Consider the following 55514-nt stretch of genomic DNA (forward strand, 5'->3'; position numbering starts at 1 on the left):
AGCGCCGACGAAGGCACCAATGAATTCAGCCACAAGATAGGCAACCGTGGTGGCAAATGTGATCGGGATACCTTCAGCATATTGCTTCGCCGGCCCGATGAGTAAAGCAATGGTAACGGCCGGATTGATATGGGCGCCGGTGTCAAAGGCAACATAGACGGCTGCGAAGACTGCCAGACCCCAGCCGAAAAAGATGACGATACCGTCACTGCCATGACCATTGGTCTTGTTCAACAGCACGTTGGCCACCACACCGCACCCCAGCAGTGTCAAAATGGCCGTGCCGGCGATTTCGTGAACCAGGATGGTTTCGATAATACCCATTTTTTTACCCCGGAATAGCGTTGGTTTTTAAACATTAGGTATAGCTGTGTTGCTTTCCGAGCATCCTATAGTAATCATTTAAAAAAACGATGTGCCGTTTCTGACTTTCCATCAAAACAATTTCAAGCATTTGATTATAAATGGTTTAAACCCCTTTAAACCTTAGTCTTACAAGCCTTGCAAAAGGATTTAAAAGCTCAAAAAGGTGCAATATTCCAAAAATTTTGTTGCCAGATGAACATGGCAAACATCAAGTGAAAACCGTACGAAAACACCTATTGCCGAGCAGAAGGGCGAGGGATACCTTGACGACACGAATCAGCCTCGGAAAGCTTGCGGAAAGGACACCACATGACCCAGCAGGAACGCCACAACACCATCGCTGACATGGTCAAGCGTCAGGGCTATGCGACCATCGAGCAGCTGGCGCATCACTTTGATGTCACACCACAGACCATCCGGCGCGATCTCAAGGTGCTGGCCGATGAACAGGTGATACGACGCGTTCATGGTGGTGCCGGTCTGCTGGAATCCAGCACGGTCAATACGGCCTATAGCGCGCGCAAGTTGATCAATCACGATGCCAAGGCGCGCATTGCCCGCTCACTGGCAGAACATATCCCGGATCAGAGTTCACTTTTCATAAATATCGGTACCAGTACCGAATTGATCGCCGAGGCGCTGCTCAACCATCGGGGGCTGGAAATCATTACCAACAACCTCAACGTTGCCGCCACGCTTCAGCATCGCGAGGACTTCAACGTCATTGTGGCAGGCGGCACCGTACGCTCGCGCGATGGCGGCATCATCGGCGAGGCCACGGTAGACTTCATCAATCAGTTCAAGGTCGATTTCGGCATCATCGGCATCAGCAGCATTGATGAGGACGGTGCCCTGCTCGATTTTGACTATCAGGAGGTCAGAGTCGCCCAGGCCATCATCAGCAACTCGCGTCAGGTCTATCTGGCCGCCGACCACTCCAAGTTTTCACGCAACGCCGTGGTACGTCTGGGACATCTTAACCAGATTCATGCCCTGTTTACCGACCAGGAGCCACCCGCCGGTATCTGCAAGCTGCTGAGCGAACAGGACATTGCCCTCAATATATGTCCCTGAACCAAAGCCGTGCCCGTGAAACAGGATTTTTGGAGCAGTGCTTTTGAAAAAGGTCGTCTGAAAGGAAGGTCATCGACCGAACGAAAAGCTGATCATGCCGATTGCATCAGACAATCACCGATCCCTTGATGTTCTTTTGAACATGTCATATGTTCACATTCGAACATTCGTGATGGTATGGTTACCGCGTTCCCAATTCCTTAATCCGGCGCAGACGCGCAAGGCAGGCGCATGACTTCCGACAAGACTTCTTCAGCGAACACTCCCGTTCTGGACCTTTTCATCATCGGTGGGGGTATCAATGGCACCGGTATTGCCAACGATGCTGCCGGCCGCGGTCTGAGCATCGGGCTATGTGAACAGGCCGACCTTGCCAGTGCCACCTCCTCGGCTTCCAGCAAGCTGATTCATGGCGGACTGCGCTATCTGGAACACAAGGAGTTTCGTCTGGTTCGCGAAGCACTTCACGAGCGTGAAGTCCTGCTTGCCAAAGCGCCGCATATTATCTGGCCGCTGCGTTTTATCCTGCCGCACCGCCAGCACCTGCGGCCGGCCTGGATGCTGCGCGCCGGTCTTTTCCTGTATGACCATCTGAGCCCGCGCGCCACACTGCCCGGCTCGAAGTCGCTGAAATTTGACGGTTCAAGCGCGCTCAAGCCTGACATCAAGCGTGGCTTTGAATATTCCGACTGCTGGGTCGACGATGCTCGTCTGGTCGTGCTCAATGCCCTGCAGGCGCAGGAGCAGGGTGGCGAAATTCTGGTGCGCACGCGCTGCATCAGCGCCGTGGAAAAGGATGGCATCTGGGAGATCACGCTGGAAAACACCCGTACCGGCGAGCAGCTGGTGCGCCGTGCCAAAGCGCTGATCAACGCCGCCGGCCCGTGGGTAGAGTCTTTCATCAAGGGCAGCACCCAGCGCAAGTCGCGCTACGGCATCAACATGATCAAGGGCAGTCATATCATTACCCGCCGCATCAATGGTGATGACCGCGCCTTCATCCTGCAAAACGAGGACAAGCGCATCGTCTTTGTCCTCCCCTGGCAAAATGACTACAGCCTGATCGGGACAACAGATCAGAACTACGAGGGTGATCCGACCCATATCACCATCAGCGATGAAGAGACCGATTACATCCTCAATGTCGTCAATGCGCACTTCAAGGAGCAGCTGACCCGCGATGACGTGGTCACCAGCTACTCCGGCGTACGCCCGCTGTGTGATGACGAGTCCGATGATCCTTCCGCGATGACGCGTGACTATACGCTCTCGCTGGATGATACCGGCGCACCGATGCTGTCGGTCTTTGGCGGCAAGATTACGACCTTTCGCCGTCTGTCCGAATCCGCCATGGAGAAAATCGAGCCCTGGTTCCCGAGCATGGGCAAGCCCTGGACCGACAAGCGTCCGCTACCGGGTGGCAACATCGATTCCCGCGAGGCCTATACCCGCAAGCTGCTGACGCAGTATCCTTTTTTGGGTGAACTGCGCGCTGCTCGATTTGCCTCGAGCTACGGCACGCTGTGCGAGAAGTTCCTCGAGGGCGTCACCGACGAGGCCGGGCTGGGGGAGGATTTCGGTGCCGGGCTGACCCGTGCCGAAGTGGACTACCTGATCGATCACGAGTGGGCCACACAGGTCGACGATATTCTCTGGCGTCGTACCAAAATGGATGTGCGTCTAAATGAATCTCAGCGCAAGCACCTGCAGGAATACGTGACGGGTCGCATGGACACCAGCGCAGACGACATGAGCGAGCCGGTCGGCACGCCTTCTCCGGATCATGCTCTGACGCACTAAACCTGCATGACACCAGATGAATGGCAGCATACAAAAGGGCCCCTTTCGGGGCCCTTTTTTGTTGCATGTCCTGACGCACTGAACCCTACTCCTGGATGCCCCCACGTGTCAGCTGCGCAGGGTCGAGATAACGTTCAAGCTCTTCGCGGGAAAGTTCGGTCTCTTCCTCGGCCACTTCGATGATTGGACGACCTTCCTGATAGGCCTTTTTGGCCACACGCGCCGCTTCGTTGTAGCCGATCACCGGGTTGAGCGCGGTGACCAGTACCGGATTGCGCGCCAGCGGCGACTCGACATTGTCACGACGAACATTGAAGCTTCTGATGGCCTTGTCCGCCATCAGCAGGGAGACGTTATTTAAAAGCGAGATCGAACTCAACACGTTGTGCGCCATCAGCGGCAGCATGACATTAAGCTGGAAGTTGCCTGACTGTCCCCCCACGGTGACCGCCGCATCGTTGCCGATGACCTGAGCCGCTACCTGAGCCGCCGCCTCCGGAATCACCGGATTGACCTTGCCCGGCATTATTGAACTGCCCGGCTGGAGAGCTTCCAGTTCAATTTCGCCAAGGCCGGCCAGTGGCCCGGAATTCATCCAGCGTAGATCGTTGCTGATTTTCATCAGTGCGCAGGCATAGGCCTTGAGGTGACCGGACATTTCTACCGTGGCGTCCTGCGAGCCCAGCGCCGCAAAGAAGCTGTCTGCCGGCGTAAAGGCAAGCCCGGTCTGCTCGGAAAGGCGTTTGGCAAAGCGCTCGGCAAATTCCGCATGGGCATTGATACCGCTGCCCACGGCCGTGCCACCCTGGGCCAGTCGCAACATGCGCGTCAGGCCATTTTCAAGACGCTCGATGGACTGCGCGACCTGACTGGCCCAGCCGCCCAGTTCCTGGCTCATGCGCACCGGCATGGCATCCATCAGGTGCGTTCGGCCGGTCTTGATCACGTCATCAAGTGTCGATGCCTTGTCCTCGATGGTCTTTTGCAGATAGCGCAGCGTCGGCAGCAGCTTCTCGTTGAGCTCCATGGCAATCGAGACATGCAGCGCGGTTGGAATGGTGTCATTGCTGCTCTGACCCATGTTCACATGGTCATTGGGCCCGATGTCGAGATCGTCCCGCGAGGCCAGATGCGAAATCACCTCGTTGACGTTCATGTTGGTCGAGGTGCCAGACCCGGTCTGATAGATATCAATTGGAAACTGATCGACGTGCTCACCGCGGATGATCGCGTCGGCCGCCTTGACGATGGACAGCGCCCGCCCTTCATCAAGCAGGCCAAGATCCATGTTGACCTCGGCGGCCGCCCTTTTGACCCGCGCCACGGCGGCAATAAAGGACGCCGGCATGGGGTGTCCGCTGACCGGAAAGTTATTGATGGCCCGTTGCGTCTGCGCGCCGTAAAGTGCCTCCATCGGCACTTCCAGCTCGCCCATGCTGTCCTTTTCGATACGGGTCTGATCCATGATTCTCTCCTGATAATCAACGATGAAGCGCCGAAAGATGCCCTTCAGGTTAGCAGGCCCACTGGCATTGCACCCGGCTCATGTCACGTCTTCAGTCGAGTGCGCCGCCCCTGAAGATCAAAGGTCGATCACCTGCCGGATGGCGCGCCCCTGGGCTAGACGCTCAAACCCTTCGTTGATGTCCTCAAGCGTTATGCGGTGGGTCAACAGTCGGTCCACCGGCAGACGACCGGCCTGATACAGCGCGATATAACCCGGCACATCCAGTGAGGGCACGTGGCCCCCCAGATAAGACCCCTTGAGCGTGCGCTGCTCGGCCACCATCCGTGTCGGACTGATGGCCAGACGCACGTCCGGATGCGGCAGTCCGGAGGTCACCGTGGTGCCGCCACGCCGAGTACATTCAAAGGCAAACTCAAGCGCCGGTGCCACACCGGCAAACTCGGTGGCCAGATCCACCCCGCCCCCGCTGATGGCACGCACCTGCTCAATGGCATCCTCATCACCGCTATTGATCACATGCGTTGCCCCCATGGCTTTGGCCGTTTCCAGCTTGTCGGCATCGATGTCAGCGGCAATCACCTGACGCGCGCCGCCGCCAATCGCCCCCAGCACTGCGGCCAGCCCCACTCCGCCCAGCCCGACCACCAACACCGACTGACCCAGCTTGAGCTCGCCGGTATGCACCACTGCCCCGACTCCGGTCAGTACCGCGCAGCCGAACAGCGCCGCAATGTGAAACGGCAGGCTCGGGTCGATGCGCGTCAGTGAGCGACGCGACGCCACGGCATATTCAGCAAATCCGGAGACTCCGATGTGGTGATAAACCGTTTCTTCACCGTGATGCAGGCGCATGCCGCCCCCCAGCAGATGTCCGGCAGCATTGGCGGCCGCCCCGGGCTGACACAGTGCTGCCTCACCGGAGAGGCAAAAGGCACAGGTGCCACAGTTGGGCGCGAAGGAAAACACCACATGATCACCGACCTCAAGATCCTCGACGCCCTCACCGACCTCCACCACCTCGCCCGCTGCCTCATGGCCCAGCACCATCGGCAACGGCCGCGGCCGATTGCCATTGATGGTCGACAGATCAGAGTGACACAGCCCGGCCGCGCGAATGCGCACCAGCACCTCGCCACGCCCCGGTGGATCAAGCGTTACCTCCTCAATGGACAACGGCCTGGATTCCCCATAGGGACGTGATTTTTGCATCTCTCGCAACACGGCGGCCCGAGCTTTCATGATTTTCTCCCTGATCAGTGGAATATGGCAGTAGCGACGTCGCGCTGAACTCAGCGGTAATACTCGGGGGCATGGCGAAACGTCGGCCAGGCATCAGGGTCATGACCGGTGACCACCATGGCCTGCGTCTTGCGGGCCAGAGCATGGAGCTTTTGCACCGAGCGTACGGCGTCCACGGTCGAAGCCAGAAATCCCGGCAGCGCCTTTTCATTCCAGTGATCCATGGTATAGGCCGCATCCACCGCCAGCAGCACCGGACCGGTCTCTTCCAGATGGATCATGAAGCTTGCATGGCCCGGTGCATGGCCGGGGGTAAAGACAAAACGAATGACCCCGTCACCGAAGACGTCATAGCCATCGTCGCTGTCCTCCAGAAAATGCCAGTTCAGCCCCGGGCGATCAAAATCCTTGCGGATATAACCGCCGGCCGAAAACCAGTCCGGCGCCATGGCATATTCATACTCTCGCCGGCGGACAACATGGACGGCGTTGGGGAAGCGACCGGTCGCACCGGTGTGATCCAGATGGAGATGGCTGTGCAGCACATAGCGAACGTCTTCCGGCGCGATCCCCATGGCCTGAAGCGTTTGAACACACCCTTCTTCCTCGCGCATGACCGGCTGATAAACGGCGGTAATGTCGCCCCAGTGGCCCTCGGCATCCGTAGCGCACTCCACGGCGCAGCCGCCATCAATGACCACATGCCCCTGTGGGTGGGTAATCAGATACCACGGCACCGGTATCTCATAATCATCAAGCCCGGCATTCATGCTGATGTTGCAGCGACGACATTTGAGAGTTCCGGTCTGGAACATGTAAAGGCGCAGCTCATTCATGACGATTCTCCCGACAAAGGCATTGGCAGACATTAACCATGACGCTTGCAAAGCTTCTGATACGGCCTGTCAGCTCGCATTACTTTCTGTCTTCGTCCTCTCGCGGACGTAGCGTGCCATCGCTTTCTCCGGTGAAAAAACGACGACCGTAGATGAGCAGGCACAAAACCACGCCTACGGCGAAGGCCCAGGCCGCCCCGCGGGTCGCCAGTACCGCCGCAATAACGCCTGCGATTCCCAGGTCACGCTGACTGCGGGCCGCCATGATCCCGACGCGCACGCTGACATAGCCCTGAATCAGCAGCGTCAGGGCCAGTGCCACACCCAGAATCGGCTGCACCAGACTCACGATCGGCATCAGTAAAAGGCCGGTATTGGTTCCCCACCGAAACGAGCCGGCGCCGCCAAAGATCGAGCCCATGGCCTTGCGCCCTTCCTTGAAGCGCTCAACGATCACCACATGCATGGCCGCCCAGAGTGGTCCGCACATGGCAATGTCGGGGCCGATCACACTCATGATCGCGTTGCGGCCGCCAAAGATCATGTGCGCGCGATTGGGCGCATACTCGACTTTCTCGTCCGGCCGGGTGGCATCGGCTTCATCCAGTAGTGCCTTGCCCTGAAGCACATCACCAAACACCACAATGTAGGTGGCCAGAACGACCGGCAACGACTGCACAAACACCATCAGCGGCGGCCACCCGAGGCCAAACAGGGTGTAGTCCTGCCAAAGCCCCACGAAGTCCGGCGACGTAATTCCCCACTCAATATCCGGCCATGGTGCTTCACTAAATAGCGGTGCAATCACGACAGCCAGAGCGATAATCGGAAAGATCCCCAGCTTGCCAAAGGTGGCCCAAAAGGTATTGCGGGTCTTGAGACGTGTAAAATGGCGCGAAAACAGCAGATAAAAGGCCGCGCCGATCGCGATTGAAATGGTCCAGGGGAAACTGTCGAATCGGCCACCCACCTGGAATACCGTCATGACGGCTGCGATGCCGGCCCCAATGATCACCCCGGCCTTGAGCGCTGACGGCACCAGTTGCACCACACGATGAGACAACCCCGACACGCCCAGCGCGATCGAGAAAAGCCCCAGCGTCATCTGAAAGGCAATCAGGGCATGGATACGCTCGGTGCCCTCCGGAAAGGTCTGACACCAGGCCATCACCAGCGGAATGGCCGGTGTGATCCAGCCAGGCACCACCGGGTCGCCCAAAAGGTGGTGGGCCAGATAGAGAAACCCATTGAGGAGTACCACCGCCAGCGCCACCTCAAAGGGCATTCCCAAAAGCTCTGTCATCAGAGGGATCGCCGCCAGGTCGACGGCGCACATCAGCAGGCCCTGGCAATAATCAGGCCATTCAAAACGATAGTGAATGAAAGGCAGGCGCACCTTGAAGGGGCCCATGGGCCAATAGACGGTTTCGTTATCTGATCGACGTTCATCAGCCATGGCGCGATCCCTTTATAAGGTCATCCAAGACTATGCGCAAAGTGCTGGCAGCCATACGACACTTTGGTCTTCATATGGCTTTTTCAGATGCCGCCTGCACAAGACGCCACCAGCACGCTCATCTACCCTTTCTCATCAGGTCCCATAGACAAAGGAGTGAACGCCCATGTGGCACCGCCAGCAGATTACCCTCAAGCCCTATTCACGCGGCTTTCACCTGATCACCCATGACATTACGAGTGCTTTGAGCAAGATGCAGGAGGTCTCCACCGGGCTTTTGCACCTGCAAATGCTGCACACCTCTGCATCACTGACGCTCAATGAAAACGCCGACCCGGACGTGCGTCACGACATGGAAGCCTTTTTTCGCGACCGCGTTCCGGGCGATCTGCCCTATTTTCGCCACACCCTGGAAGGCCCGGACGATATGCCGGCTCACATCAAGGCCAGCCTCATGGGCACCGAGCTGACGCTTGCCGTCGATAATGGTCGACTGGCCACCGGCACCTGGCAGGGCATCTGGCTTGGCGAGCACCGCGAAAACGGTGGCAGCCGCCGTATTCTGGCCACGCTGTTCGGCGAATAAGACCAGCATGCCGGGGCCCATGCCCCGGCATTTCCCATCAAGCGGCTTATGAACCCGCCTTGTCGGAAACAGCCTGAATGGCCTTGATCATGTTGTCACCGTTCTGGTCAACAAAGGTTTTCCAGACGGGCTGAATGGCCTGCTGGAAGGCTTCGGTATCGACATCACGGTTGACCTTCATGCCTTCCTCTTCAAGCGTTGTGATCATCGTCTCGGTCTGCTCGGTGTTCATCTGGCGCTGCATGGCCGTGGCATCCGCTGCAGCCTTTTCGACAATCTGCTGCTGCTCGGGTGTGAGACTGTCAAAGCGTTTCTGGTTCATGACCATCAACAGCGCCGAATAGGCGTGGTTGGTGATCGAGAGATACTTCTGAACCTCGTTGAAGTTAAACGACACCACGATGCCCAGCGGATGATCCTGTGCATCGACCACGCCGGTTTCCAGCGCCGTATAAAGCTCGGCGACCGGCAGCTGCTGCGGGTTGGCGCCCAGAAGCTCGAACATGTTGTTGAGCGTAATCGAGTTATTGACCCGCATGCGCAGACCTTCCAGGTCCTTCGGCTCACGAATCGGCCCACGATTGTTGGTGATCTCGCGGAAACCATTTTCAGGAAACGCCAGTCCCTTGAGCCCCAGCGCCGGCAACTTGCTCATCACCTCTTCCCCGGGCGCCCCATCGAGGGCCTGATAAGCCGCGGCACTGTCAGCAAACATGAACGGCAGTTCAAAGGCACCGGCTTCCGGCACCATGCCGGTAAAGTTGGTCAGCCCCGAGAGCGTGATGTCGATGATGCCGGAGCGGGCTCCGTCGATCATCTGTGCATCGTTACCGAGCTGACCATTGGGAAAGATCTGCACCTTCAGATCGCCGTTGCTCTGGGCCTCGACCTCCTCCTTGAACTTCTCGGCAAGCTTGTGCTGCAGATCGCTTTGTGGCGTGGGATGGGCAAAGCGCAGCGTGGTGGCCGCCCAGGCGTTGCTGGACACTGACATGGCCAGCATCAGCGCCGCGGCAGCCGTTGCAAGCGCTGTGGCACCCAGCGTCGTACCGAACAGGCATTTTTTCATGTTGTTGCTCCTTGAAGATCAGCCGATCAGCCAATGCATCGGCACGGTAATGATCTGGGGTATGAGCACAAACAGCGAAAGCAGTGCGATATACACCAGAACAAAGGGATAAACGCCGCGTACGGCTTCACTCATTGTCGTTTTACTGATGCCACAGACCACGTTGAGCACCGTGCCCACTGGCGGTGTGATCAGCCCGATACAGCAGTTGATGACAAACATCAGGCCAAAGTAGATCGGATCGATCCCTGCCTCGCGCACCAGGGGCATGAACAGTGGCACCAGAATCAGGATCGCCGGCGCCAGATCCATCACCATGCCCACCAGCAGCACCACTACCATGATGGCGGCCATCAAAAGCCTGGGGTTATCGACCAGCGGACCCAGCAGCTCGGCCAGCTGCTGCGGCAGCTGCGCGATGGTAATGACCCAGGAGGCCACCATCGCCGCGCCGACCAGAAACATCACCAGCGCCGTCGAGCGACCGGCGCTTTTCAGTACCTGTGCCAGCTTGGCAAGACTCATCTCGCGATAGACCACGGTCGAGACAAAGATGGCGTAGACCGCGGCTACCACGGCGGCTTCCGTCGGGGTAAAGACCCCAAAGCGGATGCCGACAATGATGATCACCGGCAGCAACAGCGCCCAGACACTTTCTTTCAATGCCTTGAGCCGCTCGGCCCGGCTCGCCTTCGCCTGAGGTTCAAGATCGGATTTACGCATCATGAACCGCCAGGTCACCATCAGCGCCAGCCCCATCAAAAGCCCGGGCACAATGCCGCCGATAAAGAGCTTGGCAATCGAGATATTGCCCGCCACCCCAAGGATGATCAGCGGCAGCGACGGGGGAATCACCGGCGCAATGATGCCCCCGGCCGCCAGCAGCCCCACCGAGCGAAATGCCGGATAACCGCTTTTGCGCATCATCGGATAGAGAATGCTCACCAGCGCCGCGGCATCTGCCACGGCCGAGCCCGAAAGCCCTGCCAGCAAAAGCGAGGTGAGAATCGCCACATAGCCAAGCCCGCCACGCCAGTGGCCCACCAGCGTCATCGCCAGTTTTACGATGCGATCGGATAGCCCACCGACCGCCATCACCTCGCCTGCGATCATGAAAAAGGGAATCGCCAGCAGGGCGAAATTGTCCACCCCGTTGATCATTGACTGCGACAGGATGTCGGCGCTGAACATGCCCAGATTGAGCATCAGTGCCCCGGCCGCCAGCAGCAGCGCAAAGGCCACCGGCAGGCGCAGCAGAATCGCCCCGATCAGTACCGCCAAAAACAGTGCCAGCGTCATGAGCGATGCTCCCCGTTGGAAGAAGGCGTGGCTTCATCAACCGCCAGCGAATGGCCATCGCCGCCCTGCTCGCCCGGCGCCCGTCCGGGGCCGGGACGCAGCAGTCCAATGGTTGAGGTGATACTCATCAACGTCCCGGCCACCACGCCGGCCAGATAGAAAAGCGCCGTCGGCAGCCCGGTCAGCGGTGAGATGTTGTGCCAGTTGGCCAGCGTCTGTTTCCAGCAGCCCATGACCAGCATGATCGAGGCGCCCAGAATCACGATCCACAAAAGGCGCGCGATAATGGAGCGCACCAGGGCCGGCAGACGGTCAAAGAATTCCGCCACCGCCAGATGCTCGCCATCCTTCAAACACAGTGACGCCCCAAGCATCACGACCCATACAAACCCGAGCCGCGAAAGCTCGATCCCGGAGCGCAGCCCGGAGGAGAAGCCATAACGCAGCACCACGTTAAAAAACACCAGCACCATCATGGCGGTCATCAGGGCCACGATCAGCCACTCGATGCTGCGCCACATCCCGCGAAGTATTGTCATTATTGCCTCCCCTGACCCGCTCGAACCGCCGTACGGTTATCCCCTGTTCCTGCCTGTCACATTACATGCGGAATCGCTTACGTACGTCCCGACGGCGCCGGTCCGTCGCTGCCGGGCAGTCGATCCAGTTCAGCGATATAGCGCTGGGTCACGGTCAGATCCAGCTCGCCCAGCCCGCGGTCACCCAGATCCTGATAAAGCGTTAACAGCGTTGAAAGCTGCGGCGTCGTGACCTGCTGCTGTGCGGCCTCGTCGCGTGCAAAACCGAGATCCTTGATCATGTAGCGCGCAATGCCGGAGGGTGTGTAGTCCTTGTCGATCAGGCGCTGCTTGCGTGATTCCAGAAAGCGCCCGCCAGCGTAGCCTCCGCCCAGACAGCCCAGCAGTTTCTCGACATCCAGACCCGCGCGCTCGGCCATCACCGTGGCCTCGGAAAGCGCCACCATGGTGGCGGCCACCACCATCTGATTACACGCCTTGGCGACCTCACCCGCCCCCAGCGGCCCCAGCAGAACGGGTGTCCCCATGGTCTCCAGTACCGGGCGCGCCCGCTCAAGATCTTCATGCCTACCGCCCACCATGATGGACAGCCGGCCGGCCTCGGCACCGTCCGTGCCGCCGGACAGCGGAGCATCCAGCACGCGGATCCGGCCCTGACTCGCTTCATCGAGTCGTCGGGCCAGAGCCCGTACGCCCTCGGGTGACGAGGTAGAGCAGACCACCAGCACCAGCGGCCCGGCAAGCCCGGCCAACAGGCCATCATCCCCCTCGATCAGTGCTTCGAGCTGGGGCAGATCCGGCAGCACCGTGATCAGCACATCGCTTTGCGCCGCCAGCGCCCCGGGCGTATCACAACGCTCGGCACCGGCCTCCAGAGCTGGTGTGAGCTTTTCAGGCGAGCGGCCGAACACGCTCACCTGACGGGCAACGCCTGCCGCCAGAAGGTTGCGCGCCATTGGCATACCCATGCTCCCAAGCCCGATCATGCCGACCCGCACGGCGCCGGAGGTCCTGTCGAGATCCTGCATGTGTTTTCCCCTCAAAGTGACGTTAGTGTCCGGCGGTCAGGCATCGACAAAAGCGCTGCCCGTGCCCAGATTCATCGGATTGGCAATGTGTGCCGCCATTGCAGACAGTGCCTCGACGGCCTGCTGTTCAATATGGGCATTGCAGTACACCTCCAGCAGTGACGCGCCTACGGCATAGGCCTGCTCACCGCTGTATTGGGGCGCCACGGCGACGGCCAGACCACGAATGCCCGGAAATACTTCCCCTTCATCCAGCGCGTGGCCGCGCCCGCGCGTGTCTCTGATCTTGTCGATCAGCGCATCGAGATCGGTGATTGAGCTGGCTGTCCAGGCCGGACGCGTGGCCGGGTCCTCAAAGCGCTGGCGCAGCTCGTCGTCATCAAGCTGGGCCAGCAGCGCATTGCCTACCGCGGTAATCGAGGCCGGAAAGCGGCTGCCGATACTGGCGGTCATGCGCAGCGGTAACCGCCCGGCGTGGGCGGCGAGATAGAGCACGTCCGTGCCATCAAGCACCGCCAGCTGGCAGATTTCATTGTGGAGAAAGGAGGTATCACTGCAGGCCTGATAAAACGCCTGAACCGGATCAACCGTACGCAGATATGCGCCCCCCAGCTCGACCAGTCGACGCCCGAGTCGATAGCCGCCCTCGCTGCGCTGGACCACGCCCTCGGCCTCCAGGGCCAGACAGACGTTATGCAGCGATGACCGCGCCACGCCCAGCTGGCGTGCCATTTCGCTGACCCCCAGCGTCCCGCCGCCGGCCGCTTCCAGCAGGGCCAGTACACGCAGCGCACGGCTAACCGCCGGGGCATAACTGCCAGCGGGGGCACTCATCAGTAGAACTCGACCGTATCAACGCGGTTTCTAAGCGCCTCGCCGTTGAGATAGCGGCGTGCGTTATCGGCAAAAAACTCGGCAATCAGGCGATCTTCGGCGTCACTGAGGGCAGCGGTATGCGGGGTCAGCAGCACATTGGGCATGTCCCACAGTGGAGAGGCGTTATCCAGCGGCTCCGAGGCCGTGACATCCAGCACCGCCAACCCTATATGCTGGCGCTGCAGTGCCTCGATCAACGCAGGCTCGTCAATGACCGTGCCCCGGCCCACATTGACGATGGTGACCCCGGGCTTCATCTCGGCCAGCAGCTCGGCATCGATCAGCCCTTCGGTGGCATCGGTGCCGGGCAGCGCAATGACAATGGCATCGGCACGCCGCACGCCGTCGCGAAGCTGTGATGGCGGGATGATTTCATCGACATGAGGGACCATGCGCTGCTGGCGAGACACGCCCAGGACATGCATATCCAGTAGCGACAGCCGGCGGGCCACTTCACGCCCGATACCGCCCAGCCCCAGAATCAGTACCTGCTGCTCGCTGATCTGCCCCATCATCCAGCGATCGGCCCAGTGGTGATCACGCTGCTGGGCCATGATGCGAGGCAGCTGTTTGGCGCCCGCCAGCACGCCAAACACGGCGTATTCCGCCAGCGGACCACCATGCACGCCGGCCGAGGTGGTAAACATTACCCGCTCCAGCGCATCGCTTGAGAGCCCCGCCGCCTTGACCTGCCCGCCGCCGCCGGCAGCCATCACATGCACCCAGCGAAGTTTTGGATTGGCCTCAACCACCCTCGCCAGACGCTTTGGGTCCACGTCCGGAATGCCGTAGAGCACATCCGCTTCATTTAACAGCGCATCAAACCGTGCCTCCTGCTCAGGGGTGCGCTTGAAACCCGGGTCACCGGCAAAATCTGCCGGGTGACGCATGGGCGGCAGCAGCGACTGGTCACGCAGCAGCTCGATCTCGGGCACCATGGATTCAATCCGTGCGCACAGTGCCTCGCTCAGCGGTGTGGCCACCGCCACCTTCAGCGTTTTTGGGGTCATGCCGCGCTCCGATATCGATCGCCGTACAGTGGGTTGAACGTTGTTCAGTGGACTGTACAGCGCGTCCTGCCAATACAAAGCGCGGCTTTGGTCGATATCGGGACCAAAGTAGAATGCTCAGGGCCTTAAAAAGCAGCAGCTGATATCAGAAAAAGTGCATGTCAGCCAGAAGGGATATCACAAGCGTTTCGGCTCTGCTCCAGCGCGCGGACCAGCACCAGCAGGGTGTGATTGAAGGGCGTGTCGATACCGTGCCTTTGCCCCTGGCAAGCAATAAAGCCATTGAGATGCTCGATTTCACTGGGGCGGGCGCGGGCCAGGTCCTGCGCTGTTGAAGAGTGCTGACCGGCCATGCTTTCGGCAATCGCAAGCGTTGAGTGCTCGATGTCATCAGGCAGCGTCACCGCACAGGCCTGTGCCACGGTCTGACACTCTGCAACGACTGCAAGCACCAGCGCCCGTACGCCGTCGATGGCCATCAGCGCGCCATAGGGTTGTTGAGTGATGGCGGATACCGCATTCCAGGCGCAGTTGATCACAAGCTTCGCCCACAGCATGCCGGTCACGTTGTCCGACACCTCGGCCGCGACCCCGGCGTCCTGAAAAAGCTCCGCCAGCCTGGCGCTGATGGCCGAGGCCCCGAGCGCCAGTTCCCCACGCCCGTGATGGCGCACGTGTCCCGGTCCCACTATCGCCACGGCGGCATAGACCACCACCGGGATCACCTCACGACCCAGAACCTCAGCAAGGCGACTGGCGTTATCCACGCCGTTTTGCAGACTTAAAACCACCGCCGTATCAGACAGCTGCGGGGCCATCAATGCCCCGGCCGTTTCGGTATCGGTGGATTTGACGCAAAACAGCACCAGCTCGGCGTCCTTCAGTGCGCTTGCGTGCACACTGGCCGTGACCTCAACTGTCTCGCGCCCTGACGTCGTTTCCAGGCTCAGCCCCGATGACTGCATCGCCTCGACGTGCGCTGCGCGGCCAATCAGCGTGACCGTATGGCCGGCCTTCGCCAGCAACGCCCCGTAGTAGCTGCCAACGGCCCCGGCGCCCATGACCGCAATCTGCATGTGTTCCCCTCCTGGGTCTTTTCTTTGGAAATGACGCACTCATGAGACATCCTGCCCCACTGTCACACCCGGTCGCGAGCGCTATTGTGTAGGATGCAGACGCGATCTTTTGCTACCGCACACAGCGCCGAGACGATCAAAACAGGCTTTCAAGACAGACGTTTAATAAACAAGACAGACATCCGATACAGATGCTTCCTACAGACCTTTCAGCTCACTACAGACTTTCCAAAAGAGGCATGGCATGCAGTCACTGACTCACCGTCAACAGTACATGGGGCTTGCCGGCTGGCTATTGCTGGCCTTTATCGCCGCGGCCATTGGGGCCGTTGCCTCGGTTAACGCGGCCTCGTTCTATCAACAGCTTCAGCAGCCCTCGTGGGCACCGCCGGCCGGCGTTTTCGGCCCGATATGGACCACGCTTTATACCCTGATGGGCATTGCGGCCTGGTGTGTCTGGCGTGAAAAACCCACGCAGAACGTGCGCCCGGCACTAACGCTTTTTGTCGTGCAGCTGGCCCTCAATGCACTGTGGAGCTGGCTCTACTTTGTCTGGCACCTGGGGGCAGTCGCCTTTGCCGGCACGGTCGTGCTGTGGCTATTGATTCTTGCCACGCTGATCGCCTTCTGGCGCATCAAGCCACTGGCCGGCGCCCTGCTGGTGCCCTATCTGGCGTGGGTAACGCTGGCCACGGCGCTTACCTGGAGCACCTGGCATCTCAACCCGCAGATACTGGGCTGAACACCCCTTTTAATGTTTGTTCAAAAGGCCCGTCGCTGGTTCAAGGCGACGGGCCTTTGGCATCCTGTGTGCCTGCATGCGTTCTAACAAAGGTTACAACGCCTCACGTAAAGGCACTGGCAAAGTCTGCCTGGATGGCGGATACCTGAAACAGTGAAGCTTTTTTCAGACTGAAGAAGGCAAAACCGTGAGGAATGCCGCTCATGACTGCAGCTCATGTCAGGCCTTTGCGCAAGCGTGCTCGCCGGCTAACGGTCAAGGAAGTCACCGTGGTCGACCGACAGGTGCTCAATCGCGCCATCAAGGCCGCCGCGCTGGGTAACGCCATGGAGTGGTTTGATTTCGGCGTGTACAGCTATATTGCCGTGACGCTGGGGCGCGTTTTCTATCCATCCGGCAGTGCCGCCTCCCAGCTTCTGGCAACGCTTGCCACCTTTGCCGCCGCCTTTCTGGTGCGCCCGCTCGGAGGCATGTTCTTTGGGCCACTGGGGGACCGGATCGGTCGTCAGAAGGTGCTGGCGGCCACCATGATCATGATGGCCGCCGGCACCTTCTGTATCGGCCTGATTCCGGACTACCACACCATCGGCATCATGGCGCCGATTCTTTTGCTGGTGGCCCGGCTGGTACAGGGCTTTTCGACCGGCGGCGAATATGGCGGCGCCGCCACCTTTATCGCCGAATACGCGCCTGACCGCCGACGCGGTTTCATGGGAAGCTGGCTGGAGTTCGGCACGCTGGCGGGCTATATCGCCGGCGCCGGTATCGTGACGGCACTGACCAGCCTGCTTAGTGACGACGCCCTGCTCAGCTGGGGCTGGCGAGTGCCCTTTTTGATTGCCGGCCCCATTGGCCTGATCGGGCTTTACATCCGCCTGCGCCTTGAAGAGACGCCTGCCTTTCAGAAACAGGCCGAAGCCCGCGAGGATGAATCTCCCACACCGCGCAATCCGCTGCTTCACATGGTCATGAATCACTACCGGGCCCTGCTGGTGTGTGTCGGGCTGGTGCTGGTGTTTAACGTGACCGACTACATGCTGCTCTCCTATATGCCCAGCTACCTGTCGGCCAATCTGGGCTACGATACCGCGCATGGTCTGGTGCTGATCCTGCTGGTCATGGCCTGCATGATGGTCATCAACCCCTTCATGGGAAAGCTCAGTGACCGGACAGGACGCAAGCCAATGATTTTTGTGGGGTGCGCCGGTTTTGTCCTGCTATCCATTCCCTGCTTTCTACTGATCGGGCAGCACAGCATTGCCCTGGTGTTTGCAGGGCTTTTGATCATGGGGCTTTTGCTGACCTGCTTTACCGGCGCCATGCCGGCGGCGCTGCCGGCCCTTTTCCCCACCGACATTCGCTACGGCGGGCTGGCCATTGCGTTTAACATTTCGGTCTCGCTGTTCGGGGGCACCACACCGCTGCTGGCCGCATGGCTGGTTGACGCCACCCACAATCCATTGATGCCGGCCTTTTATCTGATGCTGGCAGGGGTCATCGGTGGGCTGACCATTTTTCTCACGCCCGAAACGGCCAACCGCCCGCTGATGGGCGAGGCCCCCACCGCCAGCTCTCACGCTGAAGCCCATGAACTGACCCGCGCCTACAACGAAGATGCCGAGGCACGGCCATCAGAAGGCGTTTAACGACAAAAGCCCGCCACTCAAGGAGTGGCGGGCTTGCTCGATACGCGAGTGCGCTGTGTTACGGAATGACCTTCTCGGCGCGCAGACGAGTAAAGAGGTCAAAGAAGGCCGCGCGGGTTTCGCGGAACTCATCAAAGCCAAAGTCGCGGCATTTGACGAGGTCGTTGACGCACTCCTGCTCGCGGCCAAGGTCGGCATCGGTGTGCCACCAGGAAGCAAGCTTCGTCACGTCCGATTCAACCAGACCGTGCTGCTCGGCAATCTTTTGCCACTCGGGCTCAAGACCGGCCATCTGCTCTTCCAGCGGCTGCGGCGTTTCGGGGCAGTCTGCCACTTCAAGGCCGAAGAACTCGCCGATTTCCTGCCACATGCGGCGCCAGCGGAAGGTATCACCGTTGACCGTGTTGAACGCCTGATTGTGCGCACCAGTCGTCAGGGATGCCCATTCCATCTGGCGTGCCAGCAGCAGCGCATCGGTCATGTCGGTCAGCGCATTCCACTGAAGCTGCGAGCCCGGGAAGATGAACTGTCGACCGGTGGCCTTGCAGATCGAGGCGTAAACGCCAAGCGTGGTGCCCATGTTCATGGCATTGCCGCGGGCATGGCCGATGACGGTATGCGGGCGATGCACATTCCAGGCAAAGCCGTATTTTCCAGCGGCTTCGATCAGGATATCTTCCAGCGTGTAGTAGAAGTTTTCCCCCGGTACGCGCGGTGCCGACTCACGAAACGGCGTTTCAACCTTGCCGCTGCCATAGCTTTCAAAGGAGCCCAGATACTGCTTGGTGCCAGTGACCAGCGCCGCATGCTCAAGCTTTTCCGGATCCAGCGCGGCAAACAGGTTATTCATCATCGCGCCATTGGCTTCGACGTTTTCCTGTTCGCTGTCACGTTTGGTCCAGGTGCAATAGAAGACATGGCTGATCGCCAGGCCCTTGAGCGCCTGTGCAGTTGCATCGGCATCCAGCAGATTCGCGGAAACCGGAATCACGCCGTCCTTGCCGGTGGGCTGACGCGACAGGCCGTAAACGGTCCAGCCGCTGGCGACCAGATATGAGGCCAGGTTACCGCCGGTAATGCCCGTGGCGCCGACAACCAGTGCTACACCCTTTTGCATGATGAGACTCCCTTGTTCATCAAATGATGCCGAGCATTATGGCCCTTGCGTGTCGTTGCCGAAATCGAACATTATGCAAATGATTATTGCACCAGGCGCAACTTCATGGATCTCAATGCGTTACGAACGTTCGAGCGGGTCGCGGCCACCGGCAGTTTCACAAACGCTGCACGGCATTTTCATGTCGCGGTGTCTTCGGTCTCGCGCCAGGTGGGCGCGCTGGAGAAAAGTCTCGGCATTCGGCTGCTTTATCGCCATACCCGAGCGGTCACACTGACCGAGGCCGGCCGGCAGTACTACGAGCAGATTCGTGGCACGCTCGAGCAGCTGGATCAGGCCACCGAGGCCCTCAAGAGCCCGGCGCAGGCGCCTTCAGGAATTTTACACATCAATAGCCCAGTCGCTTTCGGCCGCCATCAGGTGGTGCCGCTGCTGCGCGGTTTTCAGCAGCGCTGCCCCGGCGTGCGCGCCGAGCTGCTGCTGACCGATGCGCTAACCGACCCGGTGCGTGAAGGCAGCGACATTACCTTTCGCGTTGGGCGGCTGGCCGATTCCTCACTGATCGCACGACCGCTGGCGCCGATGCACTACGTGGCCGCCGCTGCACCCGCCTATCTCGCCAGCCGCGGCACACCGACCACTCCGGAGGCGCTTCGGGATCATGACTGCCTGCTCTATCAGGGCGAAATGGGTCGACAGCGCTGGTATTTCCAGCATCCTGATGACGAGACGCCGACGGCGTTCGAGCTGACCGGCAGCCTCTACAGCAACGATGCTGACAGCCTGCTTCAGGCCGCCATACTGGGCCAGGGCATCGTACTGTTCCCGACCTGGCTGATCGATGAGGCGCTGGCCTCAAGGCAGTTGGTCCCGCTTTTGAGGCAGTGGCGCTGCGAAGTGGTCCCCGAGCAGCGCATGATTCACGTGCTGACCACCGATGGCCGACTGCGCACGCCCAAGGTCGCGGCGTTCATGGACTATTTGCAGGAAACGATTGGCGATACGCCGCCCTGGGATGACTGGCAGCGACCCGAAAAAACGCCCTCTTCGTAGCGGCGTCAGCCGGGGGTCGAGACGGGGTTATCAGACCGCGCGCGCGTCCAGCGCACCGGCGCGGAAAGACAGACCAGACAGGCAATCACCAGCACGATGCCGACCCAGCCCAGCAGGGGCAGACGCTCGCCGACGATCACCACGGCCAGCAGTGCTGCCACCACCGGTTCGAACAGCGTGATGGTGGTGGCCGTGCTGGCCGGCACTCTGGCAAGGCCATATCCAAAGCCGAGATAGCCCAGAAACATCGGTACCAGCGCCATGTAGAGCCCGACCGTCACGTTGTTGACGGACGCCAGCAGCGGCGCGCCGGTGAGCAGCAGTACCGGCATCAGCAGGATCCCGCCCAGCCCGAAGGTGGCGCCCATCGCCGCGCGCGTCGGAATGCCACCCTGCATCAGACGCCGCGCCGACCAGGAATAAAACGCATAGGTCAGCCCCGCCACCACCCCCATTAACACGCCCTGAACTACCCGTGCGGTACTGCCCACACCATCATGCGGGCCGGTTTCTGCAAGACACAGCAGCGCCATGCCGGCCAGCCCCAGGACTGCGCCGAGTTTCCAGCGCGCGCCCAGCCTCAGGCCATCAAAGCGCGATTCGATTAGCGCCGAGAGCAGCGGCGCCGAGCCGATCGACACCACTGTCCCGATGGTGACGCCGGCCAGACGCATGGCGCCATAAAATGCCAAAGGATAGATCGCCACCGCCACGGCGCCCGAGAGCAGCCACGGCCAGCGCGCGCGCAGCAGCGCCCGGGACCCGTGAATGCGCGGCGCCGCTACCAGCGCCTGCAACAATCCGCCCATCCCCATCGCCACGGCACCAATGGCCACCGCGCTGACCTCCGGGGCCAGCGTCGCCGCGGTGCCGGTGGTGCCCCACAGCACGGCGGCCAGCAGAACCCCCAGAACACCGAGAAGATGTTCACGAGCGGGCGCGCTCACAGGGCACCTACCAGAGCGCTCGCCATGTCATGAGCCTCGCGAACACAGCGGCTGTTGCCTTCAAGCCCCGCGCGCACTATCGCCCCTTCCAGCAAAAAGGCGAGCTGCTGCGCCAGACGCGCGGCGCAAGCCTCATCATCGGTCAGCTCAATGAGCGGTGCGGCCAGCAGCGCCTCGACCTGCTGCTTGTGACGACGCACCACGTCGCGCCCATCATGCCCGACCGGCAGTTCGGCGGCGGCGTTAAGCAAGCCGCAGCCGCGAAAGCCGCGTTCATAGGCCCATTCCGCATGGTCCTGATAGGCCAGAAACACCGCCAGTACCTGATCAATAGGCGTGAAAGCCCGGGCCAGCCGCGTCTCATACAGGGCCAGCCATTCGGCGTGACGCGCCGCGAGATAAGCCGCCACCAGTGCTGTCTTGGATTCGAAATTGTTATAAAGGCTTTTTTTGGCCACGCCGGCACGCTTGACGATGGCATCGATGCCGGTGGCAGTAATGCCATCGCTGTAAAACAGCACGGCGGCAGCACCGAGCAGACGCTCACGCGCACTGGCGCTCGACAGGATTTCAGGAGAGGTCATGAGCGTGGTCCGAAACGCTGAGTAGGTAGACCAGTCTACCTACTCGGGAACCTGATTCAAAAGCGCTCGATGGAAAGCGAACCTCATCAATAGAAAACCTCATGAACTGAAAGCCCGATAGACACAAAGCGCCACGAAAAGAAGGCCGCAAGAACAGAAGTTGCTGTAAGTGGTCGCCGCTCGGCGGGAATCCGTGTATTAGTGTTTTTTTTATGGCCTCAAGCAGGCCATTATCAATCCGGCCTTCTGGACAGGGGGCTTTGACAACGAAAAGGAAAGCAACACATGAGCCCCCGGCTAATCTTTATTCTCATGGCATTTCTGGGTTTTGTGATCCTGATACTGATCGACCGGTAACCTTGAGCATGGTGAGCATCAGCTTTTGGCTGAGACCAGAACACAAAAAAGCCCCGACGCGTCTGCGCCGGGGCTTTTTAATCCCTCAGGCCTTTAGCGCTTGAGCGATTCAAGCAGCTTGTCGGCCACGGCCTCCGAGCTTGCCGGGTTCTGGCCGGTAATCACCAGGCCATCCACGACGGCAAACGGCGCAAAAGCTTCTACCTTCTGGTAGTCCGCGCCGCGGCGCTTGAGCTCATCTTCCAGCAGATGCGGAACCACGTCGGTCAGGCCAACCGCAGCCTCTTCCTCATTGGTAAAGCCTGCCACCCTTTTGCCCTTGATCACGAACTCGCCCTGCTCGTTCTTGAGATTCAAAAATGCGGTGGGCGCATGGCAGACAGAAGCAATCGGCTTGTCCTGACGCAGGAAGTCTTCCAGTAGCGCGATGGAGTCCTGATTCTCGGTCAGATCCCACAGCGGGCCGTGGCCACCGGGATAAAACACGGTGTCGAAATCTTCGGCGCGCATGTCGGCCAGCCGCTGAGTATTGGCGATGCGTGCCTTCGCCTCGTCATCGGCGTAAAAACGACGCGTGGCGTCAGTCTGGGCATCCTCGCCTTCGCTATTGGGGTCGATCGGTGCAGCCCCGCCAGCAGGCGTTGCCAGCGTGATGTCACAGCCGGCATCCAGGAAGGTGTAGTAAGGCGCGGCAAACTCTTCTGCCCAGAAACCGGTCTTGTGGCCGGTGTTGCCCATTTCATCGTGAGAGGTCAGAACCATCAAAATACGTGCAGCGCTCATGGAGTACTCCTGTTGGCGTGGATTACGTCATGAGATGGATGCATCCGGACCATATATCAAGGCAGTGTCCTCGGGCCTTTTGTCGCAGCCCGGAAAACATACGTCACGCCATACAGCACTCCGGTAAACGCGCGCCATAAAAAGGCCCTTCGACGCATCGCCGAAGGGCCATATCAGGCCATCAAGACAGGCTTTTGCCCATCCTGATCAGGCCGTGATTACTTGCCGCAGCTGCAGTTGTGACCGCAGTCTTTTGAACCATCGGCATGACCGGTGGCGCAGGCCTGGCAGCAGTACAGCTCGCCGTCACGCTCAACGGCATTGTCGCCGACGCTGCAGGTACATTTCGGGCAGGTACAGTTGGTCTGGTCAGACATGGTGATGCTCCTTGATCAGGGAAACAAAATGAGATGAACAACACCTTTGTAAACCTTGTACCTTCTATAAGGTCAATGCTTTTCAACAAGGCCGTGACGAAGCAATCCAGCGACAGAAAACGCATGCTCAAAAAAGGCCCGGCCGCCGCACCTGGATATAACATCATGGCTATAAAAAATCCCACCGGTCGATCACCGGTGGGCCAGATGTTTAATGTCGCGAAGGACCTGATGCTGCGAAGGGCTCAGCCTTCGTCGTTTAGCCGCTGGCAGTCTTCCTCGGCTTCCTCGCGAACTTCATACTCCTCGCTGACATACTGCGCCTGCTGGTGATCCCAGATTCGAAAGCACGCCAGCGGCATGTCATCCATTTCCTTTTGCTGCTCCCGATTGGGGGCGCCCTTCACGTGTGCGGTCGCGTGTTCATGCACTTCATAACGGCTTGCCATGCCTTCCTCCCGATGGATCGATCACGGGGAAAAGTGTGGGCATGAAAAGCCGGCAATGCCATTAAAGATAGGGGCGACTTTAAAGCCAGTTTCGGTGAGTGTAAGAACCGAGGGAGAGATGAGCATTAGAACACTCAAGGCCAGACGTTGTTTCGCACGCACATGAAGAAAATTCTAGCCAGCACTCCAATAGCGTCATGAAATAATTTTTTATGTTTTACTCGCTTCGGAGATTTATCGTTGTTGGCACGCCTGTTTCTTTAGAAAGGTCATTAATTATTGTAGTCATTTCTCCAAGCAACTCATTTAATTTCATTGGTGACATCGAGTTTATCGCCGAAACAGCAGGCTTTAGCCAATCTTTGGCATTCGAGCTTTCTGATTCATATCGCGCCCGAAATTCTATGAAAGTTGAGAGACGGAACCGACCTCCACTTTCCGTCATAACCATCTCTGCCAGCGTAGCTCTGTCGTAACGATGAAAGCCTATGCCTTGAAACAAGTTGTCTATCCTGTTTGAGCGGAGATAAGCTCCAAGCTTATTAAAATATAAATCCAGCAAAGGAACAACATCCGACATTGTTAGCAACTGCTCCGACGCCAAAACTCTTCCCAATGAATACAGCATTGTCAAATCAAAATAGTTATTATCTACAACACTTTGGCCGCCTCTATTGGCAAAATTATCGAACCTATAACATAACGATTCCAAAGAATCCTGCAGCGGATATAGTTTTGAATGTAAAATTAATCGCTTTTCCTTTTTAGTTTTTGCATTTTGTTGCAGAAAATGAGAGACCGACACAGCACCAATTGAGCCAAAAACGGCACCCACCAAAGCAGAAATCAAAGTTGTAACATCAGCGCCCATAATTCTTACCCACCATGTAATAAATATCGCATATTCAAGCATTATAATTTAACGCAAAGACATAAGAAAAAACAAATGGATGTGTATGCGACGAAAAATCTAAAATTATTTGTGCAGACCAACAGTAAAGAATTAAGCCATCTCATTGACAGCACTGTTTATTCAATAGAAGGCCTCTGCCTTTTGCACTTGCACGGCGTGTTGCCAATGCCTCAGGGCTGAGCGGTGCTCCAGTCGATGATGCCGAAATACCATGTTGCCAGAATCAAAAGACCAAAGGCGATGCGATACCAGGCAAACACGGCGTAGCTGTGGCTGGCGATGAACTTCAACAGGGCCCGCACCGTCAGCATCGCAACAATAAAGGTGGTCACAAAGCCGATGGCGAAGATCGGCAGATCCGCCAGGTGCAGAATGTCGCGATACTTCCACAGCGAATAGACCGTGGCGGCGACCATGGTCGGCATGGCGAGAAAAAACGAAAAGTCGGTGGCGGCCTTGCGCGACAGTCCGAACAGCAGCCCGCCGATAATGGTCGAGCCCGAACGCGACGTGCCGGGAATCAGCGCCAGGCACTGGGCCAGCCCGACCTTGAGCGCCAGCTGCCAGGTCATGTCATCGACCGTCTCTGCCTTGACCGTATGCACGCGTTTTTCCGCCCAGAGCATCACAAAGCCGCCGATGATCAGCGCCGTGGCCACGGTGATCGGATTGAAAAGCCAGTGTTCGATGGTATCGGCAAGCAACAGCCCCAGAATGACGGCGGGAATAAAGGCCACCAGCACGTTCAGCGCAAAGCGCTGAGCCTGTGGCTCGCGAGGCAGGCCCCGGACCACGCCAAGCACGCGCGCCCGAAACTCCCACATGACGGCCAAAATGGCGCCAAGCTGGATGACAATCTTGAAGGCAGTGGCCGTGTCACCGTTAAAGTTGAGCAGATCACCTGCGATGATCAGGTGCCCGGTGCTGGAGACAGGCAGAAATTCGGTCAGTCCTTCCAGTACACCCAGAACAAAGGCTTGCAGCGCGGCCAGAGTGAGCATGGTCATTCCATTAATGGGGTCAAGGGAGTTATCAACGCCCTATGACTGCGCCGCGATGAAAACATTCCCGATCACGCTGAAATCAACTGTCAAAATGATCACAACGCACAGAAAAAGGAAGCGATTCCCCATCCACGACGGGCGACATGCGTCTTACTTCTGACTCCTGCAGCGTTGCCACTCTGTATTGATCAAATCAGAATGATACGACAAAAAATCGTATCCTTTAGGCAACAACATGCACTTAATTACATTCCCCCCTCTCATAGGGCATCAAGTGTTGCCTTTACCCTATCCAGAACAACAGTGGTCTTAAACCATTTAACATTTAGATTATCATGAAATAGCCGATCGCATATTTTCTCGAACGCTTTCATATCTGAAACCAGAAAAACCAGCATAAAATCTGCTTCGCCGGTCACATAATAACATTGCTGAATCTCAGGCCCAGAAAAACTCTTTTTAAGAGCATCAAGATCATCGCTATATATCCTGTCTGCTTGAACCTCAACCAGAACCGTAATTTTTTTATTCACTTTATCGGGGTTCACAATAGAAATATTAGCAAGAATATAGTTACTTTCCTTGAGCCTTTGAATACGGCGCTGGACGGTAGCCGGTGAAAGGCTAACGGCTGCTGCCAGTTCGCGCAGGGGCGTTAAGCAATTTTTTTGCAACAGTTCAAGCAGTGCGATATCGAACTTGTCCAGCCCCGAAGGAAAATTCATATGGGAAAATCTCTCACGAACAATAGAAATTTCGAGCACCTTTATCGAAGTTGACAACATAAAATGCGCTGTATTCATCAACCGATACTCATCACCATGCAGCCTGATAAGAATACATCGCCTGGCGTCATACTCAATATTATTGCTTCAATATTTTTTGCCCTGATGTTTGCCTATACATCACAGCTTTCCACACTAAATGGTGAGGAGATTTTTGGCTGGCGCATGCTTTTGACATTTCCCTGCCTGACAGCCTTTATAGCTTCAAGAGGATACTGGCCACAGGTACTCACCATTTACCGAAGGCTATATATCGAGCGTTATTTCATCATCATTCGTCTGGTATCATCCCTGCTTCTGAGCTTTCAGCTCTGGATATTTGTCTGGGCGCCGGGAAACGATTACGGTTTGGCTGTCTCGCTGGGTTATTTCATTCTACCCATAACGATGGTGATCATTGGACGTTTGGCATTCAGGGATCGAATGTCACACCCTCAGCAATTGGCGTGTGTTTTCGCAGTATTCGGGATATTGAGCCAACTAGTCTTTTCGCAGACGCTGGCTTGGCCGACCCTGGCTGTATGTCTGGGCTATCCCGGCTATTTCTGGTTACGTCGTAAAACCGACACCAACAATATTGGCGGTCTCTGGTTCGATATGGCCCTTGCCCTGCCCCTTGGCCTTTTTTTCATCATGCAAGGAGGACAGGTGCTCTCCGGACTCGATATCGATCTTCACCTGTTATGGTCAGTATTGGGGTTGGGCCTCATTAGCGCACTGGCATTAACGTTTCAGGCCTTATCAGCCCCCCACCTGAATCTCAGCCTTTTCGGCTTGCTGACCTACGTGGAGCCCGTTTTGCTGATGTTAGTCGCGCTTATCCTTGGCGAAACGATCAGCGCGACCGAGTGGCCAACCTACATCGCCATCTGGCTATCGGTCATGGTGTTAATGGCAGAAGGTGTATGCGGTTTGAAAAGACAGAGAGCAGCTAGAGAAATCGTATCACCGGATTAGAAGATGACAGACACTCATGACCACTCTTCAACCGTGATGGCGTAGCGGTCATGATCTCGCCACTGACCGGCGATGTTGAGATAGCGTGGCGAGTGACCTTCGAACCTGAAACCCAGCGACCTGACCAGGGCACTGGAGGCCAGGTTATCAGGCTGAATGTTGGCTTCCAGCCGATGCAGCTGGTGCTGACCGAAGGCCTCGGCGATCACCAGTGCCATCGCCTGTTTCATCAGCCCACGGCCGTTATATGGTGAGAACGCGTAATAGCCGAGCGCCCCTGACTGAAAGGCGCCGCGCACGATGTTGTTGATGTTGATGCAGCCAACGACCTGCCCCTCCCCGGTGCGAGCCAGATAGCTGACATTGTGGTCTGCCGAGTATCTTGCAATGTGCTGGGCGAAGCGCTCTGAATCGGAAGGCGGATTGACCCAGTCGCCCAAAAGATCCCGACTTCGTGCCACCGCCTCGAGAAACGGCGTCTCATCATCAGGCTGAACCGGTGATATGAACAATGTCATGGTATTGCGCACTCCCCTCATCGATCATCAGGACATGAACCGACAGGTCACATGTGCCCATCGATCCATTTAGGGGTTCTAATGTATAGACGCCGTTCCGCCCTGTCTTCTGCCATCACTACGGGTTATGTTGCTTCCTCCCTGACCCAGGAACGTTGACATGCCGCTGATCAATCGTCGTCGCCTGCTTTCTGTCTTTTCCCTGCTGCCGCTGGCCACACTGCCCCTGCCCGCCCTGGCCAAAACGGCGAGCGCCACCAACGCGCGGGAGGTAAAACGCAAACTTGAGGCCCTGGAGCAACGCCACGGCGGTCGAGTGGGGGTTGCGCTCATGAACGTGGCCACCGGCGAGACCGTCAGCCACCGAGGCGATGAACGGTTCCTGTTTAACAGCACGGGCAAGGTGTTTATTGCCGCCGCCGTGCTGGCACAAGTGGATCGTGACCGGATATCGCTGGATCAGCGCATCGAAGTCAAAACATCCGATTTGACCGGCTGGACACCGATCACCGAGAAGCATTTGGGCGGCCCGGGCATGACGATCGCCGAACTCTGCCAGGCGGCAGTGGCGTGGAGCGATAACGCCGCGGCCAACCTTTTGATCGAACGCCTCGGCGGCCCGGCAGACATCACGGCCTTTCTGCGCAGCATCGGTGATATCACCACCCGGCTGGATCGAACCGAGCCCACGCTCAATGAGCATGACCATGACGGTGATGAGCGCGACACCACCACACCGCTGGCGATGATGCAGACCCTGCGCACCCTGCTGCTGGGCGAGGCGCTTTCGCCCTCCTCACGCCATCAGCTCGCCGCCTGGATGATCGAAGGCAAGATGGGCGACGCCCGCCTGCGCGCCGGCATGCCCGCCGACTGGCTGGTCGGCGAGAAAACCGGCACCAACAGCGTGGGCAACGCCGCCGACATTGGCATTGCCTGGCCTTCAGACCGCGGCGCCGTGATCGCCATTGCCTATGTCTATCTGCCACAGGCCGACAAGGCGCAGCGTGACCAGGTGATCAAGGACATCGGCACGCTGGCGGCCAGCGTCTGACTCCTGCGCTGATCGCGCCATCAAAAGCGCCGTTCATGACCGGGCTTTTGCGCTCGCCTGGCCTGACTACACTAATGGGCCAAAGTGCCCTGAACGCCAATACGACGGTCGCCTCTTTCTAACCCTGGCGTCCGGCGATCCGGGCACCTCTCCTTCTCTGGTAGACCTTCATACAGGATGACCATGGCCGCTTTCCTGCTGTCTCTTTCCGCCCGCCGGCGCCTGGGCGTATATGCCCTGCTGGTGGTGCTGCTGCTGAGCGCGCTCAACATGCCCTCGGCACACGCCGCGGAGGAGCTTTCAGCGGCCACCCAGGCGCTGAACGGCAGTAGCGGCCAGACCGACAGCGCGGAGGAGGCGCGGATCGAAACCACCCCAAGCCCGCGCAAGGACAGCGAGATTCAAACGCGCATCGCCGGGATTTTCTCCGAGATCGACGGTCTCGACGCCGTTCAGATCAGCGTAGTGCAGGGCGTGGTCACGCTGTCGGGTGAAACGGCCAACGAGAAAAAGGCCCAGCAGGCCATCAGCCTTGCCAGCCGACTGACCGATGTCGTCACCGTCAATGACGCCATTAACCGCACGCTCGATGTGCAGGACAACGTTTCCACCGTCGCGCAGGGGCTGGTGGCGCAGGCCCGTGGCCTGATCAAGGCGCTGCCCCTGCTGCTGGTCGGCATTATCCTGTTCGGGCTGGTGACGTGGTTCGGCGCCTGGCTCTCCAGACGCCAGCGCCTGTGGCAGCGCCTGGCGCCCAATCCGTTCGTGGCCGAGCTGATGTCGCAGACCGTCAGGGTTATTTTCGTCGTCTTTGGGCTGATACTGGCACTGAGTCTGGTGGGTGCCGAGACGATTCTGGGCACGCTGCTGGGCGGGGCCGGCGTGATCGGCCTGGCCGTCGGTTTTGCGGTCAAGGACACCATCGAAAACTACATTGCCTCGCTGATGCTCAGTATTCGCCAGCCCTTTCAGGCGCGCGACCAGGTGGTCATCAACGGGCAGGAAGGCATCGTCGTGCGGCTGACCTCGCGCGCCACCATCCTGATGACGCTGGATGGCAATCAGCTGCGCATTCCGAATGCCGATGTCTTCAAGGGCACCATCCTCAACTACACCAGCAACCCGGAGCGCCGCTTCACGTTTGAACTGGGCGTGGATGCCGATGACGACCCGCTGGCCGCCATCAAGGTTGGGCTGGATGCCATTCATCAAATCCAGTTCGTACTCAACGAACCCAGGGCCGTGGGCCTGATCACCCAGGTGGGGGATTCCAACATCGTGCTCGAGTTTCAGGTGTGGGTGGATCAATCCGACACCGACTTTGGCAAGGCGCGCAGCATCACCATTCGCGAAACCAAACACGCGCTTGAACATGCAGGCTTCAGCCTGCCCGAGCCGATCTACCGTCTGCGCTTTAATGCATCACTCGAACAGGCGCTGGAGCGATTTCAGGGCAACAGCGCAGACGCCAACCGCGCGGATGCCCCACCCATCCTGGCCTCTTCTGAAGCGCCAACCGCCCCCACAACGAGCGACTACAGCGACCAACGCACGGCCCGCTTGCGCGCCAAACAGATACTGGGCGACCCAAGCGCCGAAGCCCTGTTCGACGCCCGTCCGGATGAAAAGCTGATGAAAAAGGTCGAGCAGGAAATTGCCAGAAATGACGACGAGACGGATCTTTTGAACAAGCGTGCGCCGCAGGAGTAACGCTGCGGCCAGATCATCGCCCTATGGGCTGATGAAGAACGTAAAAAAGCCCCGCTAAATGCGGGGCTTTTTTGGAGGGGGATGCGGTGATCGTGTGGCGCGAGGCAGGACTATAAAAACGATCTAAGCAATTGATTTTGATGGATCAAAAAGATATGAAAACAGCTTTATATACCAGTGGGTATACCATGGGGTGCGTTTGGAGAACCATACCTTTCCCCTATACGATAGTTGGCCTCAAGGCGGCTTACGGCCAGAAGCGGTCGTTCAGCCAGAGTAGGTCTAACGCCTGCAGCATGCGCGGCTTTGTAGTGAAGGCCCAGCCACAACGAAAAAGCCGTCGCCGTGCCTGCGGTTTTTAGGCTTTCTTGGCATGTAGCAACTCCATAATGAAAACCACCAGTGTATGCGCAACATTAACGACTAGCCGAGCCTCAGCAACTACGATGCTTGGCGGGCTGGAGCCGCGCCCATGAGCTGAACCTATATGTGACCTGAAAGCGCCTACACCATCAATGATTGAGGAAATACCTTTTAAAACTTTTTGCTGGTCTGCGGCCAAGGTGTCATCAGCGTTCAAACTTAGATGAGGCTGGACCACTGCCCACAACGGCATAACGTTCAATTTTTTCGGCGCCGCCAAGCTGAAACGCTCTATGTAAAACTTGAGGGTCGCTTCAATAATCGAGCAGGCAGCTGTGACCGATGCATGTGGGTCAGTTTGAATATGCTCTATCGCTCTCTCAAACTCTTTTTCAATAGACAAAAATTGCCTGACTTTAGATAGTCTTCTAACGTTTTGGAGATGGGAGTTGAACCGGCTTGAGTAATGTAGCCATTCAGTCGATATGAAAGCTGGTTTTGCGCCAAAGCCGCTTTAATCCGCTCCTGTCCCTCTTCGATTATTGAAGGCGACTCATCAAAGAACGATGACGGGGGCTTCTGGTCCATATAGTTCTGGATAATCCTGCCAAGCACCTCAAGAGCGTCAACATCTGGATCAGCATTGCAACGCTTTAGCCACTCACCGCATTTCTTTTCGCAGTTCCCTTCTGGGGCATCACCGGGAGCACCACTTTCCATGAAAAGCGTTTCTAGCTTCGAGTGGCTGTAGTAGTGGCTTGCAATTACCGAGGCCACAGCCCCTATTACAGAATTTGGAATATTACCGCTCAATCTCGGATCTCCATAAGCCTAATAGGTATTAGATAGCGCAGTTTTTTACTAACTTGAACGCGCATGCGACCTTCTTAGAACCATCCGCTTTGGGCCAGAAGTTGACGTTAAGCCAGAGTAGACATAACGCCCGAGTAATAGGCGCGAGCTTGCGAGCGTCCTAATTGATGCGCTTGTTAACTTTTTAGTACCAATCTGTTTCATTTTCTTCAACAGCTACCTCAATGCCTCCCGATGTGCCAGCAATATAGAGATCGTCATCTTTGGCATTTACTAGTTCACCATCAACAAACTCATAGTGCAGGAAAACCTCAACAGTGTATGTTGTTGATATAGTGCTAGTTCTGGAAGTGCTGTCAAATGTGTACATTCGGCCATCTTCGCGGTCATAGATACCATTATTAAAATCTGGGCCGGTCACTGTCACTTTAAATTCTACATCTATGTCGAAGGTGACTTGGCTTTCTTCGTCATCAATGTACAGTACTGACGGCTCTATATCTCCCAGATTTATAATTGTGAGACCACCGTCCACCTCTGCATCCTCCCAAGTAGAGGAGTTGTATACATCGCAATCTTCGAGGAACTCGGTAATTTTCTGCTTGATTTGATTCTCGTTTACGATGAAATACTGCTTTACTTGCTCGTGCCTTACACTGGTGTGGGTCGTGTAGATATCTAGAAGCTTGTCTAATGATTCAACTGAAATAAAATTAGGATCATCAGCACAAAACGCTTTCAAGTCACCATCATCAGATACGACATATATTTTTTCGTCATCTTGAAGATATGATTTCAATGACAGGATAGATATTGCATCAGGAAACTCTGCTTTTTTCTTTCCATCACCAAACGGTGGCTTTCTATCGAAATATAAAAAAAGTAACTCTTCAGGATCAATTCCATCTGCTCCTACAATTTCCGTAGAGCATGCGCTCATAAAACAGTCAAACACATCTTTTGCTTTTTTGTAGATGTCTTCGTCTGGGATTTCTTCAAACAACCTCTTAATTTTATTGTCAGCGAGTGATGACAGAAGCCGTGCTTTTCTTCGAAAAGTTTGAATAGCACTTATAGCATCTTTAACAGAAAGCGCTATTTTTGACTTTACTTCACGGTCAACGACGCTCGTAGATACATGAAATAGTTCATTAGCTTCGCAGTATTTTCTAAATGATTCAAATGCAGGTCCATCAAAATGAAGGCCTGCCTTAACGAATGACTGCGTATCAATGAAGACTTTTCTCGTTTCTAGCACAATTTTTCGTCCTGAAATTTAACGCCTAGCTCACAGGAAAACTGTGAGCGCAGCGAGTAATTTTTCCTGTGCAGCTAATTGTTAGGGAGTTTTCTGCCGAAGCCGCCTTTATGGGACCACTCCTTAAAGCTCCTCTGTTCATTTCTAACTAGACGCTCCCGCCAAAGCCAATCACCCATTAAATTAGCTACCGTATGATTTAACCGATTTCTCGGCTCTTGATCTTCAAAAGGTAATTTGTCAATTTGACCTTTAACTTTTGGAGTTTCAAAGTCAACGCCATCCCAGCAGTGGCCGAATAAATTTCTAATTTTCCGAATAGCCTCAACTTCAATGTACTCCTGCTGCTCAATCAGACCCATTGCATAAGCAGCTAGAATTCTTGAGCTAAATGTACCTAGAGGAGCATTAAAATCGTTTACTAGCTTTTTACTTTCCGGTGTATCTATGAAGAAAGCTTGAAGCATTGATGACAGAACCTCATCAAGCACAGAGCCAGCCATCAGAATGGCACCTCGATCAGATTCTTTATAGAAACTAGCAAGAAATTTACCCAGTCGAAGCATCTCAGGCTCCGCATCCTTCCATGGGTCTGAATCAGTCTCAGTACTCATCTTGCTCCCTAACACCCCACTTAGGGGCAAAAATACGTGGGTTACAATATCGAGCGAAGCGAGGACGGCCCACGTTTTTTTGTCCCAGCACGCCCCGCGTGCGTCTACAGCGGCTTGTTAGCTGGCTTTTCTACTTGACTGTCCTCCTTACCTCCATTTACCGATTTTTTTAGCTGCTCACTAATAGTTTTAAGCAAAGCTATCTGATTTTTTTCCCACTCATCACTGGAATGGTTGGCGTTGTATGCCAACCCCAAAGCAACACAGGATATTGTGAGTGAAAGTAAACCAATTAGAAGGCTTATCCAAAATGTCTTCTTAGCGAGTCTAAATTGTAACTCTGATTGCCCCAGCTGAATTAACGGAGCATAGCAGGCTGATACGGTTGGTCTGCCGGCGTTAACATTGATTTCTCGGAAAAAATCCTGAATATCCTTTTCAATTTCAGAGTTAGACATTCCGTAAGGATAGTTCTTAGCAATTGTTGGAGTTTGTCTCATAAACTTCCTGCCAGCTAACAGGTATTAGATAGCGCGATTGTTTGTTGACTTGAACGCGTACGCGCATTCAACAATGTTATCTAGCACCCCCAACCTATTGAAATCTTTAAGCATTAAATATAATTCGGCAACATAGCACCAATAGCTATGCTTGCTGCATAACACCCTTGAACGTGCATGTGACCTTCCTTGGACCATCCGCTTTGGGTGGTAACCGGCCAGCTTGCATGCCTTCTCATGACCCTACTGATGGCTTAACCCCTCAGTTACGATGAGCCTTAGACTTCTCTGCTCTTTTATAAAGCCGATCCACTTAGCACCCCGACCATCAATCTCTCTTCCAATTCTCACCTTCCGGCGCGCTGTCGACTCCCCGCCCCGCCTGCGCGCTAAATGGGTCGGTTTTATTGCACCCTTGCAGATAGCTCCAGGCCGCCCCAACGCTGGGCCGCGCGGCTGTTTTATGGCGCCCAAGAATCTTGCGTTTACTTGCATTTCACACAGACCTCATACGGTGGTGCGTGGTGAAAAACTGCCTTTCTGGCACTCGCTGCCACACCGGGCCGAAAACGGGTGTCTCTTGCGGTACTCAGGAAGCTCTGAAGGTCTTTTCAGCACAATATTCGAGCGCGCTGATTAAGTAAAGTTGTGTAACGGCAAGACGCGACGAAAGCAGCACCTTTCGCGAGTCTTTTTTGCTTACCAGAGCGGTGACTCGAACCATTCACTACCGAGCAGCGCGGCAAAAAAGGCATTCACGCTGGCAGCGTGTCGGATATCCGGATGGGTTAGCAGCCATACACCGGTTTCCAGCTCTGAAATGTGATCGCTCACCCGTACCAATCCCTTCATTTTATCGGCGAGATAGCAAGGCAGCACGCCCTGCCCCAGCCCTGCCTGAATGGCAAACGCCATACCCAGTGTTGAGTCCGCGCGGAATACAATTCGTTGATCGAGGCCCCGAGCTTTCATCCACCGCTCAAGCAAGTGGTAGCTCATCGACGCATCTGGCCCCACCCAAGGCGTCGATCCGTCCATCAACGTGTCGACCGAGATATAGACAGCCTGACGCAGCCGCCCCAGCTCTTTACCTGTCAGTGTTTCCGGTGGGTGACGAGTGGGCCTTAATGCGATATCTGCATCGCGGCGGGTCAGGTTATGAAGCTCGGAAGAGGTCGTCGTCTCGATAAGAAGTTCGGGATGGGCCTTTTGAAATTTAACCAGCACCGGCATGAGGACATGGACCAACAGTGCATCCGTCGTGGTAATGCGCAGTGTGCCGGTCAGCGTGGTGTCATTACCCATCAGCGCACGCTCGGCATCTGTCACGGCAAGATGCATTCGCCGTGCCGTCGTTGCGATGGTCTCACCGGCAGTTGTTGGCACATATCCACCGCTATGCCGCTCAAAGCATCGCGTCCCCACGCGCGCTTCAAGGGCGGATAGACGCCGGAAGATCGTAGCGTGGTTTACCCCCAGACGACGCGCAGCGCCCGAAAGTGAGCCCGATTCCACAATAGCGAGCACGAGACGGTAATCATCCCACCTGGGTGTCGAGCTCATAAGGCTCCTGTGCATTTCTGCAAATCTGGTTTGTAGTTTCAGGGAATGTTTCTTTATTTACGCACAGCCTACTGTAATGGCTCCTGCCACGTTATGGATGCCGTTCATGAAAGTTCTGATCGTTCATTGCCATCCCGAACCCGCCTCATTCAACGCTGTACTGACCAACACAGCGATAGAAAAGCTGGAACAAGATGGTCATGAAGTCGTTGTCAGTGATTTATACGCCGAAGAATTTAACCCCGTTGAAGGGCCCGGGCGTTACACCAGCCGACGTCATTCATCGTACTTTCAGGCGCTGGATGAACAGCGATGGCATTACGAAAGCGATGCTCTTGCAGGAGATGTCAGTCGAGAAATCGCACGCCTTGAGTGGGCGCAGACCATCATCTTTCAGTGTCCGCTCTGGTGGCATGGGGTGCCGGCGATGCTCAAGGGTTGGTTCGATCGCGTTTTCGTATACGGTGGTCTCTATACCGGTAGCCAACGTTTTGATCGCGGGTTTCTAAAGGGTCGTCGAGCACTTTTCTGCGTTACGACCGGCGCGCCAGAAACGACGTTCGCCCCACTGGGCCGCAGCGGTGACATTGCCGCTCTTATGTGGCCATTGCACTGTTCGCTCTACTACGTCGGGCTATCGGTACTGCCACCCCATCTGGTGTATGGCGTTCAGGGCGGCGGGTTAAGCTATCAGCAGGATGAGAGCTTTCGTGCTCATCTGGATATGGCAAAAACGTACTGGGCCGAGCGACTTGCCACACTGGAGCAGGACACACCCATTCCCATGAGCGGTTGGGAAGACTGGGATGAAGCCGGTATTCTGAAAAGCGATCATCCTTTGAGATGGCGTGTATAGACGGAAAAAACCCCGCACATGGCGGGGCTTTTAAGTCTCGATGTATGGCGGCTCACTTCACCATGAGCAGGCGGCATGGTCAGGCAGAAAACCCTTCTGACATGTCTCGCTCATCCACGCCCAGCATCAGCAGGATCTGCTTCTGAGCCGCTTCAAGAACACGCGCCCTTTCTTCTTCATCCGGCAGGCTCTTGGCAATGGCGACTGCGCCCACCAGAGAGGCCAGAATGGCGCGCGACTTTTCGGCGATGGCGGCACGATCAGGTTCAAACGGCAGTTTCTTCAGCCGGCTCAGGGCGATCAGCCGGGTTTCAAGCATGCGACGCATACGATGGTAGGAGGCTTCAAAAAGCACTCGAATTTCGGCGTTGTCATTGCCGATTTCGTTGAACAGCACGGTTTCCGGCCCGGGCTGACTCTTGCGCTCAAGCTCCTGAAGGTTCCAGTAGTTGGCCACCAGCGCCGTCAAATGCTTGATGGATAGCGGTCCCTTGACGAGTCTTGCCGCACGGCTGCCTTCCAGCGTTTCACGAATGGAGGCGTTATACAGTGCCTCCTTGGAGTCGAAATGCGAGTAAAAGGCACCATGCGTCAGCTTCGCCAGCTTCATGATCTGACCGATCGATACCTTGTTAAACCCATTGCGAGAGAACAGCTCGATGGCTGATTTCAGAATGCGTTCCCGCGAACTGGCCTTGTGGGCACTTGAGTAGGGCATGACGTCCTCGCCGCCGACAGACTGGATATTATCTTGATCATATATAGTGCGGTGATAGCCTGGTGACAAAAGTCAGCTTAACGGAGTCAGCATGAGTTCACCCATCGTAATCACCGGCATGGGCATGATCAGCCCGCTTGGATGCGGCGTCAACTCGGTCTGGGAGCGGCTGGTCTCGGGGCGCTCGGGCATTGGCAGGATCACGCGGTTCGACGGCGGTGATCTGCCGATCACTATTGCCGGGCAGGTGCCAGACAGCGATACCGACCGCGACGCCGGGTTCGACCCCGACCGGATCGCCGATACCAAGGAACGTCGCAAGCTTGAACTGTTCAGCCTGTATGCGCTGGCCGCAGCGAAGGAAGCACTGACCCAGGCCAACTGGTTCCCGCAGGACGAGGCCGGGCAATGCGCCACGGCGACCATCATTGGCTCGGGGATTGGCGGGTTTCCGACCATTACGCAGGCGCAGAACACACTGACCCAGCGCGGCCATCGTCGTCTATCGCCGTTTACCGTGCCCGCCTTTCTGGCCAACATGGCCGCCAGCAATGTGTCGATCCGCTATGGCTTTCGTGGCCCACTGGGGTGCCCCGTGACCGCCTGTGCCGCAGGGCTCCAGGCGGTCGGTGATGGCATGAGAATGCTGCGCAGCGGTGAAGCGGAAGTGGCGTTGGTGGGCGGTGCCGAGGCCTGCATTGATCCCCTGTCGCTGGCCGGTTTCCATGCCCTGAAGGCCCTGTCCACGGAACAGGATCACCCCGAACAGGCTTCAAGGCCGTTTGACAGAACACGTCATGGCTTTGTCATGGGAGAAGGCGCGGGGCTCATGGTGATCGAGACGCTGGAACATGCCAGAGCGCGTGGCGCGACACCACTGGCCGTGCTCAGCGGCTATGGCACCAGTGCAGATGCCTACCACATTACTTCAGGCTCGGAAGATGGTGCCGGTGCCGCTCAGGCCGTTCAGGCCGCCCTGCGCATGGCAGGCATCGCGCCCGGCGAGATCGATTACGTCAACGCCCATGCCACCTCAACGCCAGTGGGGGATCGCGCTGAAATCGCTTCACTGCAGAAAGTGTTTGGACAAGGGCTCGGCGATATTCCCATCTCTTCGACCAAATCGGCCACAGGCCACCTGCTGGGCGCGGCCGGTGGTGTGGAGGGCATCTTTTCTGCGCTTGCCACGATCCACGATCAGCTCCCCCCCACGCTTAACTTTACCGCCGCCGACGAGGGCCTGGAGCATCTCGACTTTGTGCCGAAGGTGGGCCGCCAGCATACGGTACGCCACGCACTCTGCAATGGGTTCGGGTTTGGCGGCGTCAATGCCGCATTGATCATCAGCAAGCTGACGTAATGCAGGCCGGCGTCCCGAACCGCAGACGCCCCGCCCATGGCGGGGCTTCTGGGTCTTGATGACCATGCTTAAACGGCGCCGTGATCATCGCCCTTTTCATCTTCACATTCACAGCGGCTCAACGGCCCCTTACTGATGGCAAGGGTTCATCTGTCAGGTGCGCTTTATATCGTTCGCTACTCGCTTGATGACCTGAAGTGACTTTCCCGCGCCTGGCGGAAGTCTTCGGCATGCTCGAAAATCCAGAGCCACATCGGAATGATGCGAAGAAGAAACGCTTCCCCCAGCGGGGTCAGCTCATACTCGACGCGCGGCGATACTTCTTCAAAGTCGTGACGAAGAATCAGCCCGTCCCGCTCGAGCTGTCGCAGCGTTCTTGTCAGCATACGCTGCGTCACGCCCTCCAGCCGCCGACGGATCTCGGCATGCCTGAGCCGTCCCCCTTCCTTGAGCACGTGAATCACGCCAAAAGACCAGCGATTGCCGGCGTGGGCAAGCACTTCTCTTTTCAGCCAGTCATCCTCGTCTTCCATCGCCTCGCAGAGTGCCCGGGAGCGAATAAGCAGTGCCTCTTCGTCTTGTGGTATCACTGGTGTGCCTACTTATGTGGGAAATTCTGACGTGTAAACATCTGCCATCCCGAACGAAAACGTCAACTCTGGAGATGGCATGAATCACACCGACAGGCAGGAATCCATACTGGTCATGGGTGCGGGAGAGCTGGGGTTTGAAGTTCTGCGCAGCCTGGCCGATCACGCTCGAAAGGGTCAGCCAGCGCGCATCCATGTCCAACTGCGACCATCCACCATCAAGACAGCAGACCCGGTAAAACAACATCAGCTCGATCAGATGAAGGCATGGGGCATCGAGGTCGTGGCAGGCGATATTGCCACCGCCAACGTCGATGAGCTTGCCAGGCTTCTCACCCCTTACGATACCGTGATTTCCTGCATCGGGTTCTCGGCCGGTAGGGGCACACAGATCAAGATTACAGAGGCCGTCCTCAAGACCGGCGTCAATCGATACGTGCCGTGGCAGTTTGGCGTCGACTACGACACGATTGGCCGGGGTAGCGCTCAGGACGTCTTCGATGAACAACTCGACGTACGTGACCTGCTCCGCGCCCAGAACCGTACCGAATGGCTCATTGTTGCCACGGGCATGTTCACCAGCTTTTTGTTCGAACCCTCTTTTGGGGTGGTGGATCTCGAGCATGACACCGTGCACGCGCTGGGTAGCTGGGAAAACCGGGTGACGGTAACCACGCCGGAAGATATCGGGCTGCTTACAGCAGCAATCCTGTTTCATGAGCCACGCTTCAAAAACGAAACCGTCTTCGTTGCGGGAGACACCATCAGCTACGGGGAGCTTGCAGACGAGCTGGAGCGACAGCTTTGCCGCCCATTCAAACGTGATTTGTGGTCAACGCGCCATCTTGCCGACGCCCTCAGCGCAGACCCTGATAATAACCTGCTCAAATATCGAGCCGTCTTCGCGGCTGGCGTTGGCGTCGCCTGGCCAAGGGAGACGACGTTCAATCATCATTATGGGATCGACACGGTCGATGTTGCGGCTTGGATTCGCCAGCACCTGATGGCGTAATCGGCGGCCTCTAACATGTCGAGCATCTCTGGTGCCAAAATCGTGCCTCTGGTTTCTGGCGAACGAACAGGGTTGTGTTCATGATGGCGCTGCAAAACGCTTGACGCTGACACACGCCTTGCCAACCAACACAGTACACAGAGGAGATCCGGATGGACCTGAAAGAGATCGTACAGGGGCAGCTGACTGAAGCCGCTGAGGTACTGGCCCGTTTCAGCCAGGATGAGGCACAGATGACCGCCATCACGCAGGCCGCAGAGCTATTGGCAGCGCGCTTCAACAATGGCGGCAAGGTACTGGCCTGCGGCAACGGCGGTTCCCACTGTGACGCCATGCATTTTGCCGAGGAACTGACCGGGCGCTTTCGTGATCATCGTGCCGCTCTGCCGGCCATTGCCATTTCAGACCCGAGCCATCTTTCCTGTGTGGCCAATGACTATGGCTACGAGCACGTCTTTTCCCGCTATATCGAAGCGCTGGGCCAGCCGGGCGATGTCCTGTTTGGTCTCTCCACGTCCGGCAACTCCGACACCATCATCCGGGCGGTCGATGCGGCCAGAGAACGCGGCATGCACGTCATTCTGCTGACGGGCAAGGATGGCGGCAGGCTGGCAGGCCAGGCCGACGTCGAGATTCGCGTGCCTCATTTCGGCTATGCCGATCGCATTCAGGAAATTCACATCAAGGTGATTCACACCATCATTTTGATAGTGGAACAGCTGATGGCATCAACGGATTAAGGCAGTACGTGGGTGATCGGCAGGCTAATGACCAGACGGTATTAAGGGTTTGCCAGGTTCTGCGCCCCGCCTTTGTTCGCGGCGTTCGTATGTTAGGTTCAAGAATCTCCACTCTGGCTGTCGCCCACCCATGATGATGCGGTAAAAGCATGTACTAACTTATATCCATCATTTTTTTGGAGAAAAACAACAATGGAAGTAACTATCGGTAATGATTCCGAGTTGATCAGTCAGGCTCAAGGTATCCGTTATCAGGTGTTTACATGTGAACAACACATCCCTGCAGCGCTGGACTTGGATGGACTGGATGAGGCGTCATTTCACGCGCTGGTAATGGAAAACGGCGAACCCATTGCAACGGCCCGGCTAACCTTACATGAAGATGGCTCTTCTACCATGGCCAGGGTAGCGGTCAGTGAGATATACCGAGAAATGGGCGTCGCTTCGAAAGTCGTGAAATCAATGATGCAATATGCGCAAGAGTTAGGTGTCACTTCTATTGAGATCCATGCCCACAGCTACCTTAGAAATTACTACGAAAGGTTTGGGTTTGAGTTCATCAAGGAAGTAGAGATCGTGGGCGAACATCAACTGGTTGAAATGCGGTATCAGACAGTGCATTCATAACCCAGCATTTAAGGCCACTCACGGCAGTTTTTTCAGTCCTGGGCTTGCGATCTACGGCGCGCTATCGCTTCGCAGCTCAGCAGAGAATCCCATTGAGCATTTGTGGATCATCCCTGCGAGAGTGCCCCATGGTCTGCGGGGGAGAAACGATATCCTCGATCATGTGCCAGCGCTGGTCGGAAAGCTCGTAACGGCCTGCCATGACAGTCTCTTGTTCAGTGAACAGGGGCAGCGTAGCAACCATGACTTTTCAGACAGAACCTGGTGGGCTTATGAGTAACATCGCTCGCCAGAATGAAATGATCACGCCTCGATACAGCCTTTTCTAACACCTCTTTTGTTGAGACTGATTCCCATCCCCCTGATACGTTTTCACACTTGTGATTTTTGGGTGGCAACACTGGCAACACGATTCAAGCACGGTGGCAAGGTGCTGTCCTGCGGCAATGGCGGTTCCCACTGTGACGCGATGCATTTTGCCGAAGAGCTGACCGGTCGCTTTCGTGATCATCGCGCCGCTCTGCCGGCCATTGTCATTTCAGACCCGAGCCATCTTTCCTGTGTGGCCAATGACTATGGCTACGAGCATGTCTTTTCCCGCTATGTCGAAGCGCTGGGCCAGCCGGGCGATGTCCTGTTTGGTCTCTCCACGTCCGGTAATTCAGACACCATTATCCGGGCGGTCGATGCGGCCAGAGAACGCGGCATGCACGTGATATTGCTGACCGGCAAGGATGGCGGCAAGCTCGCAGGTCGGGCCGACGTCGAGATTCGGGTGCCTCATTTCGGCTACGCCGATCGCATTCAGGAAATTCATATCAAGGTGATTCACACCATCATTTTGATGGTAGAGCAGCTGGTAGCCTCAAAAAATTAAAACCGGGCAGGAAGCTGATCAGAAGGCTTCCGATCAAAAAATGGCCCTGTTCACGCATGCCATATCCGCGAACGAGAGCTCCGTTCGACCATACGGAGATGAGCGTTTTATCACGACGGATGAGTGGATGGCCGAGGCGATAGCAGCAAACCGGCTGCTATCTGTCTTGCTCTCTCCACCGGCTCGAGATTGCCCTCACGCAGCACCCCCATCACGGCGCCATCAATGAGCAGCTGAAAGTCGCAGGCGAGTTCATTGCTCGAAGAATACCCGGCCTGCTCGAGCACTCGCGCAATGATCTGTATCTGGGCCAGCTTGTGCGCTCTGGCGATGCGATGGGTTTCGCTGCCACGATCGGCAGCTTCCACCATGGCATTAATAAAGGCACAGCCCCGAAAATCGGCCTGCCCGTAACGCTTGGCGATGACATCGAACACACCAAGCGGCGAGCTGTCATTGGCGGCAATACCGGCCTCGAGTGAGGCCAGGGCCATCTCATTACGGTGGTTCAACACGCCATGAACCAGCGCCTCCTTGCTTTCAAAATGCCGGTAGAACGACGCCCGCCCAACACCGGAGGTTTCAATCAATTCACTGATGCCGACCGCATGGATGCCTCGCTGATAGAAAAGCGCTTCCGCCGTCGTAATCAGTCGTTCACGAGCCTGTATCGGCATGGCTTTCCCCTAAACGAGATTGACTTAATATGGTAATGATCAGTACCGTTTAACACAACCGGTACTGATCAGTTCCACACAGGAACGATGGCCCACGGCCTTTATTTCTTCAATAGACCGTACTCGCAGAGGGAGCGCCCATGTCGCAACTCACCACACTCGTCATCACGGCATTGCTTCTGTTCGGCTCCCCGGGTCCGGGGCCTATGACGATCGTGGCGACATCGGCCACCTTTGGCATCCGCAGGACGCTCTCGCTTTATGCGGGCATTCTGATCTGGCTGGCGCTTTCGATGGCGGCCGCGACCCTTGGGCTGGCGGCACTACTGGCCGCCCTGCCGAGCGTCAAGCTGACGCTGCAGGTCGTGGGCGGGCTCTACGTGCTCTACCTCGCCTACCGCATTGCGACCACGCCACTCGACACCGACGCCGCCGAAGACGCCCGCCTGACGATGCGCGATGGAATTTTACTCAACGTGCTCAATCCGAAATCCTATGCGGTATTACTGGTGATCTACTCCAGGTTTTTACTGCCGATATCGCCAACGGCCATGGCTTATGTGGTGACCGCAGGGATTTGCCTGGCGGTGGCCGTGATTACCAATATCTTCTGGCTGTGCCTCGGCGGCGCCATCCGACCACTGGTGCAGCGCCCTCTTTTCTCCATATGGCTGCGCCTTGTCTTCGCCCTGTTGATGATCGGCGCGGTCACCTGGGCGTTCATTCAGAGTTGAGCACCTTTCAGGCGCTGAGCAGGAACAGACAGGAACGGAAAAGCCTTGAAAGCGATTTTTTGCATTATTTTCAGTATTTAAAGGGCTGAGGAGGAATGCCCGGGAAGGGATGGTGGCGCCAGAGAACGGCGCCTTATCATTCGAGTTGCATATGAAGGAGCGGATAAGGCTTGCCTTGACCATCAAACGGGGAACAAGCGATCACCGTAAAGCCCAGGTGTTTGTAGAACCCCAATGCCTGCTCGTTCTGCTCGTTGACGTCTACTCTGGTGACACCTTGAGTGCTTATTGCATGCCGGGCAAGTGACGCTCCGACACCCTGGCCGCGCGCTTCCGGTGCAACAAAAAGCATCTCGATATTGCCATCGTTCACGCCGCAGAATCCCAGAATTTTACCGTCATCGCTCCTGGCAACATGCAGGCTGACGGCCTTGAAATACTCATTCAGGATAAGCGGCTTGAGTTCAATGAGGTCACTCTCAGCCAGAAAATCGTGCGTCGCTCGAACCGAGGCCTCCCATATCTCTATAAGCTGCTGATGCTCTGCACTTGCGGCGCTTTCGATCTTCATTCATAGCTCCCCTGCCTCGCCCGATTTTTTGAGCCTACCTGTCCATGGATGACCATTGCCATAGCGCCAGTGGGCTTAATAAAGCTATTTTTTTAGAAGCTTATCGCAACCATCTTTCATCACGATGGCCTCGGCATTGCTAAAGGGACGAAGATCAAGATGTTCGGAGTAGTCCTGTTGAGTCTGCTCTACAGCTTTCTTGAAAGGGAAGTTGGTGTGGTGAGGAAGCGGATAAAATTCAATTACACCCAGCGATGCATACGAATCAAGGTTTGGGGCAGTCTTTGAATCATCCAGCGCTCCTATATATTCAATGTCCGCAGCCAGTACGACGGCGCCGGCGGACTCGCCAATATAAGTCTTTCCCGATTTTATCTGTTCAATAATGAGCCTATCGGCTCCTGTTCTTTTCAGTTCCTGTAACAGATAAAACGTATTGCCACCTGAAACATATACGTAGTCGTTTTTGGCCAGCCTGAGAGCAATCTCGTCCTCTCCTGCTGTAGAAATATCCAGCTCATCGATCAACAGTCCCAGGCTTTCCAGCGCTTTTCTGCCCGCACCGACATAAAACGTCATCTTTTCAGGGATGCTGGCTGTGGCGATGAATGTCACTGTCTTGCCAACGCACTCGTTGTGGTCAAAAGTGACGAAAAGCTCAGAAACTTCTGCAAACGATGAGGCCAAAAACAGTTTCATCCTGATGTCCTATTCATGTTCATTCGTGATGTCTACAGCGCAGCATATCCAGAGTACAGCCGGTCAGCCCATGCCGGCATCATGGCCAGCCGTTAAATATACCGGCAGAAAAAATATACCTGGCGTTTTTGCTCATGCTTGCCCTGGCCTTCAAGTCAGGCGCTGGATTGGGTAGGAACAGACAGGAACGGAGAAGCCTTGAAAGCGCTGTTTTTGCAGTGTTTTCAGGGATTTAAAGGACTTGCGAGGAATGCTTGGGAAGGCTAAGTGGCGCCCGAGGCAGGGCTCGAACCTGCAACCCACGGCTTCGAAGGCCGTTGCTCTATCCAATTGAGCCACTCGGGCAGTGATGCGTTCCGCATCAGCGGCCCCTATTCTAGCGGTACAGGGCCGGCATGAACAGGGGGAATTTCCATTGTCTTTTCAAGCTGCTGTGTCCCCTTCCACCATCAGCCGGTAGCCGATGCCGGCTTCGGTCTGGATCAGCGAGGGCGTGCGGGGGTCATCGCCGAGTTTTTGCCGCAGTCGGCTGACGAGGATGCGCAGGTAGTGGGTATTGTGTTCAAACACCGGCCCCCATAGCTCGATCAGAAGCTGTCGACCGGTGACGATCCGGCCCGGCGTTTGCGCCAGCCGCGCCAGAAAGGCGTACTCGCGCGGGGTCAGGTGCAGCTCCTCGCCGCTCCGGCTGACCCGACGCTGCGCAAGATCGATCCTGATCTCCCCGGCCAGTACCTGCGCAGGCGCCGCTTCCACACTGGCGCCGGCGCGAAGCGCCACCCGAATGCGCGCCAACAGCTCGCGAATGCCGAATGGCTTGGTCACATAGTCGATGGCCCCGGCATCGAGCGCGGCGACCTTTTCCTCCTCGCCTTCTCGCACCGAGACCACGATCACCGGCGCCCGGCACTGCCAGTGCAGGGACTTGAGCACCTCCTGACCGTCCATGTCGGGCAGCCCCAGATCGAGCAGGATCAAATCGAAGGCGGCTTCCCGCGCCAGCTCAATGCCTTCGCGCCCAGTGGCGGCTTCCACGATGGCAAATCCCTGTGACCCGAGACTGATGCGCAGAAATCGGCGAATCTCGCGCTCATCGTCAATGATCAGTACACGTGGCGCGTCAGTCGTCATGATCAAAGGCCTCGGGCGGTGCCATCAATGGCAGACTGATGATAAAGGTGGCACCGCGCCCGTTAGGGCCGGCGGTCACGACCACCTCCCCACCGTGGGCGCGCACCATGCTGCGGCAGATGGTCAACCCCAGCCCGCTGCCGTGAGGGCCGACATCGGCCCTTTCACCAGTAAAGAAGCGCTCGAAGATGCTCTCGCGCAGCGCCTCGGGCACGCCTGGCCCTTCATCATGAAGGCACAGACACACCCGGTCGCCATCGGTGTGGCCGGCCAGGGTAATCTGCCCGTGCTCCGGTGAGAGGCGAACGGCATTTTCAAGAATATTGACCAGCGCCTGCTCGATCAGTGCGGCATGCACATGCAACAGCGGCAGGTCATCTCCCCAGTCACGCACGATCCTAACCCGACTCAGCGCCCGGCCCAGCCGGGTCAGCGCACCCTCAAACAGGTCGCCGGCGGCCACCCAATCGCGCTTGATCGACAGGCCATGCCCGAGCCGTGTCATGTCCAGCAGGTTCTGAATGTATCGATCGAGCCGCTCGCTTTCACCGAGCACGGCCTCAAGCAGTTCCAGGCGGTCCTCACCGCTCAGACTGTCATCAAGATCACGCAGGGTACTGGCCGAGCCGATGATCGAGGCCAGCGGCGTGCGCAGGTCGTGCGAGACCGACGACAGCAGCGCGGCGCGCAGGCGTTCGTTGCCTTCGGCCAGACGGGCATCGCCCAGCGCCTCGACCAGCGCCACGCGGGTCAGCGCTGCGGCGAACAGGCGAAAGAGCGTGTCCAGCAGTGCGGGCTCACGGCGCTCGCGTCCCATACGGCGATCATCGATGGCCATGGCCACCACCCCCAGCACGCCAGAGGCATCCACCAGCGGCACCATCCGCCAACGCTGGTCGCTGAACATGGCCGTGCCCGGCCCGCTGGGCTCGGCGTGATGATAGCTCCAGGTGGCGGCTTCGATCGTTGCCGCCTCCAGTGCTGGCTCGCCGGGGTGGGCAGCGCTCACGCTCGGGATGACCGCCGCGCCCTCGCACTCCAGAAAGGCACAGGGCAATGACCAGTCATGCTCTACGGTGGTGACGATGATCTCGCGAATCCTGGCCCGATCCGGTGCGGCCGACAGCGCCCGGGCAGTGGTCAGCAGCTGGCGCACCTGATGGCGGCTTTCCCGCAACGCCGTCATGCGCCTTTTGAGCGCCCCGCCCAGTTGTCCGCCGATCAGCGCGACCAGTAAAAAGAGCCCCACCGTTGAAAGCTCGCTGTGCTCGATCATCTCGAGGCTAAAGCGCGGGCTGGTGAAAAAGAAGTTATAGGCCAGCGCCGAGAGCGCCGCCGCCAGCATGGCAGCCCGGGCGCCGGCACCAACGGCCGTGACCAGCACTGCGCCCAGAAAGATCAATGACAGGTTGGCCAGATCCATCTGACGGGCCACCAGCCAGGCGATCACCAGTGCCAGCGCCACACTGCCCAGCGGCCAGTACCATTCGTGCTGGGTGGGCCGCTGCCAGCGCGGCCACGGCCAGCGCCGCGCGGCCGGGGTGCCAGCAACCACCACGATGTCCAGCGTCTTGACGGCGTCCAGCAACCCGCGCCGGCCTGTCATGCGCGGCCAGTACCACCGCCGTGGCGAATCGCGACCGATGATGAGCGAGTCGGCGCGGCTGCGCCGGGCGTAGTCCGCCAGCTCGTCGCTGACCCGTTCACCGGTCAACACGCACCACTGACCGCCCAGCTGCGCCACCTGATGAGACAGCGCCTCCAGAACTTCCGGCGAGGTCGGCCGGCGTGGGGTCTCGACATGCACGGCCTGCCAGTCTGCCCCGCGGCGGCGCGCAATCTGCGCCGCCGTTCGAATCAGCGCCGCCGCCTCGAGTTGCCCCGGCACGGCTACCAGTACCTGTACATCCTCTGGTCGGTTCATTACGACAGCCTCTGTGTCAGCCCACTCAGTACTACACGCTCGCCTGGCTCCATATACCCGCTCAGCTCTGCACACTCGCTCAGCGTGACAGCATGAGTGTGCACGCACTCCCGCGCGCGCCCAACGTGGTTGGCGTAAAAGTTTCGTAAAAACCGTGCCGGCGGCGTTGTGGCCGCATCTTGTCGATTTCAATATGACGCTGACCGTGCCGATACTCCTGTCGAGTACGTGCCTTTTTTCTTTTTTCAATCACGCGCCACGGCGCGATATGGATCTTCTCCATGACCACCGCCACTCCCGGCCACGCGGCCGACTCTCCCCACAAGGCGTCGATGACAACGCTGACCATTGCCGCGGTCGGTGTGGTGTATGGAGATATCGGTACGAGTCCGCTGTATACCCTCAAGGAAATCTTCACCGGTGGCTATGGCCTGCGTGCCGATGACAGCGGCGTGCTGAGTATCCTGTCTCTGATCTTCTGGTCGCTGATCTGGGTGGTCACGCTCAAGTATGTGCTGGTGGTACTGCGCGCCGACAATCAGGGAGAAGGCGGCGTAATGGCCCTGACGGCACTGGCCCGGCGCGGCGTGACGCATCGCCATCTGCAGCTGACCCTGGTGATGCTGGGGCTGGCGGGCGCAGCACTGCTGTACGGCGACAGCATGATCACGCCGGCCATCTCGGTGCTCTCGGCCGTCGAGGGGATCGAAATCGCCTATGCGCCGATCGCGCACTGGGTCGTGCCGGTAGCGCTGGGCATTCTGATCGCCCTGTTTGTGCTTCAGCAGCGCGGTACGGCCACGGTCGGCAAACTCTTCGGGCCGATCACGGTGATCTGGTTCATGTCACTGGCCGCGCTCGGCGTCTACGGCATCACTCAGGCCCCGCAGGTACTGGCTGCAGTCAATCCACTGCATGCCATTGAGGTATTTCGCACCAATCCCGGTATCGGCATCATCATCTTTTCTTCCGTTGTGCTGGCCATTACCGGTGCCGAGGCGCTCTATGCCGATCTTGGTCACTTCGGACGGCGTCCGATTGCCCGCGCCTGGTTCTGGATTGTACTGCCGGCGCTGGTGCTGAACTATTTCGGCCAGGGGGCGCTGCTGCTGATCCGCCCCGAGGCGATCAACAACCCGTTTTACCTGCTGGCGCCGGACTGGGCCCTCTGGCCAATGGTGATACTGGCGACCATTGCCACCATCATCGCCTCGCAGGCGGTGATTACCGGGGCCTATTCGATGACCTATCAGGCCATCCAGTTCGGATTTATTCCTCGCATGCGCGTGTTTCACACCTCCAGTGCCGAACGCGGCCAGATCTATATTCCCACGGTCAACTGGCTGCTGATGACCGGCGTGGTGGCACTGGTGCTGGGCTTTAAAAGCTCGACCAGCCTGGCGGCGGCCTATGGCATTGCGGTTACCGGCACCATGTTGATCACCTCGCTGTTGCTCTCGGTGGTCATGATCAGGGTGTGGCGCTGGCCGCTGTGGGCCGCCATTCCGCTTTTGACCGGTTTTTTGCTAGTCGATTCGCTTTATTTCAGCGCCAATCTGGCCAAGCTTTTCCACGGCGGCGCCTTCCCGGTGCTGGCCGGTATTGTGCTGTTCACCCTGATGAGCACCTGGTGGCGCGGGCGCGCCCTGCTCGAAAAACGCGTCGGCACGGACCTGCCACTGGAATCACTGATCAACAGTCTGCGCCGCCAGCCGCCTCATCGGGTCAACGGCACGGCCGTGTTTCTCTCCGGACGCCGTGAGGTGCTGCCGCGGGCGCTGTTGCATAACCTGATGCACAACCAGGTACTGCATGAGCGCATCATCATCGTGACGGTTGAAAGTGATGACCGCCCCTGGCTTGAAGGGGAAGAACGCGTGCAGATGGAAGCCTTCGAGGACGGGTTCTATCGCGCCATCGTGCGCTTTGGCTATATGGAAACCAACGATGTGCCCCATGCGCTCTGTACTTTCAGTCAGTCCCGCGCGGCGACGGCCACCCCCTTCCCCTTCGAGCCGATGAAAACCACCTGGTTTTTGACTCGTGAGACGCTGGTCAGCTCACCGCATGTCGGCATGGCGCGCTGGCGCGAGCGCCTCTTCTCCTTCATGCTGAAAAGCGCCCACAGCAACATGCAGTTTTTCCATCTGCCGCCCAACCGTGTCGTGGAGCTGGGCAGTCAGGTGGAGGTGTAGGAGAATACGACCATCGGCCGGGCCGCTCGACCGGCCGATGTCTTTTGTCACTGGAGCCCCTTTTACTGGAGCCGCGCTCGCCACCGTATGCCGATTCCCGATTTTCACGCCCTGATGTATCCCCTTTTGCAGCTTGCCGATCACGGCGAGCCGCTGCGTCTGCGCGACAGCTACGCCCCACTGGCCGATGCCTTTGCGCTGACGGCGCAGGAGCGCCATCAGCTCAGCCCCAGCGGTCAGCAGTATCTGTTCAATAACCGCGTGACCTGGGCGGCCAGCTATCTGCGCAAGGCAGGGCTTCTGGAATCCCGCGGGCGTGGGCTGGTGGCGATCACCCAACAGGGCGTCATCACCCTGCGGGAAGTGCGCCACATCGACATGGCCTACCTGATGGGCTTTGAGTCGTTTCGGGAGTTTCGCCGGCGTACCAGCAGTAGCACGCCCCGCCCCAGCAGCCCGCAGGACTCGGAAACCTTCGAAGACGTCCCGGACTGCCTGACCCCGCTGGAGAGCATGGAGGTGTCGTGGCGCGCCATTCGTGCCGATCTCGAGTTCGATCTCATCGAGCGGATGCAGCAGATCCATCCGGCGCGCTTTGAGCAGCTGGTGATCGACGTGCTGATGACCATGGGATACGGCTGCGGAGAATCGGCCGGTCAGAACGTCGGCCAGAGCGGAGACGGCGGCATTGATGGCATCATCAACGAGGACCCACTGGGCCTTGAGACGATCTATCTGCAGGCCAAGCGCTGGGTGAATCCGGTGGGTCGTCCGGACATCCAGAAGTTTTCCGGGGCGCTTTCCGGCAGGCGCGCCCGCAAAGGGGTCTTTATTACCACCTCGCAGTTCACCCGCGAGGCGCAGGAATACGTGACCGGGCTTGAGACCCGCATCATCCTGATCGATGGCCCACAGCTGGCGCGGCTGATGATCGATCACAGCGTCGGCGTTTCCACCGTCGACCGCTTTGAAATCAAGCGGCTGGACAGCGACTACTTTTTAGAGGAGTAACGGGTTGCTGAAGAAGTAATGTGCTGCTGGCGGAATGGCGTGCTGCTGGCGAAGGGACGCACTGGATAAGTGACGTTCAAACGCTGCGGCCACGCGCCAGTGCCAGAACGCGCGTCAAACACCATCGCCGCCGCCCTTTCGGGTCGGCGGCGATGGCATCTCAAGCCAATGCTTTCTAGAAAAACATCCGCACGCCCAGAAACAGCACCGTGGGCGCCAGCAGGATGCCAAGCCCGGTGTAGAACGTGGCCGTCATGGCGCCATAGGGCACCAGGCGTGCATCGGTGGCAGCAAGTCCTGCTGCCACGCCGCTGGTCGTGCCGATCAGCCCGCCAAAGATCATCGCCGAGCGCGGGTTATCCAGCCCGATCGTGCGGGCCACCAAAGGCGTGGCGATCATGGTCAGGATTGATTTCACCAACCCCGCGGCAATGGAAAGCGCCACGACCTCGGAACTGGCCCCCAGTGTGGCGCCGGTCACCGGTCCGACGATATAGGTCACCGCGCCTGCCGCAATGGTGGTGATGTCCACCGCACTGGTGTAGCCAAAGCCCACGGCCACCACGGCACCGGCCAGAAAGGACACCAGTACGCCGGCAAAGAGCGCAATCAAGCCGCGCACGCCGGCCTTTTTGATTTCACTAAAGCGGACCCCATAGGCGGTGGCGATGATCGCCAGATCACGCAGCATCCCGCCGCCCATCAGGCCCAGTCCGGTAAACAGGGAGACATCCGCCAGTCCGTGGCTGCCGCCGGTGTAGATGCCACCGAAGTAGGCCAGTGCCAGCCCGATCAAAATGGCGATCGCCGAGCCGTGCAGCCGGTTGGCCGTCAGGTGTTTACTCATCCAGTGCGAGATAAACATTGTCAGGCCAATCACGGCAAAGGCCGCAATCAGGTGATACTTGTCCAGCAGTGACATGATGGAATCGTTCATGAAGCGCTCCGTGAACCGCAGTCTGACGCCGCATAACGGCCATCAGCGGTGAAGTGGCAGGACATGATCAGGGCGTACGACCCTGCGCCGGCGAGACCGGTCGGGCATCCAGCGGCATGGCATCTTCAACGCGCTTGCCGGTGAGCAGCGGCACCATGGCCAGACCCAGCACCACCGCCAGAGCACCGGCCAGAATCGCGACCATGCCGCCACTGAATGCCGCCGCCACGTTCTGACTGGCCGCCATCGCAACCACGATGGGGATGTACATCGCGTTCCAGAAATTGATGCCGCTTTCAGTGCTCTCCGGCAGGTGGTCGCGCGACTTGAGATAGCCGGTCACGAAAATCAGCAGCAGCATGGCAATCCCCACGCCCCCCAGATTGGCATCAATACCCAGCAACTGTCCCAGCACATCACCAATGACCAGACCAACCAGCATGCAACCGGCCAGCAGTGCCACACCATAAATCACCATGATCCATCTCCTTGTGCTTATGCTTGTGTTCGAGGAATCGGGCCGCGCCTCACCCAGAAGGGGGAGATGGCAGCGGCCGGGAACGACGTCATGGACATTGTTGTTTTAACTTCTGTTTCCTGGTGCCTGCGCCACTAGTGCTGAGCGCCTGCCACCGCCTGATAGGTGTCGGCGTAGCGCTCGCGCAGTACATTCTTTTGCACCTTGCCCATCACGTTACGCGGCAGCGCATCGATAAAGAACACACGGCCGGGTTGCTTGTATCGGGCCAGCTTGTCCTTGAGCGCGGCCAGCACCTGGGCCTCCTCGAGATGAGCGCCCTCCCGCAACACCACGGCGGCCGTAACGCCCTCACCCAGATCCGGATGCTGAACGCCAATGACCGCCGACTCCGACACCTCGGGCAGCTCATCAATCCACTGTTCGATCTCTTTGGGGTAGACGTTGTAACCACCGGAAATCACCAGATCCTTGTCGCGTCCGACGATATTGAGATAACCCTTGTCATCGATCAGGCCCAGATCGCCGGTGATGAAAAAGCCGTCATCGCGAAACTCCTCGCGGGTTTTCTCCGGCATGCGCCAGTAGCCCTTGAACACATTCGGCCCACGCACCTCGACCAGCCCTGTTTCGCCATCAGGCAATGCCTTGCCGGTATCACGATCGGTAATGCGCACCTCGCTGCCGGGTAATGCCATGCCCACCGTGCCGGGGCGGCGCTCGCCGTCGTAGGGGTTGGAGGTGTTCATGTTGGTTTCGGTCATGCCGTAGCGCTCTAAAATGGCGTGACCGGTGCGCTCGGAAAACTCGCGGTGGGTATCGGCCAGCAGTGGCGCCGAGCCAGAAATGAAAAGGCGCATATTGGCGGTACGCTCGCGATCCAGCCGTGGGCTGGCCAGAAGCCGCGTATAGAAGGTCGGCACGCCCATCAGTACCGTGGCGCGCGGCATCAGATCCAGCAGCTGATCGACATCCAGACGCGGCAGCAGTGTCATCGATGCCCCCACCGTGAGCGTGACGTTGCAGGCCACAAACAGTCCGTGAGTATGAAAGATCGGCAGCGCATGCAGCAGATGATCGGCATCAGAGAACTGCCAGGTCTCGACCAGCGCCTGACTATTGGCCGCCAGATTGCCGTGGGTCAGCATGGCGCCCTTGGAGCGTCCGGTCGTGCCGGAGGTATACAGGATCGAGGCCAGATCATCCCGGCCCACCTCAGCAATCCGGGTCTCCTCGGCAGCGGCAGCGGCCTTTTGCATCAGGCTGCCCTCGCCGTCCACGCCCAGACTCTCGACGTGAGCCACACCGCAGCGGCTGGCAAGTCCCTGTGCCTGGGCCAAATCATCCGGCCGGCAGATATAGACCCGTGGCTCGGCATCGGTGAGAAAATATTCGATCTCGGATTCGGTATAGGCCGTATTGAGCGGCAGCCACGCCGCGCCCACCTGCAGCGCGGCCAGATACAGCATCAGCGCCTGCGGGCTCTTGTCGACCTGCACCACCACGCGATCTCCCGGCGTCACACCCAGTGACAGCAAAACGCCGGCCAAACGCCGCGAGCAGGCCAACACATCAGCGTAGCGGTATTGATCGCCCTGCGGCGTGTCGATCAGCACCTTGTCTGGGTGGCGCTCGAAATGAGGGTAAAACTGCAGATAAAGGTTATGGTTCATGAAAACTCCTGACCCTGGTGTCTGATTCCGGGTGCCTGGTGCCCCTGCATTGCAGGGGCCGGTTGCCGTGTTCGTTTTGATGCCGTTTTCAACGCCTCATTCAGGCGTCGATTCAGGCGTTATCGCGTGAGACAAGACGCTTGCGCCCTGTTTTGGCCTGCCGACGAATATCGCTGGCACAGACCACGGTGCCCTCTCGGCTGAAGGCCTCATGGTTCTGCTCGATGCGATCGATCTCGTAGAGATAGTTGACCATCAGGCCGTGCGCCTGCTGGCACCCTTTCTCGGAAGTATCGCCCGGCCAGTTGATGCGGTGCAGGCTGGCGCCATTGCCCAGGTGAAAGCGTGCGACCGGGTCCAGCGGCTGCCCTCGAGCGTTGCGCGCCTCCAGAAGATAATGCGCGGCCAGCCCTCGCAGTTCCGGCGCCAGCCGTTGGCGCTCGGCCTTGTCGTTGAGCCAGCTGCCGCGATCAAGCGCCGTGCAGACCTCATCATCTTCCGCGAGCTCGCCTTCCTTGCGTTGGCTGTCCACCCAGCCGGCAAAGCCCGGCACCGGCGAGAGCGTGACAAAGTTGACCAGCCCCGGCAGATCGCGCTTGAGCTCCTGCACCACCTGCTTGATCAGGAAATTGCCAAACGAGATGCCCTTGAGACCACTCTGGCAGTTGCTGATGCTGTAAAAGGCAGCCGTGTCGGCCTCGCCCGGGGCCACTTCTTCACCGCCGGCCAGAATGGTCTGGATATTGTCGGGAATGCCCTTGCACAGCGCCACTTCAACGAAAATCAGCGGCTCATCGCCGGTCGCCGGGTGGAAAAACGCGTAGCAGCGACGATCGCCCGGATCGAGACGACGTCGCAGGTCGGACCAGTCCTGA

The 55514-nt window shown here is 57.8% G+C and carries 59 protein-coding genes and 1 tRNA gene (2 of these 60 running past the window's edge); 18 read left to right on the forward strand and 42 right to left on the reverse strand.

All coding sequences use genetic code 11. The features are described from left to right. Positions 1-324 carry the start of an MIP/aquaporin family protein gene (locus KSP9073_RS14755; RefSeq protein ID WP_207771486.1) on the reverse strand. It extends 405 nt beyond the left edge of the window, so 324 of the gene's 729 nt are visible here — the first part of the coding sequence; it begins with the start codon at positions 322-324; its stop codon lies beyond the left edge, outside the window. A gap of 351 nt (positions 325-675) precedes the next feature. Here KSP9073_RS14755 and KSP9073_RS14760 point away from each other — a divergent pair, with 351 nt between their 5' ends. Continuing rightward, a complete protein-coding gene (locus tag KSP9073_RS14760; RefSeq protein ID WP_108843725.1) occupies positions 676-1440 on the forward strand; it encodes a DeoR/GlpR family transcriptional regulator in 765 nt (254 codons plus the stop codon). Positions 1441-1671: 231 nt separating this feature from the next. Further along, positions 1672-3240, forward strand: coding sequence for a glycerol-3-phosphate dehydrogenase (gene glpD / locus KSP9073_RS14765; RefSeq protein ID WP_108843726.1), 1569 nt, complete (start codon positions 1672-1674; stop codon positions 3238-3240). An 85-nt stretch (positions 3241-3325) separates the two neighbouring features. On the opposite strand, the gene KSP9073_RS14770 is transcribed toward glpD, so the two are convergent. The 4 genes from KSP9073_RS14770 to KSP9073_RS14785 form a co-directional block, all read right to left on the reverse strand. Beyond that, complete coding sequence (locus KSP9073_RS14770) at positions 3326-4705, reverse strand: class II fumarate hydratase (RefSeq protein WP_108843727.1); 1380 nt, start codon at positions 4703-4705, stop codon at positions 3326-3328. A gap of 117 nt (positions 4706-4822) precedes the next feature. Beyond that, positions 4823-5947 (reverse strand): zinc-dependent alcohol dehydrogenase family protein, encoded by a 1125-nt coding sequence (locus KSP9073_RS14775; protein ID WP_108843728.1) that lies wholly within the window; start codon positions 5945-5947, stop codon positions 4823-4825. A gap of 50 nt (positions 5948-5997) precedes the next feature. After that, positions 5998-6783, reverse strand: a complete 786-nt coding sequence (gene attM / locus KSP9073_RS14780) for an AttM family quorum-quenching N-acyl homoserine lactonase (RefSeq protein WP_108843983.1) — start codon at positions 6781-6783, stop codon at positions 5998-6000. A gap of 79 nt (positions 6784-6862) precedes the next feature. Further along, positions 6863-8239 (reverse strand): hypothetical protein, encoded by a 1377-nt coding sequence (locus KSP9073_RS14785; protein ID WP_108843729.1) that lies wholly within the window; start codon positions 8237-8239, stop codon positions 6863-6865. Between the two features lie 166 nt (positions 8240-8405). Here KSP9073_RS14785 and KSP9073_RS14790 point away from each other — a divergent pair, with 166 nt between their 5' ends. After that, entirely contained in the window at positions 8406-8825 is a 420-nt protein-coding gene (locus KSP9073_RS14790) for a secondary thiamine-phosphate synthase enzyme YjbQ (RefSeq protein ID WP_108843730.1), read from the forward strand. A 46-nt stretch (positions 8826-8871) separates the two neighbouring features. Here KSP9073_RS14790 and KSP9073_RS14795 read toward each other — a convergent pair whose 3' ends face one another. The 7 genes from KSP9073_RS14795 to KSP9073_RS14825 all read right to left on the reverse strand — a co-directional run bounded on the left by KSP9073_RS14795 (position 8872) and on the right by KSP9073_RS14825 (position 15722). Then, positions 8872-9894 carry a DctP family TRAP transporter solute-binding subunit gene (locus KSP9073_RS14795; RefSeq protein ID WP_108843731.1) on the reverse strand — a complete coding sequence of 341 codons (1023 nt, stop codon included), beginning with the start codon at positions 9892-9894 and terminating at the stop codon, positions 8872-8874. Positions 9895-9912: 18 nt separating this feature from the next. Continuing rightward, positions 9913-11193: a TRAP transporter large permease subunit gene (locus KSP9073_RS14800; RefSeq protein ID WP_108843732.1), complete on the reverse strand. Its 1281-nt coding sequence runs from the start codon at positions 11191-11193 to the stop codon at positions 9913-9915. Next, positions 11190-11732: a TRAP transporter small permease gene (locus tag KSP9073_RS14805; RefSeq protein ID WP_207771487.1), complete on the reverse strand. Its 543-nt coding sequence runs from the start codon at positions 11730-11732 to the stop codon at positions 11190-11192. The genes KSP9073_RS14800 and KSP9073_RS14805 overlap by 4 nt, the downstream gene beginning before the upstream one ends. A gap of 77 nt (positions 11733-11809) precedes the next feature. Then, positions 11810-12760 (reverse strand): NAD(P)-dependent oxidoreductase, encoded by a 951-nt coding sequence (locus KSP9073_RS14810; RefSeq protein WP_108843734.1) that lies wholly within the window; start codon positions 12758-12760, stop codon positions 11810-11812. Positions 12761-12796: 36 nt separating this feature from the next. Then, entirely contained in the window at positions 12797-13594 is a 798-nt protein-coding gene (locus tag KSP9073_RS14815; protein WP_108843735.1) for an IclR family transcriptional regulator, read from the reverse strand. After that, a complete protein-coding gene (locus KSP9073_RS14820; protein WP_108843736.1) occupies positions 13594-14646 on the reverse strand; it encodes a D-2-hydroxyacid dehydrogenase in 1053 nt (350 codons plus the stop codon). Before KSP9073_RS14820 ends, KSP9073_RS14815 begins: the two co-directional genes overlap by 1 nt. 161 nt (positions 14647-14807) lie before the next feature. Next, complete coding sequence (locus KSP9073_RS14825; protein ID WP_108843737.1) at positions 14808-15722, reverse strand: ketopantoate reductase family protein; 915 nt, start codon at positions 15720-15722, stop codon at positions 14808-14810. A 244-nt stretch (positions 15723-15966) separates the two neighbouring features. Between KSP9073_RS14825 and KSP9073_RS14830 the strand changes: the two genes are divergently transcribed. Next, positions 15967-16464, forward strand: a complete 498-nt coding sequence (locus tag KSP9073_RS14830) for a TspO/MBR family protein (protein ID WP_108843738.1) — start codon at positions 15967-15969, stop codon at positions 16462-16464. Between the two features lie 203 nt (positions 16465-16667). Then, on the forward strand, positions 16668-18110 hold the full coding sequence (gene proP / locus KSP9073_RS14835; RefSeq protein ID WP_207771488.1) for a glycine betaine/L-proline transporter ProP: 1443 nt from the start codon (positions 16668-16670) through the stop codon (positions 18108-18110). A gap of 58 nt (positions 18111-18168) precedes the next feature. Here proP and KSP9073_RS14840 read toward each other — a convergent pair whose 3' ends face one another. Continuing rightward, a complete protein-coding gene (locus KSP9073_RS14840) occupies positions 18169-19227 on the reverse strand; it encodes an SDR family oxidoreductase (protein ID WP_108843740.1) in 1059 nt (352 codons plus the stop codon). Positions 19228-19332: 105 nt separating this feature from the next. Between KSP9073_RS14840 and KSP9073_RS14845 the strand changes: the two genes are divergently transcribed. Further along, the gene (locus tag KSP9073_RS14845; RefSeq protein WP_108843984.1) at positions 19333-20280 is read left to right on the forward strand and encodes a LysR family transcriptional regulator; all 948 of its coding nucleotides are present in this window, start codon (positions 19333-19335) and stop codon (positions 20278-20280) included. A gap of 5 nt (positions 20281-20285) precedes the next feature. On the opposite strand, the gene KSP9073_RS14850 is transcribed toward KSP9073_RS14845, so the two are convergent. The 8 genes from KSP9073_RS14850 to KSP9073_RS14880 all read right to left on the reverse strand — a co-directional run bounded on the left by KSP9073_RS14850 (position 20286) and on the right by KSP9073_RS14880 (position 26497). Beyond that, the gene (locus KSP9073_RS14850; protein WP_108843741.1) at positions 20286-21227 is read right to left on the reverse strand and encodes a DMT family transporter; all 942 of its coding nucleotides are present in this window, start codon (positions 21225-21227) and stop codon (positions 20286-20288) included. After that, on the reverse strand, positions 21224-21811 hold the full coding sequence (locus KSP9073_RS14855; RefSeq protein WP_108843742.1) for a TetR/AcrR family transcriptional regulator: 588 nt from the start codon (positions 21809-21811) through the stop codon (positions 21224-21226). The genes KSP9073_RS14850 and KSP9073_RS14855 overlap by 4 nt, the downstream gene beginning before the upstream one ends. A 450-nt stretch (positions 21812-22261) precedes the next feature. Then, the gene (locus KSP9073_RS14860) at positions 22262-22951 is read right to left on the reverse strand and encodes a type 1 glutamine amidotransferase domain-containing protein (RefSeq protein WP_108843743.1); all 690 of its coding nucleotides are present in this window, start codon (positions 22949-22951) and stop codon (positions 22262-22264) included. Positions 22952-23169: 218 nt separating this feature from the next. Then, complete coding sequence (locus KSP9073_RS14865) at positions 23170-23328, reverse strand: metallothionein (protein WP_108843744.1); 159 nt, start codon at positions 23326-23328, stop codon at positions 23170-23172. Between the two features lie 245 nt (positions 23329-23573). Further along, a complete protein-coding gene (locus KSP9073_RS14870) occupies positions 23574-23777 on the reverse strand; it encodes a hypothetical protein (protein ID WP_108843745.1) in 204 nt (67 codons plus the stop codon). 217 nt (positions 23778-23994) lie between these two features. Further along, positions 23995-24648 carry a hypothetical protein gene (locus KSP9073_RS17530; protein ID WP_133241038.1) on the reverse strand — a complete coding sequence of 218 codons (654 nt, stop codon included), beginning with the start codon at positions 24646-24648 and terminating at the stop codon, positions 23995-23997. Positions 24649-24860: 212 nt separating this feature from the next. Further along, the gene (locus KSP9073_RS14875; RefSeq protein ID WP_108843746.1) at positions 24861-25691 is read right to left on the reverse strand and encodes an undecaprenyl-diphosphate phosphatase; all 831 of its coding nucleotides are present in this window, start codon (positions 25689-25691) and stop codon (positions 24861-24863) included. A gap of 263 nt (positions 25692-25954) precedes the next feature. Further along, complete coding sequence (locus tag KSP9073_RS14880; protein ID WP_207771489.1) at positions 25955-26497, reverse strand: Lrp/AsnC family transcriptional regulator; 543 nt, start codon at positions 26495-26497, stop codon at positions 25955-25957. 18 nt (positions 26498-26515) lie between these two features. Here KSP9073_RS14880 and rarD point away from each other — a divergent pair, with 18 nt between their 5' ends. Continuing rightward, a complete protein-coding gene (rarD, locus tag KSP9073_RS14885; protein WP_108843747.1) occupies positions 26516-27436 on the forward strand; it encodes an EamA family transporter RarD in 921 nt (306 codons plus the stop codon). A gap of 14 nt (positions 27437-27450) precedes the next feature. On the opposite strand, the gene KSP9073_RS14890 is transcribed toward rarD, so the two are convergent. Further along, positions 27451-27954, reverse strand: a complete 504-nt coding sequence (locus tag KSP9073_RS14890) for a GNAT family N-acetyltransferase (RefSeq protein WP_108843986.1) — start codon at positions 27952-27954, stop codon at positions 27451-27453. Positions 27955-28114: 160 nt separating this feature from the next. Between KSP9073_RS14890 and bla the strand changes: the two genes are divergently transcribed. Together bla and KSP9073_RS14900 are read left to right on the forward strand one after the other, a co-directional pair. Then, positions 28115-29008, forward strand: a complete 894-nt coding sequence (gene bla / locus KSP9073_RS14895) for a class A beta-lactamase (RefSeq protein ID WP_108843748.1) — start codon at positions 28115-28117, stop codon at positions 29006-29008. A 183-nt stretch (positions 29009-29191) separates the two neighbouring features. Then, complete coding sequence (locus KSP9073_RS14900; RefSeq protein ID WP_207771490.1) at positions 29192-30718, forward strand: mechanosensitive ion channel family protein; 1527 nt, start codon at positions 29192-29194, stop codon at positions 30716-30718. 358 nt (positions 30719-31076) lie between these two features. Here KSP9073_RS14900 and KSP9073_RS17705 read toward each other — a convergent pair whose 3' ends face one another. From KSP9073_RS17705 to KSP9073_RS14925, 6 genes are all read right to left on the reverse strand, one after another. Then, positions 31077-31484: an abortive infection family protein gene (locus tag KSP9073_RS17705; protein ID WP_207771491.1), complete on the reverse strand. Its 408-nt coding sequence runs from the start codon at positions 31482-31484 to the stop codon at positions 31077-31079. Beyond that, positions 31451-31894 (reverse strand): hypothetical protein, encoded by a 444-nt coding sequence (locus KSP9073_RS17710; RefSeq protein ID WP_207771492.1) that lies wholly within the window; start codon positions 31892-31894, stop codon positions 31451-31453. The genes KSP9073_RS17705 and KSP9073_RS17710 overlap by 34 nt, the downstream gene beginning before the upstream one ends. Before the next feature lie 184 nt (positions 31895-32078). Next, positions 32079-33152 (reverse strand): PIN domain-containing protein, encoded by a 1074-nt coding sequence (locus tag KSP9073_RS14910; protein WP_108843750.1) that lies wholly within the window; start codon positions 33150-33152, stop codon positions 32079-32081. A gap of 74 nt (positions 33153-33226) precedes the next feature. After that, entirely contained in the window at positions 33227-33766 is a 540-nt protein-coding gene (locus KSP9073_RS14915) for an MltR family transcriptional regulator (protein WP_108843751.1), read from the reverse strand. Positions 33767-33870: 104 nt separating this feature from the next. Further along, positions 33871-34266 (reverse strand): hypothetical protein, encoded by a 396-nt coding sequence (locus KSP9073_RS14920; protein ID WP_108843752.1) that lies wholly within the window; start codon positions 34264-34266, stop codon positions 33871-33873. 699 nt (positions 34267-34965) lie between these two features. Next, a complete protein-coding gene (locus KSP9073_RS14925) occupies positions 34966-35829 on the reverse strand; it encodes a LysR family transcriptional regulator (protein ID WP_165814272.1) in 864 nt (287 codons plus the stop codon). A gap of 106 nt (positions 35830-35935) precedes the next feature. On the opposite strand from KSP9073_RS14925, the gene KSP9073_RS14930 reads away from it, so the two are divergent. Further along, positions 35936-36685 carry an NAD(P)H-dependent oxidoreductase gene (locus KSP9073_RS14930; RefSeq protein WP_108843754.1) on the forward strand — a complete coding sequence of 250 codons (750 nt, stop codon included), beginning with the start codon at positions 35936-35938 and terminating at the stop codon, positions 36683-36685. A gap of 79 nt (positions 36686-36764) precedes the next feature. Here KSP9073_RS14930 and KSP9073_RS14935 read toward each other — a convergent pair whose 3' ends face one another. Beyond that, on the reverse strand, positions 36765-37403 hold the full coding sequence (locus KSP9073_RS14935; protein ID WP_108843755.1) for a TetR/AcrR family transcriptional regulator: 639 nt from the start codon (positions 37401-37403) through the stop codon (positions 36765-36767). A gap of 91 nt (positions 37404-37494) precedes the next feature. On the opposite strand from KSP9073_RS14935, the gene fabF reads away from it, so the two are divergent. Then, entirely contained in the window at positions 37495-38763 is a 1269-nt protein-coding gene (gene fabF, locus KSP9073_RS14940; RefSeq protein ID WP_108843756.1) for a beta-ketoacyl-ACP synthase II, read from the forward strand. 176 nt (positions 38764-38939) lie between these two features. On the opposite strand, the gene KSP9073_RS14945 is transcribed toward fabF, so the two are convergent. Further along, on the reverse strand, positions 38940-39353 hold the full coding sequence (locus KSP9073_RS14945) for a winged helix-turn-helix transcriptional regulator (RefSeq protein WP_207771493.1): 414 nt from the start codon (positions 39351-39353) through the stop codon (positions 38940-38942). A 79-nt stretch (positions 39354-39432) separates the two neighbouring features. Here KSP9073_RS14945 and KSP9073_RS14950 point away from each other — a divergent pair, with 79 nt between their 5' ends. From KSP9073_RS14950 to KSP9073_RS14960, 3 genes are all read left to right on the forward strand, one after another. Next, complete coding sequence (locus tag KSP9073_RS14950) at positions 39433-40365, forward strand: aromatic alcohol reductase (protein WP_108843758.1); 933 nt, start codon at positions 39433-39435, stop codon at positions 40363-40365. Positions 40366-40517: 152 nt separating this feature from the next. Continuing rightward, positions 40518-41105: a D-sedoheptulose 7-phosphate isomerase gene (gene lpcA, locus KSP9073_RS14955; RefSeq protein ID WP_108843759.1), complete on the forward strand. Its 588-nt coding sequence runs from the start codon at positions 40518-40520 to the stop codon at positions 41103-41105. Positions 41106-41297: 192 nt separating this feature from the next. Beyond that, positions 41298-41732 carry a GNAT family N-acetyltransferase gene (locus KSP9073_RS14960; RefSeq protein WP_108843760.1) on the forward strand — a complete coding sequence of 145 codons (435 nt, stop codon included), beginning with the start codon at positions 41298-41300 and terminating at the stop codon, positions 41730-41732. A 76-nt stretch (positions 41733-41808) separates the two neighbouring features. On the opposite strand, the gene KSP9073_RS17840 is transcribed toward KSP9073_RS14960, so the two are convergent. Next, positions 41809-41934 (reverse strand): hypothetical protein, encoded by a 126-nt coding sequence (locus tag KSP9073_RS17840; protein WP_439330963.1) that lies wholly within the window; start codon positions 41932-41934, stop codon positions 41809-41811. A 189-nt stretch (positions 41935-42123) separates the two neighbouring features. On the opposite strand from KSP9073_RS17840, the gene lpcA (KSP9073_RS14965) reads away from it, so the two are divergent. Further along, positions 42124-42609 (forward strand): D-sedoheptulose 7-phosphate isomerase, encoded by a 486-nt coding sequence (lpcA, locus tag KSP9073_RS14965; RefSeq protein WP_243409258.1) that lies wholly within the window; start codon positions 42124-42126, stop codon positions 42607-42609. Positions 42610-42719: 110 nt separating this feature from the next. On the opposite strand, the gene KSP9073_RS14970 is transcribed toward lpcA (KSP9073_RS14965), so the two are convergent. Next, positions 42720-43286 (reverse strand): TetR/AcrR family transcriptional regulator, encoded by a 567-nt coding sequence (locus KSP9073_RS14970; RefSeq protein ID WP_108843761.1) that lies wholly within the window; start codon positions 43284-43286, stop codon positions 42720-42722. A gap of 140 nt (positions 43287-43426) precedes the next feature. Between KSP9073_RS14970 and KSP9073_RS14975 the strand changes: the two genes are divergently transcribed. Further along, positions 43427-44020: a LysE family translocator gene (locus tag KSP9073_RS14975; RefSeq protein WP_108843762.1), complete on the forward strand. Its 594-nt coding sequence runs from the start codon at positions 43427-43429 to the stop codon at positions 44018-44020. 136 nt (positions 44021-44156) lie between these two features. On the opposite strand, the gene KSP9073_RS14980 is transcribed toward KSP9073_RS14975, so the two are convergent. From KSP9073_RS14980 to KSP9073_RS15005, 6 genes are all read right to left on the reverse strand, one after another. Then, positions 44157-44591, reverse strand: coding sequence for an acetyltransferase (locus KSP9073_RS14980; RefSeq protein WP_108843763.1), 435 nt, complete (start codon positions 44589-44591; stop codon positions 44157-44159). An 84-nt stretch (positions 44592-44675) separates the two neighbouring features. Continuing rightward, positions 44676-45290, reverse strand: a complete 615-nt coding sequence (locus KSP9073_RS14985) for a Type 1 glutamine amidotransferase-like domain-containing protein (protein ID WP_108843764.1) — start codon at positions 45288-45290, stop codon at positions 44676-44678. 268 nt (positions 45291-45558) lie between these two features. Beyond that, positions 45559-45635 (reverse strand) — tRNA-Arg (locus KSP9073_RS14990). A 78-nt stretch (positions 45636-45713) separates the two neighbouring features. Then, entirely contained in the window at positions 45714-46421 is a 708-nt protein-coding gene (locus KSP9073_RS14995) for a response regulator (RefSeq protein WP_108843765.1), read from the reverse strand. Next, positions 46411-48345: an ATP-binding protein gene (locus tag KSP9073_RS15000; RefSeq protein ID WP_108843766.1), complete on the reverse strand. Its 1935-nt coding sequence runs from the start codon at positions 48343-48345 to the stop codon at positions 46411-46413. Before KSP9073_RS15000 ends, KSP9073_RS14995 begins: the two co-directional genes overlap by 11 nt. Before the next feature lie 79 nt (positions 48346-48424). Next, entirely contained in the window at positions 48425-48628 is a 204-nt protein-coding gene (locus tag KSP9073_RS15005) for a hypothetical protein (RefSeq protein WP_108843767.1), read from the reverse strand. Here KSP9073_RS15005 and KSP9073_RS15010 point away from each other — a divergent pair. Beyond that, entirely contained in the window at positions 48627-50540 is a 1914-nt protein-coding gene (locus KSP9073_RS15010) for a potassium transporter Kup (RefSeq protein ID WP_108843768.1), read from the forward strand. The two genes, KSP9073_RS15005 and KSP9073_RS15010, sit on opposite strands and share 2 nt — an antisense overlap. Before the next feature lie 87 nt (positions 50541-50627). Continuing rightward, positions 50628-51551, forward strand: a complete 924-nt coding sequence (locus tag KSP9073_RS15015) for a restriction endonuclease (protein WP_108843769.1) — start codon at positions 50628-50630, stop codon at positions 51549-51551. A 175-nt stretch (positions 51552-51726) separates the two neighbouring features. Here the strand turns inward: KSP9073_RS15015 and madM are convergent, their stop codons facing one another. From madM to KSP9073_RS15035, 4 genes are all read right to left on the reverse strand, one after another. Beyond that, on the reverse strand, positions 51727-52488 hold the full coding sequence (madM, locus tag KSP9073_RS15020) for a malonate transporter subunit MadM (RefSeq protein WP_108843770.1): 762 nt from the start codon (positions 52486-52488) through the stop codon (positions 51727-51729). A gap of 67 nt (positions 52489-52555) precedes the next feature. Further along, the gene (gene madL, locus KSP9073_RS15025) at positions 52556-52966 is read right to left on the reverse strand and encodes a malonate transporter subunit MadL (RefSeq protein WP_108843771.1); all 411 of its coding nucleotides are present in this window, start codon (positions 52964-52966) and stop codon (positions 52556-52558) included. Between the two features lie 134 nt (positions 52967-53100). Beyond that, positions 53101-54639 carry a malonate--CoA ligase gene (locus KSP9073_RS15030; protein WP_108843772.1) on the reverse strand — a complete coding sequence of 513 codons (1539 nt, stop codon included), beginning with the start codon at positions 54637-54639 and terminating at the stop codon, positions 53101-53103. A gap of 112 nt (positions 54640-54751) precedes the next feature. Further along, a protein-coding gene (locus KSP9073_RS15035; protein ID WP_108843987.1) for a malonyl-CoA decarboxylase crosses the window boundary here: on the reverse strand, positions 54752-55514 show its 3' portion. It continues 587 nt past the right edge of the window; the window shows 763 of its 1350 coding nt (coding positions 588-1350); its start codon lies off the right edge, out of view; its stop codon occupies positions 54752-54754.

The sequence above is a fragment of the Kushneria phyllosphaerae genome (genome assembly GCF_900312995.1).
Lineage (GTDB): Bacteria > Pseudomonadota > Gammaproteobacteria > Pseudomonadales > Halomonadaceae > Kushneria > Kushneria phyllosphaerae.

Bases quoted from the DNA above. Each gene is read 5' to 3' on its own strand.
- KSP9073_RS14790 (WP_108843730.1), top strand. From the start codon at position 8,406: ATGTGGCACCGCCAGCAGATTACCCTCAAGCCCTATTCACGCGGCTTT.
- KSP9073_RS15010 (WP_108843768.1), top strand. From the start codon at position 48,627: ATGACCACCGCCACTCCCGGCCACGCGGCCGACTCTCCCCACAAGGCG.
- KSP9073_RS14920 (WP_108843752.1), bottom strand. From the start codon at position 34,266: ATGAGACAAACTCCAACAATTGCTAAGAACTATCCTTACGGAATGTCT.
- bla (WP_108843748.1), top strand. From the start codon at position 28,115: ATGCCGCTGATCAATCGTCGTCGCCTGCTTTCTGTCTTTTCCCTGCTG.
- KSP9073_RS14775 (WP_108843728.1), bottom strand. From the start codon at position 5,947: ATGAAAGCTCGGGCCGCCGTGTTGCGAGAGATGCAAAAATCACGTCCC.
- KSP9073_RS14915 (WP_108843751.1), bottom strand. From the start codon at position 33,766: ATGAGTACTGAGACTGATTCAGACCCATGGAAGGATGCGGAGCCTGAG.
- KSP9073_RS14805 (WP_207771487.1), bottom strand. From the start codon at position 11,732: ATGACAATACTTCGCGGGATGTGGCGCAGCATCGAGTGGCTGATCGTG.
- fabF (WP_108843756.1), top strand. From the start codon at position 37,495: ATGAGTTCACCCATCGTAATCACCGGCATGGGCATGATCAGCCCGCTT.
- KSP9073_RS14970 (WP_108843761.1), bottom strand. From the start codon at position 43,286: ATGCCGATACAGGCTCGTGAACGACTGATTACGACGGCGGAAGCGCTT.
- KSP9073_RS15000 (WP_108843766.1), bottom strand. From the start codon at position 48,345: ATGAACCGACCAGAGGATGTACAGGTACTGGTAGCCGTGCCGGGGCAA.
- KSP9073_RS14865 (WP_108843744.1), bottom strand. From the start codon at position 23,328: ATGTCTGACCAGACCAACTGTACCTGCCCGAAATGTACCTGCAGCGTC.
- KSP9073_RS14825 (WP_108843737.1), bottom strand. From the start codon at position 15,722: ATGCAGATTGCGGTCATGGGCGCCGGGGCCGTTGGCAGCTACTACGGG.
- KSP9073_RS14870 (WP_108843745.1), bottom strand. From the start codon at position 23,777: ATGGCAAGCCGTTATGAAGTGCATGAACACGCGACCGCACACGTGAAG.
- madL (WP_108843771.1), bottom strand. From the start codon at position 52,966: ATGGTGATTTATGGTGTGGCACTGCTGGCCGGTTGCATGCTGGTTGGT.
- KSP9073_RS15005 (WP_108843767.1), bottom strand. From the start codon at position 48,628: ATGGAGAAGATCCATATCGCGCCGTGGCGCGTGATTGAAAAAAGAAAA.
- KSP9073_RS14880 (WP_207771489.1), bottom strand. From the start codon at position 26,497: ATGAATACAGCGCATTTTATGTTGTCAACTTCGATAAAGGTGCTCGAA.
- proP (WP_207771488.1), top strand. From the start codon at position 16,668: ATGACTGCAGCTCATGTCAGGCCTTTGCGCAAGCGTGCTCGCCGGCTA.
- KSP9073_RS14900 (WP_207771490.1), top strand. From the start codon at position 29,192: ATGGCCGCTTTCCTGCTGTCTCTTTCCGCCCGCCGGCGCCTGGGCGTA.
- KSP9073_RS14950 (WP_108843758.1), top strand. From the start codon at position 39,433: ATGAATCACACCGACAGGCAGGAATCCATACTGGTCATGGGTGCGGGA.
- KSP9073_RS14830 (WP_108843738.1), top strand. From the start codon at position 15,967: ATGCAGTCACTGACTCACCGTCAACAGTACATGGGGCTTGCCGGCTGG.
- KSP9073_RS14795 (WP_108843731.1), bottom strand. From the start codon at position 9,894: ATGAAAAAATGCCTGTTCGGTACGACGCTGGGTGCCACAGCGCTTGCA.
- KSP9073_RS14975 (WP_108843762.1), top strand. From the start codon at position 43,427: ATGTCGCAACTCACCACACTCGTCATCACGGCATTGCTTCTGTTCGGC.
- KSP9073_RS14860 (WP_108843743.1), bottom strand. From the start codon at position 22,951: ATGAGCGCTGCACGTATTTTGATGGTTCTGACCTCTCACGATGAAATG.
- KSP9073_RS14820 (WP_108843736.1), bottom strand. From the start codon at position 14,646: ATGACCCCAAAAACGCTGAAGGTGGCGGTGGCCACACCGCTGAGCGAG.
- KSP9073_RS14760 (WP_108843725.1), top strand. From the start codon at position 676: ATGACCCAGCAGGAACGCCACAACACCATCGCTGACATGGTCAAGCGT.
- KSP9073_RS15030 (WP_108843772.1), bottom strand. From the start codon at position 54,639: ATGAACCATAACCTTTATCTGCAGTTTTACCCTCATTTCGAGCGCCAC.
- lpcA (WP_108843759.1), top strand. From the start codon at position 40,518: ATGGACCTGAAAGAGATCGTACAGGGGCAGCTGACTGAAGCCGCTGAG.
- KSP9073_RS14935 (WP_108843755.1), bottom strand. From the start codon at position 37,403: ATGCCCTACTCAAGTGCCCACAAGGCCAGTTCGCGGGAACGCATTCTG.
- glpD (WP_108843726.1), top strand. From the start codon at position 1,672: ATGACTTCCGACAAGACTTCTTCAGCGAACACTCCCGTTCTGGACCTT.
- KSP9073_RS14845 (WP_108843984.1), top strand. From the start codon at position 19,333: ATGGATCTCAATGCGTTACGAACGTTCGAGCGGGTCGCGGCCACCGGC.
- KSP9073_RS14785 (WP_108843729.1), bottom strand. From the start codon at position 8,239: ATGGCTGATGAACGTCGATCAGATAACGAAACCGTCTATTGGCCCATG.
- KSP9073_RS14840 (WP_108843740.1), bottom strand. From the start codon at position 19,227: ATGCAAAAGGGTGTAGCACTGGTTGTCGGCGCCACGGGCATTACCGGC.
- KSP9073_RS14925 (WP_165814272.1), bottom strand. From the start codon at position 35,829: ATGAGCTCGACACCCAGGTGGGATGATTACCGTCTCGTGCTCGCTATT.
- KSP9073_RS15015 (WP_108843769.1), top strand. From the start codon at position 50,628: ATGCCGATTCCCGATTTTCACGCCCTGATGTATCCCCTTTTGCAGCTT.
- madM (WP_108843770.1), bottom strand. From the start codon at position 52,488: ATGAACGATTCCATCATGTCACTGCTGGACAAGTATCACCTGATTGCG.
- rarD (WP_108843747.1), top strand. From the start codon at position 26,516: ATGCAGCCTGATAAGAATACATCGCCTGGCGTCATACTCAATATTATT.
- KSP9073_RS14995 (WP_108843765.1), bottom strand. From the start codon at position 46,421: ATGACGACTGACGCGCCACGTGTACTGATCATTGACGATGAGCGCGAG.
- KSP9073_RS14985 (WP_108843764.1), bottom strand. From the start codon at position 45,290: ATGAAACTGTTTTTGGCCTCATCGTTTGCAGAAGTTTCTGAGCTTTTC.
- KSP9073_RS14815 (WP_108843735.1), bottom strand. From the start codon at position 13,594: ATGAGTGCCCCCGCTGGCAGTTATGCCCCGGCGGTTAGCCGTGCGCTG.
- KSP9073_RS14980 (WP_108843763.1), bottom strand. From the start codon at position 44,591: ATGAAGATCGAAAGCGCCGCAAGTGCAGAGCATCAGCAGCTTATAGAG.
- KSP9073_RS14770 (WP_108843727.1), bottom strand. From the start codon at position 4,705: ATGGATCAGACCCGTATCGAAAAGGACAGCATGGGCGAGCTGGAAGTG.
- KSP9073_RS14810 (WP_108843734.1), bottom strand. From the start codon at position 12,760: ATGCAGGATCTCGACAGGACCTCCGGCGCCGTGCGGGTCGGCATGATC.
- attM (WP_108843983.1), bottom strand. From the start codon at position 6,783: ATGAATGAGCTGCGCCTTTACATGTTCCAGACCGGAACTCTCAAATGT.
- KSP9073_RS17840 (WP_439330963.1), bottom strand. From the start codon at position 41,934: ATGGCAGGCCGTTACGAGCTTTCCGACCAGCGCTGGCACATGATCGAG.
- KSP9073_RS17530 (WP_133241038.1), bottom strand. From the start codon at position 24,648: ATGGGCGCTGATGTTACAACTTTGATTTCTGCTTTGGTGGGTGCCGTT.
- KSP9073_RS14800 (WP_108843732.1), bottom strand. From the start codon at position 11,193: ATGACGCTGGCACTGTTTTTGGCGGTACTGATCGGGGCGATTCTGCTG.
- KSP9073_RS14890 (WP_108843986.1), bottom strand. From the start codon at position 27,954: ATGACATTGTTCATATCACCGGTTCAGCCTGATGATGAGACGCCGTTT.
- KSP9073_RS14930 (WP_108843754.1), top strand. From the start codon at position 35,936: ATGAAAGTTCTGATCGTTCATTGCCATCCCGAACCCGCCTCATTCAAC.
- KSP9073_RS14875 (WP_108843746.1), bottom strand. From the start codon at position 25,691: ATGCTCACTCTGGCCGCGCTGCAAGCCTTTGTTCTGGGTGTACTGGAA.
- KSP9073_RS14855 (WP_108843742.1), bottom strand. From the start codon at position 21,811: ATGACCTCTCCTGAAATCCTGTCGAGCGCCAGTGCGCGTGAGCGTCTG.
- KSP9073_RS14960 (WP_108843760.1), top strand. From the start codon at position 41,298: ATGGAAGTAACTATCGGTAATGATTCCGAGTTGATCAGTCAGGCTCAA.